We start from the raw sequence: 57,671 nt of genomic DNA, 5'->3' as shown, positions 1-57,671 counted from the left end.
GACGCGGACGGCAAGTTCACCGAGTTCGCCGTGCTGCAGGGCGGCGCGCGTCCGGGCGCGGGCGAACTGCGCACGCACCGCATCGCGATCGGCGTCTACGACGACGACGGCAGCGGCAAGCTCGTCCGCACGCACCGCCACGAGCTGGACGTGACGGGTGAGCGCACCGAGGTGCCCGAACTCGTCGGCGTGCACCGCGGCAAGATCGTGCTGGTCAACGACGACGACCTCACGTACTGCACGATGCGCCTCGACCCCGACTCGCTGGCCGGGCTGATCGACCACATCTCCGACATCGCCGAGCCGCTGCCGCGCACGCTGTGCTGGTCGGCCGCGTGGGAGATGACCCGCGAGGCCGAGCTGAAGGCCCGCGACTTCGTGAACCTGGTGCTCGGCGGGCTGGGCTCGGAGTCCGAGGTCGGTGTGGTGCAACGGCTTCTGCTCCAGGCGCAGACCTCGCTGTCCTCCTACGCGGACGACTCGTGGCGCGCGGAGGGCTGGCGCCGGTTCGTGGCGAAGGCCCTGGAACTGGCGCGGGCGGCCGAGCCGGGTTCCGACCACCAGCTGGCGTTCGTGAACGCGCTGGCGTCGTCGGTGCTCGACGAGTCCACTGTGGAGGTTCTGCGCGGCTGGTACGACGGTTCCGCCGGACTCGAGGGCCTCGAGGTCGACACGGACCTGCGCTGGCGGCTGCTGCAGGCGCTCGTCGCGCACGGCAGGGCGGACCTGCCGGAGATCACCGCCGAGGAGGAGCGCGACCCGACCTCCACCGGTCACCGCCGGGCCCAGTCGGCACGGGCGCTGCGCCCGACCGTCGCGGCCAAGGACGAGGCGTGGGACCGCGCCGTGAACGACGACGAGCTGCCGAACGCGGTCAGCGAGGCGATCATCGCGGGCATCTCGCACCCCGGTCAGAAGGAACTGCTCGCGCCGTACGTCACGCGCTACTTCGCCGACGTGAAGGGCGTGTGGGACCGCCGCACCTCCGAGCGCGCGCAGTCGATGGTCGTCGGCATGTTCCCGGCGTGGTCGATCACGAGGTCCACCGTGGAGGCGGCGGACGCGTGGCTGGCCGACGAGCACCCGCCGGCGCTGCGCCGGCTGGTGTCGGAAGGGCGTGCGGGCATCGTGCGCGCGCTGGCCGCGCAGGAGTTTGACCGCTCCTGACGTTCTGCCTGGGAAGCCCCGTAATGCGTTCGCGCGTTGCGGGGCTTCCCCGTAACTTCGGCTGGTCCGGGGAGGTCTCTTGACACTGCCGATCCGCTACGAGGTCGTGCGCAGGTGGGTCGACGACGAGGACGTCGTCGAGGAGGTCCTGGCGCGGGTCGTGGACGTCGACGGGCTGTTCGAGGACGTCACGCCGGCGCCGCGCGGCAGGCTGGTGCTGCGCGGGTTCACCGGTGGAACCCTCGACGGCGACGTGCAGCTGGAGATCCAGGGGTCGCCGGACAACGAGCTGTGGCGGTTGGCCGATCTGGTCGTGCACGCCGACCTCGGCGACGGTGACCTCGTCGCCACCGCCACCGCGACCTGCCTGCTCGACAGCGACGAACTCGGGCCGTCGCCTCGGTTCACCCTCTCCCAGAACTCCCGGGAGATCGGCATCTGTCGTGCGGTGGAAGGACTTCCGCGCGAGCACCGGGGTGTGGCGCCGCCGGTGACGTTGATCGGGTGCGACACCCCTGAGCTCATCCGGCCGGGCAGGTCCGATGGCGAGCGCGGCCCGTACGTCGGGTTGCGCGCGTTGGACCCCGACGGACGTGTGGTGGCGCACGCGGGAGTGGCGCTGGACGTCGTGTCGGTGAGTCCGTCGGCGGTCGGCGAGGGGCTCTACGACGTCGTGCTCGACCAGTCCGGGGAGGCCTGGCACATCGCCGAACGGCCGGTGCCCGCGGCTCGGGCCGCGTGGCGGATCTGGATGGAAGGCGTTCCGGCGCAACGGAACCTGTGGGCGCCGCTGTCGGGCGAAGGCCGCCTGTGGTGGAACGAGATCGCCGCCAAGGCCCGGCGCAACCGGCCGGTGGCGGGCGTGCACGACGTCGACGGCACGTACGCGACCGACGAGTGCGGTGTGCACCTGGCGTTGAGCGAGGCGCTGGTCGGCCCCGGCGACTACCTCGGCGGCGTGCACAGCATCACCGGCGCGTACGAGGAGTGGTGGTTCGTCCCGGGCATCACGCTCGTCTGGCACCAGCCGAGGGTGGCGCTGGAGTCGGTGCCCGAGCACTTCTACGGACTGCTGAAGTACCTGCTGCGCAACGGGGTCGAAGTCCTCTTCGAACCGTCCGAACCGGACTTCAGCTACCGGCTCGACCGCGGCGTCGAGCTCGGCGCGCTCGTCGACCGCTGGATCACGGGCTGGGCGAGAGCCGCGGAGATCGACCCGCCGGACGCACTGCTCGACAACTGGCACGTGTGGGCCGACCTGCCCGGCCGCGAGGAGGAACGGATCCTCACCGGTGACGCGCTGGTCGCCGAACACGCCGAGGACGTGGCGCTGAACCCGGTTCCGGCCTGGCTGACCGTGCCGACGCGCTCCCCCGACGAGGTCGGCCTCGTCGTCGAGGAGGCGGGGCTGGTGCTGCGCGAACCCGAGGCGTTCATGGTGCGCGGGCTCCTCGACCACCCGGCCCCGAAACCACCCGACGGCTACGAGGTGCGGGTGACGCCGGGGGACGTGATCGAGGTCGTGGTGACCTGCGACGGGGAGGTGGCCGCGAGCGGGCGCATGGCCGTGGTCGGGGAGGACGCCGTGCCGCACGACGTCAGGACTGCGCCGGACCACCGGCGGCGCGGGCTCGGCAGCGTCGTGATGGGCGCGCTGGCCAGGGAAGCGGTGAAGGCGGGCGCGTCGGAGGGCCTGCTGTTCGCGACCGACGACGGCTGGCACCTCTGCCGGAAACTGGGCTGGGACACGATCTGCGACGTGGTCATCGCGTCGAACGACAAGGGGGACGCGTGATCGGCGAACTGGTGGAGCGCTGGCACCGCGGCTGGATCGCGGCGGACGGGCTGACCTCGTCCTACCGCGACGGCTACCTGGTGGTCCACGTGAACAGGCCGCACCGGGTATACGAGTGGATCGCGACGGACGACGCGGTCGGCGAGCTCGCCACGATCGTGGCCGCGGCACCGGAACCGAGCTGGCTGAGCGTGCCCACGCTGTCGCCGGAGAAGGTGATCGCGGAGATCGAGGCCGCCGGACTGGTCGTGGCGCGGCCGGACGAGACCTTCATGCGACGGCCGCTCGCCGGTCATCCCGCGCCGGAGCCGCCGTCCGGGTACGTGGTCGAGGTGACCGGGGGCCCGGTGATCAAGGTTCAGGTGCTGGCGGACGGCGAGGTGGCGGCGAGCGGACTGATGGCCGTCGTCGGACAGGACGCCGTGGCGCACCGGATCGAGACCGCGGAGGAGCATCGGCGGCGTGGGCTCGGCAGCGTCGTGATGGGCGCGCTGGTCCGGGAAGCGGTCGCGGACGGGGCGACGACGGGACTGCTGTTCTCGTCGACCACGGGCGTGCACCTCTACCGCAGCCTGGGCTGGGAGCGGATCTCCGACCTCGTCGTGGCGCAGAACCAGGCCTAGAGAAGCGGAAACGCCCCCGGCAGGTCACCGGGGGCGTTCAAGGAAGCGTTGATCAGGAACGGGGCGCGGCGCCCGCCTGGTCGGTCAGCATGCGCAGGCCCGACACGAGGCCGCCCGCGAGGTCGCCCTCCTTGAAGGACGCCACCATGCTCATCACCGCGAGCTTGGCGCCGCGGTCGGCGAGCCTGCGGTGGGACTCCTCGCCCGTCACGATCTCCACGACGCGCTCGCCCGGCGACACGGCCACGAGGACGTGGTGCGAGGGACGCTCGGTGGAGCCGTGCAGCTCCTGCGCGCGCTCGTGGGCGTTCGCGCCCAGCTCGCCCAGGTACACGCTGAAGTCGAGGCCCGTGGAACGGCTGGAGAGCGTCAGCGCCTCGTCCAGCTGCGCGAGCTGGGACGGGGTGAACGGCAGCTCCGGTGCGTGCGGCTCGTACATCTTCGCCACGGACACCCGGCCGCTGTTCGTCACGACAGCTCCGAGAGGCAGCGTCGACGGGTCGACGGCCTCGATCGCCTTACCAGTTGCCACGTGCGCCTCCCTTGGCGGTCGAGTCCGAGGTAGCGGACTCGGCGGCACTGTGGTGGTCCGCGCTCAACCCGGCCGGGTTAGCGCTCCACCACACCGGGGCGTAGCCCCACTCCTGGCCGGGCCGGTACCGGGGAATCCGGGTGGCCTTTGGCCTCACCGTCAGCAGCGTGATCACGCCGTAGATCGCCAGCGGGATCAGCGCGAAGACGAGAACGGTCTCCACGATGGTCACGGCGGGTACGGTAGCCGAACTCACCCGCGCGTGAGCGGCCGGGCCAGCAAGATCGCCGTGATTCCCACGATAGAGCCCGCGACGACGTAGACGGTGCCGAGCGAGGTGGCCTGCGCGAGCGGTCCGGCGAGGCCGGCCCCGAGCGGTGAGAGCCCCCAGGCCAGCACCCGGTAAGCGCTGGTCACGCGGCCCATCATCGGGCCGGGCGTCAGCCGTTGGCGGCGGGTCGCGGACAGCACGTTCCACCCGGCGGACGCCAGGCCGAACAACACGCACGCGAGCACGGCCACCGTCAGCCACGGCGTGGCCCCGAACAACGCGAACGCGCCGCCGAGCAGCAGCAGGAACCCGACCATGACCCGGCCGGCACTCCACCGCGCCGCGAGCCGGGGGGACAGCCGGGCGCCTAGCAGAGCACCGGCCGCCATGCACACGACGAGGAACGGAACCACCGGTTCGGCGAGGCCGAGTACCTGGATGGAGTAGAGCGCCAGCATGGCGTTGATCGCGGCCGCGCAGACCGCTGTGATTGCAACGGCAACTACCAGTGACCGCAGGCCAGAGGTCTGAACCAGGTACCTGGCACCCTCGACGAGCTGCCCTCGAAGATCACCGCCGGCACGTTCGGGAGCGACGTCCGGCACGCGCGCCACGAACACCGCGGCGACGACGAACGAGAGCGCGTCGAGGGCGAAACAGGCCGCGGGAGCCCACCAGAAGAGCGCGGCGGCGGCGAGCGGACCGGCGAGGTCCATGCCCACCGTCTCGACCATCACGAACCGGCCGTTGGCCGCCTCCAGGTCGCCCTCCCCCGCGAGCTCGACCAGCAGCACCTGGGAGGCCGAGTCCGCGAACGTCTCGGCGGACGTCAGGACGAAAGCCGTGGCGCACAAGACGACGACCGTGGCGTGTCCGGTGTGGACGGCCAGGGCGAGCACTCCGGTCACCCCGGCGCGCAGCCAATGCGCCACGACGACAACGGATCTGGGTCTCCAGCGGTCGACGAGCGCGCCGGCGGGCAACGCGACGAGCAACCACGGCAACGCGAGCGCGACGGCCACCGCGGACACCGCGAGCGGGCTGCGGGTCGTCGCCGCCGTGAACAGCGGCAGCGCGACGATGCGCACGCCGTCGCCCACGAGCGACACCGCCCAGGCCGCGGTGAGCGCTCGGAAACCCCGTCCATGCACGCCTTTTGCCGTATGACGCACGTCACGTTCCATCAGATTGAACGCTACAGAGCGTGTCCATACCGGCCAGTAAGGGCAATGAGTGCTCTCGTGCGGCGCAGCGGTTACACCCGGTCAGGCCTCACCCGGTCGGAGGCGAACGGGTGCCGGTTTGGGGTCTTGTTCCCGGATCACCCACCTCTTAGCTTTTCACCTATACGGGTCTTGCGCACCCGCCACCTACGAGTTGGAGGACACAAAATGTTCACGATGACCCGCCCCCAGGCCGTGACCTTCACTCTTCCGAGCTACAAGGACGATTCAGTGCGTATCACCGCCAGTGACTCCGTCCGGATCACGATGGACGACTCCGTTCGGATCACCGCGTCCGATTCGGTGCGCATTACGGCGAGCGACTCCGTCCGCATCACCATGGCAGACTCGGTGCGCATCACGGCGAGCGATTCGGTCAGGATCACGATGACCGACAGCGTCCGGATCACGGCCCTCGACGACTCCGTCCGGATCACCGCCCAACAGGATTCGGTGAGGATCACTGCGCGTGAGGACTCCGTGCGGATCACCATGGACGACAGCGTCCGCATCACCGCGCACGACGACTCGGTGCGCATCACGGCGCACGACGACTCCGTCCGGATCACGGCGCACGACGACAGCGTGCGCATCACGGCGCAGCAGGACTCCGTGCGCATCACGATGGACGACAGCGTGCGGATCACCGCGCACGACGATTCCGTGCGCATCACCGCGCATGACGACAGCGTCCGCATCACGGCGCAGCAGGACTCCGTGCGCATCACGGCTCATGACGACTCCGTGCGCATCACGGCACGCCGCGACGACTTCTCCCTCGCGGCCTGACCTGCGGCAGATCAGGCCGCCGGTTCACCCAGGTACGGCAACCACTGCGGATCAGCCTCGGCCACGCCGGCGAGCAACCGCCAGTGCGGGCCCCGTGGCGCCGCCGGAACGACGCGCAGCCGCCAGCCCAGTTCGGACAGGAGCTTGTCCGCCTTGCGGTGGTTGCACTTCGCACAGCAGGCGACGCAGTTGGTCCAAGTGTGAGGCCCGCCACGCGAGCGCGGCACGACGTGGTCGATCGTCTCGGCCCGCCCGCCGCAGTAGGCGCAGCGGTACCGGTCGCGGTGCATGAGCCCGGCACGGGTCATCGGCACGCGGCCGCGATAAGGAACGCGCACGTAGGAGCTCAGCCGGATCACGGACGGCACGAGCACCTCGGACTTCGACGAGTGCAGCACCAGCCCGGAGGCGTCTCCGTGCACGACTTCGGCCTTGCCGCACACCACCAGCACGACCGCGCGGCGCAGTGACAACGCCGTGAGCGGCTCGAACGTGGCGTTCAGCAGCAGGACTTTGCGTCTTCCCCAGGGGTAGACCGCCGGCGTCGGACCGGAACCTCCCCCGTCTCGATCCCCATCCGGCACCGCCCGCAGCTCGGGCTGATTTCGGCATGGGAGGACCGTCGGCGCCGTCTCGCCTGGTAGCGAGGTGCCGATAGGGGTCGGTTGTCGGTCTGGCACGCGACCACCTCCACCGGTTCAGCCATAGGAGACCACACTTACCAGGAAAAAATCACGTGTGATAAGTGACGTGTCACGGATGCGTGATCGAACCTGGGGTGAACCAGCTCCCTAACGGGGATGGTTTTCAAGAGCCCGCTACTCTTGACAAGGTGACAGAGGCTCCTTCCACTCCACTGCCTGCGACGATCACCTACCCGATCGCCGAGCGGGTAAACATCGCCGAGCAGATCCACGGGCGCACCGTCGCCGATCCGTACCGGTGGCTCGAAGACACGCAGGACCCCCGCACCGCGGAGTGGTCGCAGCAGCAGGACGTGCTCACGCGGTCCTGGCTGGACGCGATGCCCGGCCGCGAACGCCTCGGCGCGCGGCTCAAGGAGCTGATGCGCACGGGTTCGGTGTCCACGCCGGCGTTCCGCGCGGGCAGGGCGTTCTTCACCCGCCGCGGCCCCGAGCAGGACCACCCCGTCGTGATGGTGCGCGAGTCCGACGGCACCGAACGCGTGCTCTTCGACGTGAGCGCGCTCGACCCGACCGGCCGGACCACGCTCGACAGCTGGTCCCCCAGCCTCGAAGGCACCCGCCTCGCCTACCAGGTGTCCGTCGGCGGCGACGAGCACTCGCTGCTGCACGTCGTCGACGTCGAGACCGGCGAGCACATCGAGGGCCCGATCGACCGCTGCCGCTACTCGTCCATCGGCTGGCTGCCCGGCGGAGAGGAGTTCTTCTACGTGCGCCAGGTCGACCCGGCGCTGCTGCCCGAGGACGAGAAGCTCTTCCACCGCCGCGTGTGGCGTCACCGCGTCGGCACGGACCCGGAGACGGACCTCAACGTCCACGGCGACGACCAGGCGCACACCTTCTACTACTCGCTCACCGTCTCGCAGGACGGCCGCTGGCTGGTCGTGAGCGGCGCGCCCAGCACGTTGAAGCACGACTCCGTCTGGATCGCGGACCTGCACGGCGACGGCGCACTCAAGCCGATCGTGCTGACCGAGGACGGCGTGCAGTGCTCGGCGTCGGTCGCCCGCGACGGCAGGCTCTACCTGCACACCAACCACGGCGCGCCCCGGCAGCGCCTCTGCGTCGCCGACCCCGCGCACCCCACCGAGTGGACCGAGCTCATCGCCGAGGAGCCCGACTCGGTGCTCGACGGCGTGCGCTGGTTCGACGGCGACCTGGTCGTCCTGCGCACCCGGCACGCGGTGTCCGAACTGCACCTGCACGACGCGGCGACCGGCGCTCACCAGCGGGAGATCCCGCTGCCCGGCCCCGGTTCGCTGCACGGCATGTCCGTCGTGGACGCGCGCACCGACACCGACCAGGACACCCTGTGGTTCGGGTGGACGGACTTCGTCACGCCGCAGTCGATCTTCCGGTTCTCGAAGACCACCGGGGAGACGGTGCTGCACGAGGCCGCGCCCGGCCGCGTCGAGCTGCCCGCCGTGACGACGCAGCAGGTCGCGTTCACGTCCAAGGACGGCACGACGGTCCGGATGTTCGTCGTGAGCGGCGAGCAGAAGCCCGACCTGCCCCGTCCCGCGCTGCTCACCGGCTACGGCGGCTTCGCGATCGGCCGCGGCCCCGGCTACAGCGCGACGACGCTCGCGTGGGTCGAGGCGGGCGGCGTGTGGGTGCACGTGTCGCTGCGCGGCGGCGACGAGGAAGGCGAGGAGTGGCACCTCGCCGGCATGCGCGCCAACAAGCAGAACGTGTTCGACGACTTCCACGCCGCCGCGGAACGCCTGGTGCGCGACGGCTGGACCACGCCACAGCAGCTGTCGATCATGGGAGGCTCCAACGGAGGCCTGCTCGTCGGCGCCGCGCTCACGCAACGGCCGGAGCTCTACGCCGCCGTGGTGTGCTCAGCGCCACTGCTCGACATGGTGCGCTACGAGAAGTTCCTGCTCGGACGGCTGTGGGCCGACGAGTACGGCAGCGCAAGCGTTTCCGAGGAACTGGGCTGGCTGCTCTCCTACTCGCCATATCACCAAGTGGTAACGGACGTTGAGTATCCTTCGGTGTTGTTCACGGTGTTCGAGTCGGATTCTCGTGTGGACCCCAACCACGCCAGGAAGATGTGCGCAGCGCTGCAGCACGCTTCGTCAAGTGATCCGACCAAGCACCCGGTGCTGATCCGCCGCGAGACCGAGGTCGGTCACGCGGGCAGGTCGGTCAGCCGGACGGTCGCTCTCGCCGTGGACCAGCTGACGTTTCTCGCGAATGCCACCGGCATGGAGTTGTAGGAGGGCACGACCACGTGACCAGTCCCGTGGATGACATCTCGGACAAGACCGCGCAGGCGGTCGGGTTCTTCGAGAAGTACGGACCCGACATCATCGCGGGCGGCATCAAGATCGTCGTGATCCTGATCGCCGCCTTCATCCTGCGGGCCATGCTGCGCAAGGTCATCGACCGGATCACGACGCCGGGCAAGGAAGGCAAGAAGCCGGGCCTGCTCAAACCGTTGCGGGAACGCGCTCCGCAGGCGCTCGGGAACCTCATCTCCGAGCGCCGCGAGCAGCGCGCCCGCACGATCGGCTCGGTGCTGAAGTCGATCGTCACGATCATGATCTTCGGGATCGCGTTCCTCGAGATCCTGATCGTGGTGAAGCTCGACATCACGCCGGTGCTCACCTCCGCGGGCATCCTGGGCGTCGCCATCGGTTTCGGCGCCCAGAACCTCGTGAAGGACTTCCTGGCCGGCATGTTCATGCTGCTGGAGGACCAGTACGGCGTCGGCGACGTCGTGGACCTCGGCCCGGCGACCGGCACGGTCGAGGCGGTCGCGCTGCGGACCACCACGATCCGCGACACCGGCGGCACGGTCTGGTACGTGCGCAACGGCGAGATCCTGCGCGTCGGCAACTCGTCGCAGGGCTTCGCGGTCGCCGTCGTCGACCTGCCGCTGAGCTACGGCGCGAACCTCGCCGAGGCCACCAAGGTGCTGGAGCGCAAGGCGGCCGAGGCGGCCGACATGGACCCGTTGAAGGCGGACCTCACGGCCAAGCCCGACGTGCTCGGCGTCGAGAAGTTCACGCCGGAGGGCATCACCCTGCGCGTGACCGTGAAGACGCGGCCCGGCCGTCAGTGGGCGGTCCAGCGCAACCTCCGCGCGCAGCTGATGCCCGCGCTGGAGGAGGCGGGCTTCACGGCCAAGTAGGTCAAACCCCCGCACCGAGTGAGTTAGAACACCCATTCGAGACGGTGATCATCCGGCGTCCTGCCAGTTCACACCCCTATGGCAGAACCAACACCCGGGGCGGCCTGCGCTCGGCGGCCCCGGTGAGTCAGGATGGACGGGTGGGAAACCCCGTGAGCTTCTTCGAACAGGTCGGTGGCGAGGAGACGTTCCACCGCATCGTCGCGCGCTTCTACAAAGAGGTGAAGTCCGACGAGATCCTCCTCCCCCTGTACCCGGAAGAAGACCTCGGACCTGCGGAGGAACGGCTGAGGCTGTTCCTCATGCAGTACTGGGGCGGCCCCCACACCTACTCGGACAACCGGGGCCACCCGAGGCTGCGGATGCGCCACGTGCCGTTCAAGATCGGTCCGATCGAACGGGACGCGTGGCTGCGCTGCATGAGGATCGCCGTCGACGAGGCCGGCCTGGACGAGGCTCACCGCAAGCAGCTCTGGGACTACATGGAAATGGCCGCGAACAGCCTGATGAACAGCTTTTCGTGACCGACCATCACCCGATCGGGTCCTTTAGCAGCGAGACGAATGGCAGGATGACCCCCCGTGCGACGATCCTCCGACCTCAGCCCTGAGATCGCCGAAGAGGCCGCCTGGTGGCGTGATGCCGTCTTCTACCAGGTCTACGTGCGTTCCTTCGCCGACTCCAACGGCGACGGTGTCGGCGACCTCGACGGCATCCGGTCCCGCCTCGGCTACCTGGAGCTGCTCGGGGTCGACGCCCTCTGGCTCACCCCGTTCTACCGCTCGCCGATGGCCGACCACGGCTACGACGTCGCCGACCCGCGCGACGTCGACCCGCTGTTCGGCGACCTGGCGGCGTTCGACCGGCTGGTGGCGGACGCGCACGAGCACAACATCCGCGTGACGGTCGACCTGGTCCCGAACCACACCAGCGACCTGCACGAGTGGTTCCAGGAGGCCCTGCACGCGGGCCCCGGCAGCATGGAACGCGCGCGTTACATCTTCCGCGACGGCCGCGGCTTCGACGGCTCGCAGCCGCCGAACAACTGGGTGTCGATCTTCGGCGGCCCCGCCTGGACCCGCGTCCAGGACGGTCAGTGGTACCTGCACCTGTTCGCGCCGGAGCAGCCCGACCTCAACTGGGAGCACCCCGAGGTCCGCGCCGACCTGGAGCAGACGCTCCGGTTCTGGCTCGACCGCGGCGTCGACGGCTTCCGCATCGACGTGGCGCACGGCATGGCCAAGCCCGAGGGCCTGCCGGACATGAACCTCCAGGTCCAGGCGCCGGGCGTGCTGTCCGACGACGCGCACGACCCGCGGTTCGACAACGACGGCGTGCACGAGATCCACCGCATGATCCGCAAGGTCATGGACGTCTACCCCGGCACCATGGCCGTCGGCGAGATCTGGGTGAAGGACGACGAGCGGTTCGCCGCCTACGTCCGTCCCGACGAGCTGCACCTCGGCTTCAACTTCCGCCTGGTCGAGGCCGACTTCGACGCCGACGCGGTCCGCACGGCGATCGAGCACTCGCTGGCCGCGGTCGCCCCCAGCGGCACGCCCGCGACGTGGACGCTCTCCAACCACGACGTCGTGCGGCACGTGACCCGCTACGGCGGCGGCACCTCCGGCGAGCAGCGGGCCCGCGCGATGACGCTGGTCGAGCTGGCGCTGCCGGGCGTCATCTACCTCTACAACGGCGAAGAGCTCGGCCTGCCGAACGTGGAGCTGCCCGACTGGGCGTTGCAGGACCCGACCTGGGAGCGCTCCGGCCACACCGAACGTGGCCGCGACGGCTGCCGCGTGCCGATCCCGTGGGAGGGCACGACCCCGCCGTTCGGCTTCTCGACGGCCGTGAACACATGGCTGCCGCAGCCGAACGAGTGGGACCACCTCACCGCCGAGGCGCAGCTGGAGGACCCGGGCTCGATGCTCTCGCTGTACCGCGAGGCGCTGGAGCACCGGAAGTCCCACGCGTCGTTCGCCGGCACCGAGCTCGAGTGGTACGGCGCCCCGGCGGGCTGCTTCGCGTTCCGGCGCAAGGGTGGCGGGCTGATCTGCGCGCTGAACACGTCCGGCGCGTCGGTGCCGTTGCCGCCCGGTCAGGTGCTGCTGTCGTCCGGTCCGATGGACGGCGACCAGCTGCCGCCCGACACGGCCGTCTGGCTGGTCTGAGGCCGGTCAGGCCTTCAGCCGGTCCTCCACGGCCAGCAACGCACCGAACACGAGCACGAGCGCGGCCACCTGAGCGATCGCGAGCCACAACCCGACCGGGATGGTGGCGAGTGACGCGACGGTGGCCGCGACGCGCCACCTCACCGTGCCGATGCCGAGCAACGCCCGGAACAGCACCTGCCCGATCAGGAAGAGCGCCGCTCCACCGCCGAGGGCGAGCGCGCCGCTGAGGTAGAGGTGCTCGGTGGCGTGGCCGATGGTCTTCTTCACGCCGACCGCCACCACGACGACGCCGAGCAGCATCGGCGCGTGCGCGAACCCGAACGCCGACAACGCCTTCCTGGCCCGCTCGACCGGTCCCATGGCGGCGAGGCTGTGCTCCGCGCGCACGTCCTGCGCACGACCGAAGTAGCACCACCACAGCTGGTAGACGAGCGCGAGGCCGAGCAGCGCGGCGATCACCAGTGGCGGCGTGAGCGGCAGCCCGGCCGCGCCGATGCCGATCGCGATGATCGACTCGCCGAGCGCCACGATCACGACGAGCCCGTGCCGTTCGACGAAGTGCGCCGGCCTGATGCGGAACTCGCCGTGCCGCCGGTTCACGTACGGCGAGACGATCATCAGCACGACCGCCGCGACCCACGCCACCGCCCGCCACGCGCTGGGCAGGAACCCGCCGGCGAACACGAGGGCGGCGGACCCGAGGTTGAACGGCGCCAGCCGCGCCATCGCCGCCGCCGAACCGGGACCGCCCGCCGAGATGAAGAGCCCGGAGTGCACCAGGTTCACGATCAGGTAGCCGACGCCGAACGCCGGACCGGCCGCCTCGAACGCGTTGGGGATCGCCAGCGCGATCACCAGGAACCCGCCCATGCCGACCATGAGCAGCAGCCGGCGCACGGTGGTGTCCGGCGCGACGGCGTTCGTGAGCCAGACGTACCCGAAGTACATCCACAGGATCACGAACAGCATGATCACGACCTGCCCGAAGCCCAGCGGCGACGTGTCGTCGGCGAGCTTGCGGGTCAGCTGCGTGATGGTGAAGACGAAGACCAGGTCGAAGAAGAGCTCCAGCGTGGAGACCCGGTACTCCTGCTGCGTTTCGGCTGACACGCGCGACATGGTGCCACGCGCATCAGCCTGGGACGCAACGATTTCTTCGTTTGGGAACCTGGAGTTAGGTACAGGTCAGACGAGCAGCGGCAGCATCGAGTGCCGACGCCGGACAACTGCCCCGAACCGGGCGTCGATGCGCACCCACGAGTCGGTCGCGGTCACCCGGACCTCGCCGTCCTCGCCGAGGAAACCCATGCCGGACAACGCGAACAGCACGCGCAGCGGGATCTTCACGTCGAGGCCGGAGCCGCTGACGGTCAGCACCGTCTGGTCCAGCAACGAGGCGGGCGGCGTGCCCTGCGGCCCGGTGTTCTCCCGCGCCACCTCGACGCCCTCGTCGGCGATCTGCGCGACGACCTCGACGGGCAGCCGGTCGACCACGAGCCAGCCCTCCACCGGCGGCAGGGCCGAACGCCACATCAGATCCTTGGCGGGGCCGGGGTCGATGCGCTCGTCGCGCATGACCGCGAGACCGGTCAGCAACTCCGAGCCGGACACCGTGACGTCCGCAGGATTCGCCTGTCCCGCAACGGTTCGCGTGGCGAGCGCGTCGAACGGCGTGGCCACCCACGCGTCGAGCTGCTCCTCGTTGCGGTTGCGCAGCCGGACGACGGACTGCCCGTCGAGCCGCACCGCCCGCGCGGCGAACGCGCCGAGGTCGTCTCTCTCGGCCGCGTCGGCCAACACCAGCTCAGGCACCATTTCCCCCTGCCCGCCACCCGGCGAGAAAGTCGCGCTCGGCCTCGGTCAGCCGGCGCGGTCGTGCTGTCGTCACGTTGTAGGGCGCGAGAAGCGTCTCCGCCTTGACCGCCACCGGACTGCTCGCATCACGGCTCGTGCGCACCACGTAGTCGAGCGTCAGCGAGGCGGCCTTCAGCTCCCGCACGGACATCTCGACCAGGACCTGCTCACCGGTGAACACGATCGGCGCGAGGTACTCGACCACGAGCTTCGCCACGACCATGCCCTCGGCCAGCTCCTTGACGCCGTGCCGGGCGGCCTCGGTGAACAGCAGCTCGATGCGGGCCTCTTCGAGCAACGTCACCGTGTTCGCGTGGTTGACGTGGCCGAACGCATCCATGTCCGACCATCGCGGCCGCACACCAGTGACGAAGACACCCATGCAGGGACCCTACCGCCCGCGAACCTTCACAGGACCTCCACACCATCCGATTGAAAATCGATAGGCAGCTCTCGATACTCGATGTATGTCTCGCGCAGTCGTGTTCTTCCTCCAGGCCCTGCTCGCCTTCGCGTTCCTCGGTGGCCTGTTCGCGCAGGCCGTGGTGATCCCGACGACGGCCGCGGACGAGGTCGCGCTGTTCCCGCCGTACGAGTCGGTCAGAGTGCCGTTCGTGGTCTCGGCCATCGTGTTCGTCGCGTGCTGCCAGGTGCTCGCGGTGGCGTTGGGCGGCATGCTGCACCGGGCCGGTCAGGGCAGGGTGTTCGAGTCGGGCGCGCTCGTCTGGACGAACATCGCGATCGGCGCCATCGCGGCGGGTGCGGTGGTGCTCGCGTGGCTGTTCTTCTACGTCACGTTCGCCGAGATCCCCTCCCCCGCCGACGGCATGGAGACCATCGGGCTGTGGATGGGGTCGGCCGTCGGGACCGTCGCGGCGATCGGGGTGGCGTTGCTGGTCGTCGTCGGACGGCAGTGGCTGGGCCGGGCGATCGCCCAGCACGCGGAACTCGAACAGGTCGTCTGACGTTGTAGAAGCGAACTGTCGCGCCGCGGAGGGGATTCCTCGGTGCAACAGAAAACCGGGGCGCCGCGGAGGGGATTCCGCAGCGCCCCGGTTCTTTCTGCCGTTGCTACCTGACCATGCTCCGCACCTGGCGTGCGGCCACGGACAGGGTCGCCAGGTCGAGCTGGTGCACCCGGTTGATCTCCTCCAGCGCGCCGCGGGACCTGGCCAGGCGGGAGGCGTTGGCCTGCTCCCACTTGGTGATCTTCTCGGTCGCCGTGTCGTCCTCGTCGCTCGCGCGCAGGACGTCGAGGGAGATGGCCCGCAGCGACGAGTAGAAGTCGTCGCGCAGCGCCAGGCGGGCCAGCGCGTGCCAGCGGTTGCCTCGCTCCAGGCTCGTCACCGAGTCCAGCATGTGGTCGATGTCGAGGTGGTCGGAGAGCTCGAAGTACAACTCCGCCGACTCGCGGTGCGACCGCTCCGGGCCCATGCCGCCGGCCGGGCCGATCTCGCGTTCGGCGAGCTCGGCGATCTCGGTGACGTCCAGCAGGCCGTACATGTAGAGCAGCGCCGCCACCTTGCGGGCGAGCTCGGCCGGGACGCCCTGTTGGACGTAGTGGTCGGCCTTGCCCGCCACGACGGCGAGTTCCTTGCCCTTCAACAGGTCGAAGGCGAACGGGCTGAGCTCCTCGACCGTGCTGCGGAAGCGGTTGATCGTCGAGCCCACTGCCAGCGGCTGCGGGCGGTTCGACAGCAGCCAGCGGGACGCGCGGTCGAGCAGGCGGCGGGTCTCCAGGACCATGCTGTCCTGGACGTCCGTCGCCACCACGGTGTCCAGCGCCTCGATCTCGCGCCAGATCTGCGGCAGGTCGAAGACCTGGGTGACGACGGCGTACGCGCGGACCGCGTCCGTCGCCGACGCGCTCATCTCCTCGGCCAGGCGGAAGGCGAACGAGATGCCGCCGCCGTCCACGACCTCGTTGACGACGACCGTGGTGATGATCTGGCGCGCCAGCGGGTGGTTCGGGATCGCGCCGCCGAAGCGTTCGCGCAGCAGGCTCGGGAAGTAGTCCGGGAGCTTGCGGGTGAACGTGTCGATCGTCGGGATGTCGCTCGCGAGCAGCTCCTCCTTGAGCGTGAGCTTGGTGAACGCGAGCAGCGTGGCGAGCTCCGGTGAGGTGAGGCCCTCGCCGGCCTTCTCCAGCGCCTTGAACTCCGCCGCGCTCGGCATGGCCTCGAGCTTGCGGTTGAGCGCGCCGCGGGCCTCCAGGTCGGCCGTGAGCCGCGCGTGCACCGACAGCATCGGCGCCGCGTGCGCCCGGCTGACGCCGAGGACGTTGTTCTGCGAGTAGTTGTCCGCCAGCACGAGGTCGTTGACCTCGTCGGTCATCTCCGCGAGCACCTCGTTGCGCTGCGACTGCTCCAGCGAACCCTCCCGGACCAGGTGGTCCAGCAGGATCTTGATGTTGACCTCGTGGTCGGAGCAGTCGACGCCCGCGGAGTTGTCGAGGGCGTCGGTGTTGACCTTGCCGCCCTTGCGCGCGAACTCGATGCGGCCGCGCTGGGTGAGACCCAGGTTGCCGCCCTCGCCGATGACCTTGACGCGCAGCTCGCTGCCGTCGACGCGGATCGAGTCGTTCGCCTTGTCTCCGACGTCGGCGTGCGACTCGGCCGACGACTTGACGTACGTGCCGATGCCGCCGTTCCAGAGCAGGTCGACCGGCGACAGCAGGATCGCCTTCTTGAGCTCCGGCGGGGACAGCTTCGTGACGCCCTCGTCGAGGCCCAGCGCGACGCGGGCCTGCTCGGAGATCGGGATCGACTTGGCGGTCAGCGGGAAGATGCCGCCGCCCTCGCTGATCAGCGTGCGGTCGTAGTCGTCCCACGACGAGCGCGGCACGTTGAACAGGCGCACGCGTTCGGCGAACGAGCTCGCCGCGACCGGGCTCGGGTCGATGAAGATGTGCCGGTGGTCGAACGCTGCCACGAGCCGGATGTGCTCGGACAGCATCATGCCGTTGCCGAACACGTCACCGGACATGTCGCCGATGCCGACGACGGTGAACTCCTCGGTCTGCGTGTCCACGCCGAGCTCGCGGAACGAGCGCTTCACGCTCTCCCACGCGCCCTTGGCAGTGATGCCCATGGCCTTGTGGTCGTAGCCGATCGAGCCACCGGACGCGAACGCGTCGCCCAGCCAGAAGCCGTAGCTCTGGCTCACGCCGTTCGCGATGTCGGAGAACGTCGCCGTGCCCTTGTCCGCCGCGACGACCAGGTAGGTGTCGTCGGCGTCGTAGCGCACGACCTGGGAGGCGGGCACGACCTCGTTGTTGATCAGGTTGTCGGTGAGGTCGAGCAGGCCCGAGATGAACATCTTGTAGCAGGCGATGCCCTCGCCCATGAAGTTCTCGCGGTCGATGCCGGGGTCGCCGGTGGGGGCGATCGGCTTCTTGACGACGAAGCCGCCCTTCGCGCCGACCGGCACGATCACGGCGTTCTTCACGGCCTGCGCCTTGACCAGGCCGAGCACCTCCGTGCGGAAGTCCTCGCGGCGGTCGGACCAGCGCAGACCACCGCGCGCGACGCTGCCGAAGCGCAGGTGCACGCCCTCGACCCGCGGCGAGTACACGAAGATCTCGAACTTCGGCCGCGGCTGCGGCAGGTCCGGGATGGCCTGCGGGTCGAGCTTGACCGACAGGTACGGCCGGGCGTTGCCGTCCGCGTCGCGGAAGAAGTAGTTCGTCCGCAGCGTGGCGTTGATCAGGGTGAGCAGGCTGCGCAGGATGCGGTCCGCGTCGAGGCTCGTCACGTCGTCGATCAGCTTGCCGATCTCGGTGACCATCACCTCCGTATGCGCCGCACGCGTCGTGTCGTCGAGCGCCGGGTTGAACCGGGCCTCGAACAACGCGACCAGCGCGATGGCGACACTCGTGTGGCCGAGAACGGCGTCCTCGATGTAGTCCTGCGAGTACGGCGTTCCCGCCTGGCGCAGGTACTTCGCGTACGCGCGCAGCATCGCGGCCTGCTGCCAGGTGAGCCCGGCCTGCAGCACCAGCGAGTTGAACCTGTCGACCTCGGCCTCACCCCGCCAGACCGCGGCGAACGCGTCCTGGAACCGGACCCGGACGTTCTCCAGGTCGGCCTCGGACAGCTGGGCGAGCGCGGCCTTGTCGATGCGCAGCCCGAAGTCGTAGATCCAGCACTGCACGCCGTCTTCGCGGGCGATCTCGTACGGCCGCTCGTCGACGACGATGACGCCCATGCGCTGCAGCATCGGCAGCACGTCGGACAGCGTGATGCCGTCGCCGGTCACGAAGAGCTTGAAGCGCCGCTCGCCCGGTTCGGCGTCCTCCGGCACGTAGAAGACCATGTCGAGGCCGCCCTCGACGAGCGCCTCGATGCGGCGGTAGTCCTCCAGGCCCGTGGTGGCCGGGAAGTCCTCCTTGTAGGCCTCGGGGAAGACCGTGGAGAACCGCTGGCCCTGCTCGGTGGCCGACTCGGCGCCGAGGTCGCCCTCGTCGCCGACGACGGCCTCGATCATGCGGTCGTCCCAGCTGCGGACGGCCTCGGCCAGCTTGGCCTGGATCGCGTGGACGTCCGGCTCCAGCGTGCGCGCCGGGTCCGTGTGCACCATGAAGTGCACGCGGGCCAGCGCGGACTCGCCGATGCGCGCGCTGTACTCGAGGTTGAGGCCGCCGAGCTCGGCGAGCAGCACCTCCTGCATCGCGAGGCGGCTCGTCGTCGTGTAGCGGTCGCGCGGCAGGTAGACCAGGCAGGAGAAGAACCGGCCGAACGGGTCGCGGCGCAGGAACAGCCGCAGCCGGCGGCGTTCCGCGAGCGCGATGACGCCCGTGGTCGTCTGGTAGAGCGTCTCCGCGTCGACCGAGAACAGCTCGGTGCGCGGGTAGTTCTGGATCACTTCCAGCATCCGCTGGCCCGAGTAGGACTGCAGCGGGAAGCCGGCGCGGTGGATAACCTCGCGCACGCGGCGTTCGACGACGGGGATGTCGAGGACGTTCTCGTGCAGCGCCGTGGTGCTGAAGATGCCCAGGAAGCGGTGCTCGCCGGTGACGTTGCCCTCGCCGTCGAACGTCTTCACGCCGACGTAGTAGGGGTAGACGCTGCGGTGCACGCTGCTCTGCGCGCTCGCCTGCGTGAGCACCAGCAGGTCGGGACTGAGCGCCTGCGCGCCGTTGTCCGGCCCGGCGGTGAGGCTGCGCGCGGCGAGGCTGTCCTGCCGGAGCACGCCGAGGCCGCTCGCGAGCACGGCCCGCAGCGCCGGTTCGCCGTCCTCCCGCACCAGCTCGTACTGCCGGTAGCCCATGAACGTGAAGTGCCCGTCCGCGAGCCACTTGAGCAGGTTCGCGCCGTCCGTGCTGTCGACGGACGAGTCCTTGCCCAGCTCCTCGGCGAGCTGCAGCGCCGTCGTGACCATGCGGTCGGTGTCCTCGACGACCTCGCGGACGTCGGTCAGCACCGTCAGCAACCGGGTCTCGAGCTCGCGGGCACGATCGGGGTCGGTGATGAGGTCGACCTCGATGTTCATCCACGACTCGGCCAGCGCGTCCGCGGGCGGGTCGGCCGGGTCGGCCGTCGGCAGCACCTCGGTGCGCTCGCCGGTGACCGGGTCCCGCCGCACGACGACGATCGGGTGCACGACGCGCTGCACCTGCACGCCACCGCGCGTCAGCTCGGAAGCGACCGAGTCGACGAGGTACGGCATGTCGTCGGTGACGACCTGGACGACGGTGACAGGACACTGCCACCCGTCGGTCCCGCGCGTCGGGTTGAGAATGCGCACCGCGGCGCGTCCGGGAACGCGGCTCTCGGCGAGCTGGTAGTTCGACCGCACCGCACCGACCAGGTCCACCGGGTCGTCGTCGTTGACTTCCTCGGCGGGCACGTGGCGGTAGAACAAGCGGATCAGGTCTGCGAGTTCGGGGGCATTGGCGGCGGCCCGTTCGATCAATTCGTCACGGACCTGCTCAGGACTGGCCGTTGGACTTCCATCACCCGCGGCGGGGGCCGCGGAGCGGTCGTCGGTTCGGGTCGGGGCTCCAGTCGAGGTCATCTTCAGGCGACTCCACGCTATCCGGCACCTCTGTGTGCCGGGTCCGGCCCCACCATAGATGGAGTGGCGGCCGTCACCGGCAACGGGAGGGGCACTGACGGACCACTGAATCGTGGGCTGAATCGAGTCACATCATCAGTGGCGACAAGGCCTTCCGCATCGTGGACGCACCCGCGGCCCGGCGTCTCCGCCGGCCTTCCCGCGAGGCCCGTCCACAGCATTCATCCGATCATGGGCCCAGCGGCGGCGTGACCACCGCCGAACCGAGAACGATCACCGGCCCGCCCGCTCCCCGACACCGCCCGGCCGCCGTTTCTTCGCCGTCACGGCTCCGGCTCCGGACCACTCGGCCGGGGTTGGGCAAGGCTTGAGGTGTGGCGCTGACCACCTCACCCGTTGGGCAACGTCCATCCGGGCGGCCCATCCGGTCGGACCCGACGAATCGGACCCGTCGTCTCACTGTCCGTCGGCACCCCGACGGGCACGATGGGCCCCGTCTTCTCCGACTCCGACACCACCGCGGCCCCCGGCATCACGATGCCAGGAACCTCCGGCTGAGCCCCGAACGCCGACCCGGGCCGAAACAACCCCTCCGAACCGGGCACCGCGCCCAGGTCCGGCAGCGGCTCCGCCTTGCCCGCCGCGACGTCCGCGGCCTCGACGGGGTCCGTGGCCGGCGCGCGCTCGACCCCGGCCCAGTCCGGGGAGGTCAGGTCCGGGACCTCGAACTGCTCCTCGTCGGACCGCCGGCCCGTCTCGTACGCGACCAACGCCTCGGCAAGAAGATCGGCCAGACTCATCTCGCTGGGCCTGCGCCGGCTGCTGGGCCGCCCGGCCTCGTCCCCGGTGTCGGACGCGGTCGTCTGGCCGCCCGTGGCGGGCGCCGGGTCTCCGGTCGAGAAGAAGTCGTACGACGGGTCCGCACCGGGCTCGCCAACGGGCCCGAAGCCGGTCTCGGTCGGAGCGTCGGCCCCGAACGCGGCAGGCTCCCCCGGCTTCGACCCGAGCCGGCTGCTGCTGCCCTCGCCGAAGCCGGATTCCTCGCCGAAGCCGGATTCCTCGTCGGAACCGGTGTCCTTGCCGGAGCCGGTGTCGAACCCCGCCTCCGCGCCGTAGCCGTAGCTGGTGGCGGAACCGGACTCCGAACCCTCGCTCGTGCCCAGGCCCGGCTCCCCGTCCCGCCCGAGGCCGAAGCCCGTGTCCGCGCCGCTCCCGGCATCCGCGCCGGGGCTCGTGCCGTTGTTCCCCGGCTCCGTGCCGAAGGCCGGGTCCCCTGGCTGGCGTTCGCCGCCGAAGACGGACTCGGCGTAGCCGGGCTGGGCGCCGAAGGCCGTTTGCGTGCCGAAGGCCGACTGGGTGCCGAAGGACTGCGTGCCGAAGCTGGTCTGGGTGCCGAAAGTCGGCTGCTGGTGGATCTCCACCGGAGTGGTCGGGGCTTGCGGGACGTCGTCGTCCTCCACGTCCGCCGAGCTCAGGAACGTCGTCGACAGCAGGTCCGGTTCCGGCGGGGCCGGGACCTCGGACGGCGTCGGGACCGTCGGCACCTCGTCCGGCAGCGGTTTCTCGGTGGGGTCCGAGGTGTCTGCCGGGTCCGGCGGGGTGGGGACCGAGGTCGCCGGGGCCTTGGGGGTGCTGAAGTCGAGGCTGCTGAAGTCCAGGTCCGGGAGCTTGCGCTCGTCCGGGTCCTGGGCGGCGCTGGGGAAGCCCCCCGCCGGGGTGTGCAGCGGGTAGGCCGGATCCTCGTCGAGGTGCGGGCCGAAGTCCGGGGCCGCCGGAGGGCGGCCGAACGCCGCCGACAGGTTCGAGCGCGTCGCCGAGTCGGACGTGTTGTGGTCGGTGAAGTAGCTCGGACGGGGCGGGGCGCCCGCGTCGGCGAAGTAGTCCTTCTTCGGCTCGTCCTGGCCGCCGGACGACGGGGGTTCCACCCTCCACGACGGGGTGTTCGACTGCTGGTCGGCCTCCTGCGCCCGGCGACGGCGGCCGCCCGCGCGCAGGCCCTGGGCCTTGAGCATGTCCAGGACGCTTTCCGACTGCCCCGAGGCGTCCTCGCGGGCCGCGGGCTCCTTGGCCACCGCCTCGCGTTCGACGGCCATGCGGGCCACTTCCTGGTGCGCCGCCTCCTGCCGGGCCACGTCGCGCCGGACCGCCTCCTGGCGCGCCGCCTCGCGGCGAGCCTCTTCCTGGCGGGTGTTCTCCTGACGGATCGCTTCCTGCCGCGCCAGCTCCTGGCGCAGGGCGTCCTCGCGGGCGGCTTCCTGCCGCGCGGCCTCCTGGCGGGCCGCCTCCTTGCGCGCGGATTCCTGGCGGACCGCTTCCTGACGGGCGGCTTCTTCGCGCGCGGCTTCCTGCCTGGCGGCCTCCTGGCGAGCGGCCTCCGCGCGGGCTGCCTCCTGCCGGGCCACCTCCTGGCGAGCGGCCTCCTCGAGAGCCGCCTGCCGGCGAGCCGCTTCCGCGCGGGCCGCTTCCTGGCGAGCGGCCTCCTGGCGCACCGCTTCCTGCCTGGCCGCCTCCTGGCGAGCGGCTTCCTCGGCGGCCTGGGCCTCGCGTTCCGCCTGGGCACGCTGTTCGGCGCGGGCCTGACGTTCTTCCTCGATCTGGCGGCGGGCCTCGCGCTGCAGCTCCATCAGCTGCTGCTCGACCTTGCGCTTGCGCTCCTGCTCCACGGTCAGCGCGGGCCGCTGCGGGGCGGGCGCCTCGGGATCGGCCGGCACCGCCGGGATCTCGGCGATGGTGGTCGGGCGGTCGTCGTCGATCTCGCCCGCCGCGACTCGCGCGGCCCGGCGGCGGCCGCTCACCATGGCGCCCGCCGAGGCGATCAGGCCCGAGGCCGGGACGGTGCGGTCGGAGGGAGTGGGGGAAGGAGTAGACGGCAGGGGGGCGGGTGGCTGTTCCACTGATTCCGGCATCTTGTCATCGGGGTCGCCGAACGGCTGGACCATGCGCCACCGGTCGGCGGCGTGCTGGCGGGCCGCGGACAAACCTTCCACGGTCATGTCTTCGGCAGCGCGCCGGACGCGCTGAACCTTCAGCCCATCGCCCTTGCGGACCTGGACCGGGCGCCACTGCCGGAGTTGTTGCTTCAGTGCGGCGGACAGCACGCCGTCGGTGACCACCTGCATGCCCTCGACCGGGCGGAGCAGGCTCGCCAGCTGCTGGTGCAGATCCGCGGGCTGGCGGTGGACGCCGGAGAACTCCGCGGCGAGGCGGGCGCGCACCGCGTAGACGGCACGGGCGCGGCGGCGTTCGGCGGCGTGGGCGGAACGCAGGTTCGTGAGCGCGTCGGCCAGTTCGCCGGACACCTCGTGCACGTGGGCCAGCGCGAGCAGGCTCTCCGCGAGCAGGGTGTCGAGCTGGTGGCGTTCGGCGCTCGCCACGGTTTCCCGCAGCATCTCGCGGGCCAGTGCGACCCGGCCTGCCGGCAGGTGCACGCGGGTGGCGAGCGCGAGGCGCAGCCAGCCCGTGTCGGACGCCGACGGCGCGCGCACCGGCCGGTCCAGCACCGGGGCGCCGACGTCGGACGCGTCGAGCAGCCGGTTCGCGTCCATCAGCGAGAGCGCCAGCTCCAGTGTGAGCCGGGCGACGCCCTGACCGCTGTCCGCCGCCGGGTCCGAGAACCTGCTCAGCAGGTCGAGACCTTCCCTCGCGGCACCGATGGCGGCGGCGAGATCGCCCCACCTGCGGTGCTGCGCGGCCTGCACCGCGCGGATCAGGCCGCGTAGCAGCAGCCGCGCGTCCTCGTCGAGCGTCGTGTCGGCGACGTAGAGCTGGTCCGCCTCGGCGAGGGCCAGCGTGGCCTCGTCGCCGCGGCCGACCGTCACCAGGCACTCGCTGGCCTGCACCAGCGCCGACGCCCGCAGTTCCGCGGGCACGTCCGGCGCCTCCAGCACCGGCGCGACCGCCGCGAACCCCGTCAGCGGGGCTCCCACGGACCGGGCGCACTCCGCGAGCTCGACCCGCAGCAGCCACCCGGTCTCGTGCTCACCGGCCTTCTCGGCCGCCTTCAGGGCGTCGATCGCCCGGTCGGCGACGCGGACGCCGCGGCCCACGCGGTTGCCCGCGAAGACCACCAGCGACTCCGCCCGCAGGCGGTCGGCCTCGTCGCGGCGGGTCGAGGCGAGCGCGACCGCCCGCTCGCCCAGCACCAGAGCGAGCTCCGGTGCGCGCCAACGCAGCATCCAGGCGGGCACGACCAGCGTGCTCACCTCGACGTTCGCCTGCGTCTCGCCCCTCGCCGCCACGACGTCGCCGTTGCCCTCTCAGTCCCGTGTCAGCTTGCGGTACGTGACACGGTGCGGACGTGCGGCGTCAGCACCCAGGCGCTCGAGCTTGTTCTTCTCGTAGCCCTCGAAGTTGCCCTCGAACCAGTACCACTTCGACGGGTCCTCGTCGGTGCCCTCCCACGCGAGGATGTGCGTGGCGACTCGGTCGAGGAACCACCGGTCGTGGGAGATGACCACGGCGCAGCCGGGGAACTGCTCGAGAGCGTTCTCCAGCGAACCGAGGGTCTCGACGTCCAGGTCGTTCGTCGGCTCGTCCAGCAGGATCAGGTTGCCGCCGAGCTTGAGCGTGAGCGCGAGGTTCAGGCGGTTGCGCTCACCACCGGACAGCACGCCCGCGGGCTTCTGCTGGTCCGGGCCCTTGAAGCCGAACGCGCTGACGTACGCGCGCGACGGCATCTCGACGTTGCCGACGTGGATGTAGTCGAGCCCGCCGGACACGACCTCCCACACGTTCTTCTTCGGGTCGATGCCGCCGCGGTTCTGGTCGACGTAGGACAGCAGGACCGTCTCGCCGACCTTGACGTTGCCGGCGTCGGGCTGCTCGAGACCGACGATGGTCTTGAACAGCGTCGTCTTGCCGACGCCGTTCGGGCCGATGACGCCGACGATGCCGTTGCGCGGCAACGTGAACGACAGGCCGTCGATCAGGACCCGGTCGCCGAAGCCCTTCTTCAGCTTGTCGGCCTCGACCACGACGCTGCCCAGACGCGGGCCCGGCGGGATCTGGATCTCCTCGAAGTCGAGCTTGCGGGTCTTCTCCGCCTCGGCCGCCATCTCCTCGTAGCGGTCGAGTCGCGCCTTGGACTTGGCCTGGCGGGCCTTGGCGCCGGAGCGCACCCACTCCAGCTCGTCCTTGAGGCGCTTCTGCAGCTTCTGGTCCTTCTTGCCCTGGACCGCGAGACGCTCGGCCTTCTTCTCCAGGTAGGTGGAGTAGTTGCCCTCGTACGGGTGCGTCCGGCCGCGGTCGATCTCGAGGATCCACTCGGCCAGGTTGTCCAGGAAGTACCGGTCGTGGGTCACGGCGAGCACGGCGCCGGTGTACTGCGCGAGGTGCTGCTCCAGCCACAGGACGCTCTCCGCGTCCAGGTGGTTGGTGGGCTCGTCGAGCAGCAGCAGGTCGGGCTTGCTCAGCAGCAGCTTGCACAGCGCGACGCGGCGGCGCTCACCACCGGAGAGCTTGGTGACGTCGGCGTCCGGCGGCGGGCAGCGCAGGGCGTCCATCGCCTGCTCCAGCTGGGAGTCGAGGTCCCACGCGTCGGCGTGGTCGAGCTCCTCCTGGAGCTTGCCCATCTCCTCCATCAGCTCGTCGGAGTAGTCGGTCGCCATCAGCTCGGCGATCTCGTTGAAGCGGTCCAGCTTCACCTTGATCTCGCCCAGGCCCTCCTGGACGTTGCCGAGGACGGTCTTCTCCTCGTTGAGCGGCGGTTCCTGCTGCAGGATGCCCACGGTGTAACCGGGCGACAGGTACGCCTCGCCGTTGTTCGGCGTGTCCAACCCCGCCATGATCTTGAGCACGCTCGACTTGCCGGCGCCGTTGGGACCGACCACACCGATCTTCGCGCCGGGGTAGAACATGATCGTGACGTCATCGAGGATGACCTTGTCACCGTGCGCCTTGCGCACCTTTTTCATGGTGTAGATGAACTCGGCCATGGCGGCGATCGTAGAGCGGTGCCCAGAGGCTCCTGACCTCGGTCGCCGACAAGCAGCCGCCCACCCCCGGATCAAGCGTCACGCGAGTCGGTGACCTGCTCGTTCCGTTCGAACGTGAACGATTGTCGGCGATCGGTCCTCAGCGGCTCCGATCTACGAGCTTCCCTCCTTCTTCGTGGATCTGGGTACGTACATCTTGTCCGGCGCGGGCGACCCGATCGGGTGGCTTCCCGAAGTCCGGAACACGGTTGCCCCGAACGGATCAGAACGGAACCGGTTCCTCCGCAAGATCTTCAGCGGCCCGAGGCTCAACGAGCGGAGCGGCGCCCAGTGACTGCACTCGGCTCAAGTCCAACCCGATGTGCATGGCGTCGAGGTTGAACGCCTGCCGCTTCACGTCGTCCTTCTCGTAGACGCGGATCCGCAGCTTGCCCTGGACGATCACCGAATCGCCCTTGGACAGCGTGGTCTTCACGCTGTCGGCGAGCTTGCGCCAGCACGAGACGCCGAGCCACAAGGCCTCGCCGTCCTCCCAGTCACCGATCGCGGTGTTGTAGCGGCGCTCGGTCGAGTTGACGCGGAAGTACGCGTTCGACTTGCCGTCCTCGCCGTGCTTGTACGTGATGTCGCTGACGACAGTGCCAACGCAGGTGATCATCGTGGAATTCCAGGACATCGGGCTCGCCTCCAGGTCGCGGGGTTCTGGTCCAGGTTGCTCCGGCGGCGGACGGGCCGGGTGGGGCCGTGGCGGATCTGTGGACAACTCGCGATCTGTGGACAGGTCGAGATCTTGAACGGCCTCGAACCCCGGAATCGTCGGGGGTGTGTGCTAGGGCGCCGCTGGAGCGGCCGCGAGTGAGTGAGCGCCCACTCATTGACATGAGTGAGTACTCACTCATACAGTTGCGGACGTGTCAGAGGAACCACGCCGCCGCCGCGCCCCCGCGATGAGCCCGGAAGATCGCCGCGAAGCGATCGTCCAGGCCACGCTGCCGCTCGTCGTGAAGGCCGGCGCGAACGTCACCACCAGCCAGATCGCCGCCGCGGCCGGAATCGCGGAAGGCACCGTGTTCCGCGTCTTCAAGGACAAGGCGGAACTGCTCGACGCGTGCGTCCAGCGCGCACTGCGCTCCGACGAGGAGATCGCGCTCCTCCAGGCGATTCCCTCGGACGTGTCCCTGGAGGAACGGCTGACCGCGGGCGTCGAGGCGTTCAGCGGCTACCTCGACCGCATGTGGGGCCTCATCGGCACGCTGCGCGAGTCCGGCTACCACCCGCACGACGGCGAACACCAGAAGCACAAGGGCCCGCCGATCGGCATGCAGCAGCTGTCCGACGCCGTCGCGGACCTGTTCGGCGACGCGGACCTGCGCGTCGACGCCCATCTCGCGGCCCGGATGCTGCTCGGCGCCGTGTTCACGAACCGCATGGGCGCAGGCTTCGGCGAGACCGCCGCCGCACCCGCCGACATCGTCGAGCTTTTCCTGCACGGCGCGCTCAAAGGGGGAGACAGATGAGTGAGCTCATGATCGAAGCCCACGAGGTGAGCAAGAGGTTCGGGGACGTGAACGCCCTCGAAGGCGTCAGCGTCACCGCGAAGAAGGGCTCCGTCCTCGGCCTGCTCGGCCACAACGGCGCCGGCAAGACCACGCTGGTCAACGTCCTCACGACGATGCTCCCGCCGTCCGGCGGCAGTGCCAGGGTCGCCGGGTTCGACGTCGTGAAGCAGAGTCACGAGGTCCGCAGCCGCATCGGCCTGACCGGCCAGTTCGCCGCCGTCGACGAACAGCTGAGCGGCCACGACAACCTCGTGCTGATCGCCCGTCTGCTCGGCGCGAGCCGCAACCAGGCCCACTCGCGCGCGGACGACCTGCTGGAGCAGTTCGACCTCACCGACGCCGCCAGGCGCAACGCCAAGACCTACTCCGGCGGCATGCGGCGGCGCCTCGACCTGGCCGCGTCGCTCGTCGGCAACCCCGAGGTGCTGTTCCTGGACGAGCCGACCACCGGCCTCGACCCGGCCAGCCGCCTCGCGATGTGGGAGATCGTCGAGAAGCTCGTCGCGGACGGCACGACCGTGCTGCTCACGACCCAGTACCTCGACGAGGCGGACCGGCTCGCCGACTCGATCACCGTGCTGTCCCACGGAAAGGTCGTCGCGTCCGGCACCTCGGCCGAGCTCAAGGCCCAGGTCGGCCAGCGCACCGTGACCGTGACGCTCGACTCGGCGTCCGAAGTGGACACGGCACTGAAGGCCATCAACTCCGTTGGGCTGCACCCGGTCGCGGAAGGCCTGACGCTCACCACGCCCGTCAGCGCGTCACGCGACCTTGCGACGGTCGTGCGCGCGTTGGACGACAACGGCTTGGAAGCACACGAGATCGGCCTCAAAGAGCCCACTTTGGACGACGTCTACCTCACGCTCGCCGCGAACTAAGGGGGAAATCATGGCGACATTGACCTGGCACGGCAGCAGTTACCCGACACAAGTCCTCGTGCTGACCGGCCGTTCGCTCCGCGCGTTGCTGCGCACGCCCGCACTGGTGTTCTTCAGCATCCTGCAGCCGTTGATCATGCTGACGCTCTTCAGCCAGATCTTCGGCAGCATCACGTCGACGGCGAACTTCCCGCCGGGCATGAGTTACATCGACTACCTGCTGCCCGCGATCCTCGTGAACACCGCGATGCAGTCCTCTCTCGCGTCCGGCATCGGACTCGTGCAGGACATGTCGAACGGTGTGCTCGCACGGTTCCGTTCGCTGCCCATCCGCCCGAGCACGGTCCTGTTGGCGCGCAACCTGTCCGACGCCGTGCGCACCGCGTTCCAGCTCGTGCTGATGATCGCGTTCGGCGTGCTGGTGTTCGGCTTCCGGCCGGACGGCGGCGTGCTCGGCACCCTCGCAGCGCTGGGCCTCGCCCTGGTCGTCGGCTGGGCGCTGAGCTGGGTGTTCATCGCGATCGCCGCGTGGGTGCGCAAGGCGGAGCTCATGCAGACCGTGGGCTTCCTGGCGATGTTCCCGCTGATGTTCGCGTCCAGCGCATTCGTGCCGGTCAACGGCCTGCCGGGCTGGCTGCAGGCGATCGCCAAGGTCAACCCGCTGACCTACGCGGTCGACGCCGCCCGCAGCCTGGCGCTCGCCCACCCGGTCACGGGCGTGGCCGGCGCACTGGTCACGAGCGGCGTGATCGCGGCGATCGGCGCGTTCTTCGCGGTCCGCGGCTTCCGCAGGCCGATCTCCGCCTAGTCCTTCCCGGCCATCTTCCGCAGCATCGCGTTGTAGGCCTCGAGGTCGGCGTCGCCATCGGCGTCGGCCTTGCGGTCCAGCCGCTTCGCATCCCGGCCGTCCTGCCGCGCCCACTGCGTGAGCAGGGCGACCATCACGACCAGCAACGGGATCTCCCCCGCCGCCCACGCGATGCCGCCGCCGAGCCGCTGGTCCTCCAGCAGGCTCTGCACCCACGGCAGCGAGAGGCCGCGGTAGAACTGCTCGCCGATGACGTTCGCCGAGCTCATCAGCACCACGCCGAAGAACGCGTGGAACGGGATCGACGCGAACAGCAGCCCCAGCCGGCCGAGCGGCGGCAGCTTGTTCGGCGACGGGTCGACGCCGATCACCGGCCAGTAGAAGACGTAGCCCGCGAGGATGAAGTGCGCGTTCATCGCGAGGTGCGCCCAGTGGAACGGCAGCGCGGCCTCGAAGAGCCCCGAGAAGTACAGCGCGTAGAACGACCCGACGAACAACGCCAGCGCCACGAACGGGTTCGTCAGCAGGCGTGCGACCGGGGAGTGCACGAACGCGAGGATCCACTCGCGCGGCCCCGGGACCTCCTTGCCCACCGGCAGCGCGCGCAACGCCAGCGTGACCGGTCCACCCAGGACGAACAGGATCGGCGTCAGCATGGACAGCACCATGTGCGCTTCCATGTGGACGCTGAACATCGCCGGCGCGTACTTGCCCATGCCCGACGACGTCGCGAACAGCAGCGAGAAACACCCGCACAGCCACGCGACCGTGCGGCCGACCGGCCACTTGTCGCCGCGCTGCACGAGCCTGCGCACGCCCAGCACGTACAGGATCGCGAGCGCCAGGGCCGCGGTGCCGAAGACCAGGTCGAAGCGCCAGTCGAACAGGATCGTGCCGAGCGTGGGCGGTCCGTCGAGGTCGTAGCCGATCGCGATCTCGGTGCGGCTCGGCAGGTCCGTGCTGCCACCGGGCGGGGGCGTGCGGGCCAGCGCCACGGCCAGGCCGATGGTGAACATCATCAGCAGGACTTCGAGGCCGGCGAGCTTGAGCAACGCGTGCGGCCTGCCGTCGACCACGCCCTTCACGCCGCGTTCGCGCTGGAAGTAGCCGAACACGCCGAGCAGCAGCAGACACGCCAGCTTGCCGAGCGTCAGCCAGCCGTAGGTCGAGGTGACGAGGTCCGTGGGCGTGATGCGCACCAGCGCGTTCACGACGCCGGAGACGGCCATCACGATCCAGCAGACCAGCGCGATCTTCGAGAACCTCGTGGCGGCCAGCGGGAGGTGCTCCCCGCCACGCCTTCCGTGCGCGAGCAACGCGATCAGGCCGCCCACCCACAGCACCGCGGCGACGAGGTGGAACAGCAGGCTGTTGGTCGCCATGTCGTGCGAGCCGCCCGACGACGAGTGTCCCGTGACGGCGACCGGGATCAACGCGAAGATGGCGCCGAACAGCAGAACGGTCGTCCATCCCCACGACAGCACCAGACGGCAGCCCAACGCGAGCAACGCCACGATGATCGCCGTCAGCAGCCACGCCTTCGACTGCTCCAGCAACATCGCCGTCGCCACCATCTGGCTGAACGTGAACGAGCTCACCGGACGGTCGATCGCGGCCGCTGTGGTGAACGGCACGGACAGAAGCGCTCCCACGAGCCACACGAGCGCAAACCACCCGGCGGTGCGCATCGCGGCGTAGCCGTCCGCTGCGAGAGTGCCCGACTTCTGCGGTGGCACGAGGAAAGCCGCCAACAACAACGAGCCGATGGTGACCACCGCGCCCGTCTCGGTCAGCACTCGCACGATCTGCACACCGACTGGCGGGTTGCTCTCGAACGAACTCAGCGCGACGGCCGCGAGCGCGGCCACCGCGAAGCCGATTGCGACGAGGGGCACCAAACCCGTTCTGGTGGAGCGTTCGATTGGCACGCCCCGGAGCCTACGACCCTCTAGTGTTGCGCCGTGTGAGACGTTCTCTCCCTCTCCTGCTCGTGCTGCTCTCGCTGACCGGCTGCGCGTACTCCATCCAGGGCGAACCCGTCGCAGCGCCGCTGCCGCCGCTCGCCATCGCGACGCCGCGCAAGACCGCCGGAGTCGACCCGTGCGCCCTGGTGACGGAGAAGGACCTCAAGCCGCTCGGCACGCTGAAGTTCAACCCCGTGCCGCGCACCGAGCTCGCGAACTCGTGCCTCTACACGCTCAAAGAAGGCCCGTACGTGCTGGTGGCGGTGCCGTACCGGTCGTTCGACCAGTCGAAGCAGGCCCAGCCCAAGGGCAGCGAGGTCGACACGTCCAAGCACGCCACGTGGCTGAGCTGCGGCCGTCAGGACAACGACAAGACGAAGGACATGGTGTGCACGGCGACCATCGCCGTGACGCGTGAGGAGTCGTTGATGGTCGCCATCGGCATGGGCGGTGACGCGACCGAGAGCAAGGCGACCAAGGCGCTGGAGCCGATCCGCACCGAGGCCCTCAAACGCGTGCCGCCTGCCTAGCCGCCCTCCTGGCCAGCCAGGTCGCCGGGATGATCAGCGCCGTGACGATCGCCACGAACCCGAGTGACAGGACGAGCGAACTCACGTGCGCCAGCCCGCCCACGATCGGCGGGCCTGCCAGGAACCCGGTGTAGGCGATGGTCGTCACCAGGCCCAGCTCACGTTCGCCGCCGCTGCCGTCCGCGCGTTTCCCGGTCTCGCTCGCGAGGTCCATGACCACGGGGAACGAGAACGCGAGCCCCAGCCCGGCCAGGCCGAACCCGGCGTAGCCCGCCACCGGCGACGGGACCGCGACGGCGAGCGCCAGCCCCGTCGCCGCCAGGCCGCCACCCGCGGCGAGCAGGCGGTGCGGGCCGAGCCGGCGTTGGATCGGTTCGCCGAACCACCGCGCGAGCGCCATCGCGACGGAGAAGACCGCGTAGGCGTACGCGCCGGCCGCGTCCCCCATGCCGCGCTCACGCACCATGAACAACGCCGACCAGTCCGCCGCCGCCCCTTCCGCGATGGCGCTGCACAGCGCGACGCTCGCCAACAGCCAGAGAACCGGGCTCTTGAGCACGTTCGCTCGTTCGGTGACTTCTTCCCGTTGACGCTCCCCCACGCCTCCGGGGATGTGCTTCGCGATGAGAGCGGTCACCAGGACGCCCACGACCGCGGCCACGAGGAAGTGCCGCATGGGCGTCCAGTGCGCCTGTGCGGAGGCGGCACTGCCCAACGACCCGATGAGACCGCCAATGCTGAACCCCGCGTGGAACTGCGGCATCAACGGCCGTTGCAACGCGCGCACGACGACGACCGCGGCGATGTTCATCGACACGTCCATCACGGCGATGCTCGCTCCCAGCGCAACGAGCGTGAGGCCGAACTGCAGCGGTGACCGCGACAAGGCGAGCACGGGCAGAAGCAACGGACTGAGGAGGCTGCTCGCTATCAGCGCGCCACGGCTGCCGTGCACAGCGCAGTACCGCGCCGCCAGCGGTGCCGTGAACGCCAGCCCGGCGCTCGCCCCGAGCAAAGCGAGCCCGAGGCTGCCCACCTCCGCGCCGATCTGCTCGGCGAGCGCGGGCACACGGGCGGCCCAGGTGCCGAAGACAGCGCCGTTCAACAGGAACGCCACAAACGCGGCCAGCCGTGGGGACATGCGCCCCAGCATGACTGAAGCGCTTCAGCAACACCAGGGATTGGGGTCCGATCTCTCGCCTACGATGCGTCTGTGGACTCCGACCGCCGACGCAGGCCGACGCTGGACACCGTCGCCGCCGCCGTCGGGGTCTCCAGGGCGACGGTGTCGAACGCGTACAACCGGCCCGACCAACTGTCGTCGTCGTTGCGCGAACGCATCCTCGAAACGGCCCGCACGCTCGGCTACGCGGGCCCGGACCCGGTGGCCCGCTCGCTGGCCACCCGCTCGTCCGCGGCCGTGGGCTTCATGCTGCCGCAGGGCCTGTCCGGCGCGTTCTCCGATCCAGCGCTGTCGATCGTGCTCGACGGCCTCGCCCAGACCGTCGACGGCCACGACCACAGCCTCGTGCTGATGCCAGGAGACGCCGCCACGGGCGGTCCGCGCCCATCGATCGTGTCGCGCGCACAGGCAGACGTGATGGTCGCCTACTCGCTGCCCGACTCAGCCCCGGCCCTGGACGTCGTCGCGGCCCGAGGCCTCCCCTTGGTCGTGATCGACCAACCCGAACTGCCCGACGCCGCCCGAGTGGAGGTGCAGGACCACGCCGGCTGCTCCACGGCCGCCGCCCACCTGCTGAACCTGGGCCACCGCCGGTTCGGCGTCCTGACGTTCGCGCTGCGCCCGGACGGAGTATCAGGACCGGTCTCGCACGAGCGCCGTTCGGACGTGCCGTTCCGCGTCAGCCGCGACCGACTCGGCGGCTACCTCGACACTTTGGAAAAAGCCGGGGTGGAACCGGACAATGTTCCGGTGTGGGAAGCGCGCGGCAGTGATCGCGAGCTCGGACGTCTCGGCGCGCGGTGGCTTCTCACCCGCACGCCACGGCCGAGCGCTTTGCTGTGCGCGTCGGACCAACTGGCCTTCGGCGCCCTCCAAGCAGCACGCGACCTGACGTTGACCGTCCCGGGAGACCTTTCGGTCGTCGGCTTCGACGACGTCCCCGAAGCGGCCTACAGCGACCCGCCGTTGACTACCGTGCGTCAACCCCTGGCCGACAAGGGCCGCAGAGCCGGCGAACTGGCCCTGAAATTACTGGCCGGCGGGAGACCGCCAAGGCCGACGAGACTCGAAGTTTCCCTCGTGGAGAGAGCCTCAACGGCCCCACGGACGTGATCCGCGTCACGTTTAGACCGTTTTCATCACCCGTTTGGACGTAGGGCAGAAACGGTCGATCGACTCCGGACGATGTGTCCGGTGGGGGCACCGGGCGACCACACTTCGTGGCCGCTCTCGCACCCCTCCAGCCTCTGTAGCTCAGTGGAGAGAGCGAGGGACTTCTAATCCCGAGGTCGCAGGTTCGAATCCTGCCAGGGGCGCCTCATGACCACCTCCGACGGCCACACCGCCGTCCGAGGTGGTTTTTCTTTGCCCTGAAACGACTTGGGACACGCCCACGTCGTGGCTGACCTCTCATGGCTGCCGATCAACTGCTTGCTAGAGTTGCCTCACTAGAACCAGCTGCTCCGGATTGCAATGTTGCAGTCTGATAGCTGGCACCACGGAGGCCCAGGTGCGGCGCAAGCTCAAACGCGAAGTCTTCATCGTCTGGGTGCGGGACGACCTCAGTCGCGTGGTCGTGCCCCTGCTCGCCCTCGAACTCAAGCGGCGAGGGTTCAAGGTCACGTCCGACAGCATCCTCAAGACGTCCAACCAGCCGAGTCTGGCGCTGTGGATGGCGAAGAAGATCGAGAGCGCGCAGGCCGTCATCGTCGTGGTGACGCCCGACCTCATCGACCTGTTCGACCTCGACCCCGACGAGCCCTCGGAGACGCACCTGGGTGGACAGTGGGAGATCCGCCTGCTGATCCAGCGGCTGTACGACCACGGTCTGGGTCCTGGGTGCCCGGTGATCCCCGTGCTCCCTCGCGGCATCACCGCCGAGGACAGCCCGACGATCCTGCGCATCCTCGAGAACGCATCCTTCGACCACGTCACCGGCGTGGGCATCAACAACGTCGAGGAGCGGGTGAACGACGTGTACGACCACTCCGATCGGGTGGCGCAGCGCCGGCAGCAGTCTGAGGAGAAGACGGAGAACCCCGCGCCCTCGAAGGAAAGCCTCGCCGAGCAGCTGTTGCGCGTCGAACCGGCTCACGGGCACCACCTCGCCAAGGCGTGGGTCAAGCAGGCCGGCGCCGATGGCGTGCCCTATTCGGCGGACCTCGTGCACACGTTCAGGAAGATCGCGCTGATCGCTCAGTGGGCCGCCGACCTCGAGCTGCTCCGCCAGGTCACGGCGCTCTGCCTGCCGACGGTGGAACAGGACGACCTCGACAACGTCGCGAAGGCCACTTACCTCATCTTCGGCCGGGCGTTCCTGCTGTGCTGCGATCACCAGCACGAGGAGGCGCAGTCCACTGTGGATCTGGCGCTCACGCTGGCCTCGGACGCGGAGGACAACAACCTGGTCGCGCACGCGAAGCGGTGCCTCGCCAGGATCCTCGTCCGCCGAGACGCCGAGTGCGCGTCGTACGACGAGCGGCTGGAGAACCTCAAGCGCGCCAACGCATACGCCGAACGGTCGATGACCGACTTCCAGGAGTCCAAGAGTGACGGCAAGTACCTGGCCATGATCGCGCTGGCGGAGGTCCGCCTGGCACAGTTCAGGTTCCAAGGCGACGAACAGGCGCTCGCGGAGGCTGAGCAACTCAGCACCGAGGCTGCCAGGGGGTTCCCGGACGGCCGGCGTCACCCGTACTACGAGGCGATGCTCCTGCAGGCCGAGGTCGCGATCCTCACCGGCAGGGACGACGCCTCGACGCTGCTGCACGAGACGTTGCGCAACCTCAGGTCCCGCGTCCGGCAGGCGGAGGCGTTCACCGCGCTGGTCGGCCGGGGGCACCTGCTCCTCGCCCAGCTCGCTGTGCGGAAGGGCCTTTCCAGTGCGCAGGACGAGATCGAGAAGGCACGTGCGCTGTTCGCCAAGGTCAACTTGCAGCGCATGGTGGACGAGTGCGACTGGCTCACGATCGTCAGCGAACGCAAGCAGCGGCGGTTGTCCGTCTACGACATCGAGGCCCTGGAACGCCATTGCCCGGACCCTGAACTGCGGTCACGGGTCGCGGAACGCGGTCGCACGTGGCCTGCGTTCCGCGACCTGTGGGGCCGGTACGGCGACCGGTACTGGAAGCGTGCGATCAACGAGACGCGGGGTCGGCGTTAGCGGCGGAGAGCTTCTTCGCACCGTTGGGCCTCCGCCTCGCGGTGCTGGGCGGTGAACAGGTCGCGGGCCCGTCGAAGGACGTCCTCGGCCTCCGCGTCGCCCCGTGCGGCGAATGCCAGGCCGAGGCGTTCGGTGACGTCGGCGGCGAAGAAGCGGTTCTCCTGCTCCGCCGCGAGCCGCAGGGCGGTGGTGAAGCGGGTGATGGCCTCGTCGAGCGCGCCGGTGCGTTGGAGGACCACAGCCAGGTTGTCGGTGGCGACGACCTGGCCGCTGCGGTTGCCGAGTTCTTCGGCCAGGGCAAGGGCTTCGGTGCACGAACGGACCGCGGCCTCGTGGTCGCCCAGCTCGCTCTGGGCCCGTCCCAGTGAGTTCAGCGCGTGCGACTCCCCCACCCGGTTGCGTGCGGCGCGGTAGTGGGTCAGGGCGGCGGCCGAGTGGTGCAGCGCGCCCTCGTGGTCGCCGGAGCGGGCGGCCAACCGGCCCAGGTCGTGGTGCACGTGCCCGAGTTCCTTGTCGTCGCCGTCCTGCTCGATCAACGCCAGCGCGCGCAGCAGGCACTGGGAGGCCTCGTCGAACGCGTCCGCCCTCGTGTAGGCGCGGCCCAGCTGCCGCAGGGCGATGGCGGTCAGGGAGTCCTGCCCGAGCTCGTTCGCCGCGATCACGCCGACCCGGGACGTCTCGACGTTCTCCGCGAGCCGGCCGCTGCGGTAGTGGTACGTGTCGAGCGCGCGGGCCAGGTGCCACGCCTGCTCGTGCCACTTCCTGAGCACCGCCTCGTCCAGCGCCGAGCGCAGCTCCTGGTACTCCAAGCCGAACCAACGGACCGCGGCCTCCTCGCCGTCGAACGCCACGGGCTCGCTGCCCTCCGCCGGTGCGGCGAGCGTGACGACCGCGCGGTTCGGGTAGAGCAGGCGATCGGCCGCGCAGGCGCTGTGGGTGTAGAAGTCGACGAGTCTGCGTGCGGCGTTCACAACGTCTCCCGGTTCGTCGATGTCGGCACACATCTGCCGTGCATAGGCACGGACGAGCGGATGCAGGTGGAACCTCGACCGGCCGCGCTGGTCGAGGAGATTCCTCGACGTCAGTCGGCGCAGGTACCTGGTGGCCGCCGTGCCGCGGACCGCCAGCAGACTCGCCACCGACGCCGCCGTCAGCTCGTCCGCGACGGACGTGCCCAGCATCCGGAGTACCCGAGCGTCCTCCTCTGGCAGCGATGCGTACGCCCACGTGAACACCGCGCGCAGCTTGTTGACACCGTCGGCGGAGTCGAACGCCTCGAGCTGGTCGTCCGCGTCCTCGAACTCGGCGACCAAGCCAGGCAGGTCGAGCTCCTCCGCGACGCGCGCGGCAACGATCGCCAGGGCAAGCGGCATTCCCGCGCACCGTCCCGCCAACGCCTCGATGCTCTCCTCGTCACCCGAGTCCTCGGTGAGGTAAGTCCGCAGAAGCGTCATGGCTTCCTCGTGGGCCAGCTCCGCGAGGTGGATCGCAGCGAAGTCGCGCGCGTCCGGTCCGGTGAGCCGGATGCGGCTGGTGGCCAGCACGGCACTGGTGGACGTGCCGGGCACGAACGGGAGGATCTGGTCGACGCTCGAAACGTTGTCGAGCACGACGAGCACCGCGCGTTGTGCGAGGACGCTGCGGTACATCGCTGCGGCGGCCCCGAGGTCCTGGGGAAACGCTCCCGGTTTCACACCCAGCGCACCGAGGAAACCGTGCAACGCCGTCAGCGCGTGCGTGCCGCTGGTTCCGTTCAGGTCGGCGAACAATTGACCATCACCAAAGTCTTGCGCCTGGTCGTGCGCCCACCTCAGGGCGAGTGACGACTTGCCCATGCCCGCGGCGCCCTCGATGACGATGACCGGCACGTCCCCGCGCGCCGACATCCGCCCGAGCGACTCGGTGAGCAGTCCAAGCTCGCGATCACGGCCGACGAGCACGCGCGGCGGCGCAGGTAACTGCCGGGCTTGCGTAGGCACCGGCTCCACCCTGGACATCATCGTGATCGACCCGTGGACCGCACCAACCTGCACGACCGATCCCCCCGATGAGGAATCGACCTGGTTGTGGACCTCGCCGGAAGGCTCTGGCACGCGCATCAGCCGCCGCTCACCAGCTCAGTGGCTCTTGACGTCGGCGAGGAACAACGCCCACGACGGTTCCCCAAAGCGCAAGCGCCCGCCCTCACGATCCCTCGACGATCTGACCAGTACAGCGCCGTTCGCCCTCGTCGAGAATTCCACACAGGATTGGCTCCCGGTTTTGGGCCCGCTCGCCGAACTCTTGATCCACGTACCGCCGTCGCCGTCCACCTGAACAACGCAGGCTCGGCTTGCTCTCTTCACGCCATCCCCCTCACAACGGACGCCGAACAGCATGCGTCCCTTCCGAAGGTAGCGCGGCGACCCCATCGGCCAGCACCGCCGATCGATGGACGGAAACACCAGAACTGGACACGAAGTCAGTTCGCGCCCTTAACCGTTCAGAGCAACCTGATTACCCCAATCGGGCTGCGTTCACTCAGGCCAGATCAGCCCAAATTCATTTACACCGCCTTTGCGGTCGAATCTCGCGCATCGAAGATCAGCTCCCTGATGAACTCGATCGACTTCTCCTTGTCGAGCGCCAGCTCTCGCAGAACGTCGAACGCCTCGTCGTACTTCTCAATGTCGTGACGGTCGTCGCGGATCATGACATCACGCAGCGGCTCTTCGAGCACAAGCACCTCAGCGTCATCATCAGGGAGTTTGAGGAGGGAGAAAGATCCTCTCAGACCCCGGTGCGCCCTCTTCACGTGCGGACCGAGCCGCAGCACCTGCACCGTGACGTTCGGGAGCTCCGCCTTCTCGACGATCGCCTCCCATTGCTCGATCATGACGTCAGCCTGGTCGACGTACCTCAGCAGCACCGCCTCATCGATGATGAAGTGCAGCTCAGGACCATCCGCGGTCACTATCCCCTGACGCCTCATCCGTATTTCCACACCGCGCTGAATCTCGACCTCTTCCGTTTCCACGGCCGAAGCGAGCGCTTGCGTGTACCGCCGCGTCTGCACCAGACCGGGCATTGCCAGCGCCTGGTACTGCCGGATGCGTTCCGCCGAGGCTTCTATGCCGATGAAGAAGTAGAACTGAGGATCGATGTATGGCCGATGACGAGTCCACCACACGCTCTTGCGACTGGCACGTGCTTCGCCCAGTAATTCATTCACCCGATCGGGACCAGTGACGTCGTACAACTCGAGTAGAGCTTTGAGATCAGTACTCCCGACATTGGATGACCCGTTCTCGATCCTGATTATCTTGGAGACGGACCACTCAAGCTGCTCGGCTACGTACTTCTGGGTGAACGACTTGTCCTCACGCAGCCTGCGCAATTCCCCTCGGAGCCGCCTCTGATGGACGACCGGGGTGTCCCTCTGGCTCATGCGTCCTCCCAATGTGCTTGTTCATCTTGCCACATCGCAGTTGCTAGGTCGCAGAAGGCCAGGTCGAACGTTACAGGTTCCATACGGACTGCAAGCAAATTTTTCGTATAACGCGACATCACTGCCCACTCGGGCAACAACCACCCCTCGTGAGCCGATCAAGGATCTCACTTTCTGTAGCCATTATCGGTTAAGAGGCACGCATCCGGGTGTTCCCCCAAAGCGCTACGTGCGACACCGATGACAAGGTCAACTTGGCAATCCTCCACGCCACGCCGACGGGTCCGGCATGATCGCGCCGACGGCACGCCACCACGAGGAGTGACGTTTTCTCAGCCAACAGCGATTCCCGGTGCGTTTCCCGGCATGCCCGGCCTCTGATCGGACGTTTCGAACCACCCGGAATAATCCGGGGTGTGGACAAGACGCGGTTGGGCATCTGGCTGGTCGTCGGCGTGCTCGTGGTGCAGACGGTGGCGAGCCTGGCGTGGGGGGCCGACTCGACACTGACCGGGATCGCGCTGGCCTTCAACGCCGTTGCGGCGGTGTCCACGGTGCTCTTCGTGCGGCGGGGCGGGCAGGCCGCCTGGGTGGTGGCCGGGTGGTGTGCCGGGTTCTTCGGGTGGCACGTGCTCGGGCTCGGCGAGTTGGCCGGGTGGTGGACGACCGGGCTGGACGCCGCGTTCCTCATCGGCGCGCAGTACCAGCTGTCGGTCGCCTACCAGGCCTTGTTGGCCACGGCTTCCGGGTTTGCCGTGCACCTGTTGTTGCCTCGTCAGCGCCAGGTTTCGGAGACGTAGGCGTCGAACGACTTCGCCGGTCGGCCCAGCAGGCGGGCGATGTCGTCGGTCGGGGTGGCCAGGTGGCCGTTGCGCATGGCTTCGAACATGCCGTTGAGTTCGGTGGCGACCTCTTCGGGGAGGCCTTGGGCCAGCAGAGTTTCGCGGTAGGCGGCCGGGGTCAGTTTGACGAGGTCGATTCGGGTGCCTTTGGCCTTGGCGATCTTGGCCACGGCCGCGGCGAAGGTGACGCCTTCCGGGCCGGTCAGGTCGTAGGTCTGGTGTGCGTGGTCTGGGGTCGTCAGCGCCAGGAGGGCCACTTCGGCGATGTCCGCCACGTCGACGAACGGTTCTGGGGTGTCGTCCACCGGGAGGGACAGGCGGCCCGCTTCGATTTCTGGCTGCCAGATCTGTTCGGAGAAGTTCTGGGTGAAGTTGTTGGCTCGCAGGATGGTCCAGGGCAGGTCGCTGGAGCGCACGGCCTGTTCGGCGGCGTGCATGCCTTGGAAGACGTCGGGTGGGGTTTGGTCCAGGCCTCGGCCGGAGAGCAGGACCAGGCGGGACAGGCCTGAGGTCGACGCCAGGTCTGCGAACGGAGTGGCGGCGGCCGGGTCTTCCGGGGCGATCACGTAGGCGGCGGTGGCGCCGTCGAGGAACGGCTTCCAGGTGGTGGGGTCGGTCCAGTCGAAGCCTGTTGCCCGGGAAGCCTTGCGCACGGCGACGTTCGCGGCCTCCAGCGCGTGCACCACTCGGCGGCCCGTCTTGCCGGTAGCGCCCAGGACCAGGATCTCTTCAGTCATGGCACTCAGCCAAGCTGTCCGGACCCGCCCGGAACATGGGTGAGCGTTCATCGACGATGTTCGATCGTTCGGGCCGTAGGGTGAGGGGTATGGAGCCGTTCGACGAGCTGTTGCGCGGGATGCGCGCGGAGGGTGCCGGGGTGTGCCGGAGCGTCATAGACGGGACGCGGGTGTTGCCCGGGCTCACGTTGTACGCGGTGGCTTCCGGCGAGTTGGACGTGCGGGGCAGGACCGCCAGGGCCGGGGACATCCTGGTGGTGCAGGAGTCCGTGGCCGCTCGGGGGCGTGCTTCGGTCGTGAGCGGGTCGTATCGCGTTCAGGGGGCTGTGGCGAAACGGCTCACCGCCGTGTTGCCGGACGCGTTGGTGGCGCCGGGGACTGACGGCTGCGCGGAGTTCTACGGGTCGGTGGACATCGACGGGCCGGAAGTGGTCATGGATCGGTTGCTCGACTGGTTCATGGTGTGCGCGCTCCGGGAGTGGTTCGACCGCGAGCACGGTGACGGCTGGCTGGCCGCGCAGGCGGACGCCGTGGTCGGGCCGGTGCTCAAGGCGATGCACGAGCGGCCGGAACGGGCGTGGACGCTCGCGTTGCTGGCCAAGGAGGCCGGGGTGGCGCGCACGACGCTGGCCGGCCGGTTCACGAAGCTGGTCGGGGTGCCGCCGCTGACGTACCTGACGGAGTGGCGGATGGCGGTGGCGGCCGACCTGCTCGCCGAGTCGTCCGCGACGGTGGCGGCGGTCGCGCGCAAGGTCGGGTACGCGGACGCCTTCGGGTTCAGCGCCGCGTTCAAACGGGTGCACGGCTTCAGCCCCAGCAAGTGCCGCACCCGCTGCGCCGCGACCGCGTGACCTCCAGGCAGCAGCGCACGAAGTCGGCCGCGGCCTCACCGGCGTCCGGCAGCCACGCGACGGCCACCTCGCTCGGGCTCACGCCCGTCACCGGCACGTAGACGACGTCGGGCCGCGCGTGGAAGTGCGACGCGGACGACGGCACGAGTGCGATGCCGTGGCCACTGGCGATCGCGCCCAGGAACTCGTCCGGACGTTCCACCACGGCCCCGATCCGCACCTCCCGGCCGTCCCTTTCGGACTGTGCCAGCCAGTGCTCGCGCCACGCGCCCTTCAACGCCGGCGCGACGATCACCGGTTCGTCCCGGATCTCGCGGAACGGCACCGAGTCGCGCCCGGCCAGCCGATGTGTCGAAGGCAGTGCCACACAACGGGATTCGCTGAACAACGACCGCACCCCGAACGTCTCCTCGCCCGGAAACGGCAGGCGCAGCAACGCCACCGGCACCTCCGCCGTCGCGAGCCCCGCCGTCGGGTCCGACCACGGCGCCTGCCGCAGGTCCACCCGCCAGCCGGGCCGGGTCCGCCCGAACGCGGCCAGGATGTCCTGCGTCGCGTCGTTCGCCGCGCTGCTCAGAAAACCCACGCGCAGCACGCGGGCGGCACTGCGGGTCTCGCTCACGGCCGCGTCCCACCCCGCGAGCACCGGCGGCACCCGTGCGGCGAGCACGTGCCCCGCCTCGGTCAGCTTCATCCCGGTGCTGGAGCGGGTGAACAGCCGCACGCCGAGCTGCGACTCCAGGTGCTTGAGCTGCTTTGTCAGCGACGGTTGCGACACGAAGAGCCGGTGCGCGGCGCGCGTGAGGTTGCCCTCCTCGGCGATGGCGGCGAAGTACCTCAGCAGCCTCGTGTCGACGTCCATGACGTCAGGTTAGGAAGCCGGACATCAACCACGAGTGAACACAGGCGCCGAGTTCGAGGAGTCACGGATACGGCCACCCGTTCGCCTTGCACACCTTCCCGTCCTGCGGGATGAACGCGCCCTGGGAGACGCCGTTGGTGATGCGCACGATCTCGTCGTTCGCCGTGCTGAACGTCTGCTGCATCATCACCGGCGCCAGGCCGCCGTTCACGTCGCACGGGCGGTGGCCCTGACCGAACGCGTGCCCGACCTCGTGGTTGACCATGTACGTCCGGTACTCGGTGAGGTCCGGCAGGAACGCCACGGCGCCGCGCACCCAGCGGGCCGCGCTCAGGTACACGAAGTTGCCGTCACGGCACGAGACGTCGACCGGGATTTCGAACCCGCACAGGTTCCGCGCGGTCGCTTGTGACGTGAGACGCACACGCACCGATGCGGCGCCGGTGACGCGACGCACCGACAGCGCGCCGCGGGCCGTCCAGCCGCGCGGGTCGGTCAGGGTGCGGTCCACGAACGACGAAAAGGCCTGCTCGTCGACGGTGATGCCGTCCTCGATCTCGACGGCGTAGGTGCGCACCGGGCCCGTGCCCACGACGGCGCCGTCGCCCGGGACCACGTGGAACGTGCCAGCGCCGGCGGCCGGGAACTCGGGGCCGTCGGGCAGGTCCGAGCTCGACGCGTACACCCGCGGCGGAGGCGGAGGTGCCGCCGGGGCGGACGGGACCGAGTCCGGCACCTCGGACGACGGTGTCGTCACCGCTGTGGTGGTGGTCGGCGCGGCGGCCGGGGAGGACTCGCCCGCGAACTGGACCGTCGTCAGCAGCAGCGCCGTCAGACCGAGAGCCGCCAGGGCAAGGTGCACCTTCATGACGGCAACGCTCGCCGGAACTGATGAAGAACCTGTTTACGTCTCACTTGACTGTCGTGAAGGACTGCATACTTCGCACTGTGTGTGCCCACATTCTCGTCGCCGAGGACAACGTTCATCAGGCTGAACTCGTCCGCCGGTACCTGGAGCACGACGGGCACTCCGTGGTGGTCGTCCACGACGGACGGGCGGCGATCGACGAGACGCGGCGCCGCAACCCCGACCTGCTGGTGCTGGACGTGATGATGCCGCTGGTGGACGGCATCGACGTGATGCGCGCCATCCGCGCCGAGTCGGACGTGCCGATCGTGCTGCTCACCGCGCGGTCCACTGAGGACGACGTGCTGCTCGGGTTCGACCTCGGCGCCGACGACTACATCACCAAGCCGTTCCGGCCGCGGCAGATGGTCGCGCGCGTGCGCACGATCCTGCGCCGCACGGGCCGTGCGAGAGAAACGAGCGCCACGGTGCTCAAGGTCGGCGATCTCACCGTTGACCCGATCCGGCACGAGGTGCGCATCAAGGACGAACTGGTGAGCCTCACGCCCGCCGAGTTCCGCCTGCTGGCCAAGATGGCCGCGCAACCACAACGCGTGTTCACGCGCGAACAGCTGCTGGAGGACGGCTTCATCACCGCGCGCACGGTCGACGTGCACATGATGAAGTTGCGTCGCAAGATCGAGCAGGACTCGCGTAGGCCGGAACGACTGCTCACCGTCTACGGCATCGGGTACAAGCTCGTATGAACAGCCTCCTCGTCCGGTTCTTCCTGTTCTCGCTGGTGATCGCGGGCTGTTCGATCGCGGTCACGGCGTGGCTCGCGTCGCAGGCGACGACCGGCGCGATCCGCCAGGAGCAGGGCGACGCGCTGCGCACCGACGCGGAGATCTACGACAAGCTGCTCGGAATCGCGGCCACGCACCGGACGTGGGTCGAGGCGAAGTCCGATGTGGACGGTCTGGCGCGCGAGTACGGCCGCCGGCTCGCGCTGACCGACCGCGGCGGCAAGACGCTGATCGACACCGGCACCGCGGGCTCGCCGCCGTTGCCCGTCACGCCCAAGGTGTCGATTGACGCGCTCAACGTCGACTCGGTGCTCAAACCCGGCGCCACCAGCAAGATCGACCCGAGGGCCGTCGGCCCGTTCCGGCTCACCGACGACGAGTACGCGAAGATGCGGACGGTGGCCGACCGGCTCCTCAACTGCACCCAGGGCAACTTCACCATTGTTGAGTCGCCCAACCGCAGGCTGCGGGTCTCGACGCTCAAGCCGGGCGAGACGTCGCAGTGGCCCGACTGCCCGTCGGGCGACGAGCTGTACACGGTGACGAAGACCGAGAGCCTCGCGTACGACAGCCTTTACGAGCTGTACCAGGGCTGTGTGGCCCGGCTGCCGGGGCTGTACTACGCCAAGCCGAAGAACGGCCCGCTCCCGCTCGACTGGGAGGTCCAGACCCTCCGGTACTCGGATCCGGCCGCAGCGGAGTGCATGGAAAGCGCGCGCCGGGAGCAGCTGCGGCCGTTCGTCGCCGAGTACGCGCACCTGTTCATCACCGAGCCGACCTCCGGCGCGCCTCAGGCGATCGACCTGTCGACGACGGGCACGAACCGGATCATCCTGGTGGCACTGGGGATTCTCGCGCTGGCGGGGTTCGCGTCGTGGGTCACGGCGACGCAGCTCGTGCGGCCGATCCGCGCTCTCACCGCCGCTACGAAACGCACGGCCGAAGGTGACCGCACGGCGCGGGTCGACGGCGGTGCGGGTGAGATCGGGCAGTTGGCGAAGTCGTTCAACTCCATGTCGGAGAAGCTCGCCGAGACCGAACGGCAGCGGCAGGCCATGGTCAGCGACGTGGCGCACGAGCTGCGCACGCCGTTGGGCAACATCACCGGCTGGCTGGAGGCGACGCAGGACGGGCTGGCCGAACCCGACCCGCACCTGATCGGCATGCTGCTGGAGGAGTCGCTGCTGCTGCAACGGCTCGTGGACGACCTGCACGACCTGGCGCAGGCCGACGCGGGCACGCTGCGGTTGCACCCGGAGCCGATCGCGCTGGACGACGTGGTGGACCAGGTCGTCAACGCCCAGCAGAACCGCGAGATCCTGCTGCGCGCCGAGACCACACCGGTCCACCTCAGCGCGGACCCGGTGCGGTTGCGGCAGGCGCTGGGCAACCTCGTCGCGAACGCCGTGCGCTACACACCGCCCGGCGGCGAGGTGGTCGTGAGGCTGTTCCAATGGCAGGACCGGGCGATCCTGGAGGTCGCGGACACCGGCACCGGCATCGCACCCGAGGACGTGCCGCACGTGTTCGACCGCTTCTGGCGCGCCGACAAGTCACGCAGCCGCCGCACCGGCGGCAGCGGACTCGGGCTCGCGATCACCCGGCACCTCGTCGAAGCACACGGCGGCACGGTGTCGGTGACCAGCACGCTCGGCGAGGGCTCGACGTTCCGGATCAGCCTGCCGCCGGCATGAGGCCCAGCAGGTCCATGTTGATCATCGCGGCGGCCTGGGCTCCCTGGGCGGCGGCGACGATCACGATGGCCGTGGGGTCCGTGACGTTGCCTGCTGCGTAGACGCCCGGCACGCTCGTGCGGCCCTTCGCGTCCGTGCGCACGAACGGGCCCGCCATCGTCTCCTCGGTCTCGGCACCCAACGCCAGCAGGAACTCGTCACGCGGTTTGACCGGTGCGGAGTACACGAGCGCATCGGCGGGCACGCGCTCGCCGTTCGAGATCACCGCGACGAGGCGGTCGTCCTCGACCTCGATCGCGTCGACGGACGGCACGTGCGTGACGTCGTCGGACCACTGCCGGAGCAGCGCGACCTTCATCTCGTCGCCGAACACCGCGAGCTTCTGGTCGCGGACCTCCCAGCCGTGGCAGTACGGGCAGCCGAAGACGTCCCGGCCCCAGCGTTCGCGCAGGTTGTCCGGCACCTCGTCGACCAGGCCGGTCGCGAACAGCAGGCGGCGGGCCCGGACCGTGCGCTCGGAGAGGTCGACGGCGAACCCGTCGTCGAGCTTCGTCACGCCCAGGACGTCGTCGGTGACGATCTCGCCGCCGTAGCCCTCGACCTCGGCCCGTCCGTGCTTGAGGAGCTCCAACGGCGAGAGGCCGTCACGAGAGAGGTAGTTGTGCATGTGCGCGGCCGGGGCGTTGCGCGGCTCGGCACCATCGACCACGAGCACGCTGCGGCGCGCCCGGGTCAGCATCAGGGCGGCGCTCAGTCCGGCCGCTCCCCCACCAATGATCACCACGTCGTAAGTCATGCTTCGAGAGTGCGGTCGACAACCCGGTTTTGGCAAAGTAAGTTGCCGTTATGGCAACAACCGTGGGGCAACGGCTCGCCGCGCTGCGGGCCGAGCACGACCTGACGCTGGCGACGTTGTCCGAGATGACGGGCATCTCGAAGTCGACGCTGTCGCGCCTGGAGACCGACCAGCGCAAGCCGACGCTGGAGCTGCTGCTGCCGTTGTCGCGCACCTACCAGGTGTCGCTGGACGACCTGGTCGGCGCGCCGGAGGTGGGCGATCCGCGGGTGGTGATGAAGCCGCGCCAGCTCGACCACGGCCGGGTCGGCATCCCGCTGACCAGGTCGATCGGGCCGCTGCAGGCGTGGAAGATGATCCTCACCGACCCCGAGCTGCACGAACCGCGCGTGCACGAGGGCTACGAGTGGTTCTACGTGCTGAGCGGGCGGATCCGGATGCGGCTCGGTGACAAGGAGATCGTGCTGCGCGCGGGCGAGGTGGCGGAGTTCGACTGCCGTCAGCCGCACAGCTTCAGCAGCGCGGACGGCAAGCCGGCGGAGATCCTCAGCCTGTTCGGCAAGCAGGGCGAGCGCATCCACACCCGCGCGGCGCCGCCGAACAGGTCATAGTGGAGGCATGTGCCGAAACATCCGGGTGCTCCACAACTTCGAACCGCCGGCCACCTCCGACGAGGTGCACGCCGCGGCGTTGCAGTACGTGCGCAAGGTGGGTGGGGCCGCGAAGCCGTCCGCGGCGAACCAGGCCGCCTACGACAAGGCCGTCGAGGCCGTGGCGGCGGCGACGCGGGAACTGCTGGACGCGCTGGTGACGACCGCTCCGCCGAAGGACCGCGAGGTCGAGGCCGCGAAGGCGAAGGCGCGCGCCCAGGAGCGATACGCGCGTTAGTTGCGCACGCGGGTGTCGAGGTACATGCAGATCAGCTTGGCCGCGATGCCCGCGGAGCCGACGATGAACGCCTGGTCGGGGCCGAGCGTGACGGCGATGGCCCACAGCAGCAGGGCGATCAGCACGAGGATGACGGTCACCTGCACGGCGTGGGGCCAGTGACCGACCTGCGTCAGCCACCTCTCCAACTGCCGCTGCGGAACCTCCACGTCACCCGCTCTATCGGGTGAACGCTCCGCCTTTACCGCCATCGTGCTCCCTCGCCGTGATTCCTCCTGACGAACCCCATTCTGCTGAGTTGATCTTCTACGGAGTGTTACTTCCGCCGGTCATGCGGTGAGCGTTCGGTGAGCGTCGGCGAACGGCAGACGAACGGTCATCCACGTGATCGGTTCCCGGTCCGTCACCGTCCGTTTACCGATTGCGATCTACATCGCAACTCTGCGTGTCACCTATTCGAGCGAATGTTCAACAATACGTAACCATTGCTCCGTTCGGAGCAGCCCGATTTTTGTCAGACCCCTCAGATAACGTCGGGTGAAGCTCGCGGTACGAGGGGAGAAAGCGTTGCCGGACAACAACGTCAGCGTCACCGCACTGTCGTTCACCGAGTACGTCATGAGCGGCCAGCGTGGACGCATCAACATCGTTTCCGAACAGCGGGGGATGTACCTCGCCGCCGACACCAGGGTGTGCGGGTTCTACAACCCGATCCGCGACGCCATGCGACGAGCGGTCAACTCGACCGAGCCGGAGATCGAGCTCAAGAAGGCGGTCATGGGCGCCAACCGCACGGGCCAGCCGCGGGCGTTCGAGGAGATCGCCGACGGCTTCCTGCCCTGGCTGGGGGCGTTCAAGGCGACCGGCGTGCCCGTGGAGGGGGCCGCCTACCGCGCCGGCGAGCTCACGTTGAAGGTGCGGCCGCACCTGGGGCTGCGCAAGAAGGACGGCACGTCGTACGCGGTGCTCGTGCACACCAAGGAGGCGCCGCTCACGCGGGAGGCGGCGAACGTGGCGCTGCGGATCCTGCAGCACACGGTGGCGGACACGCTGCCGGGGGCGACGCCGATGGTGCTGGACGCGCGGCGCGGCAAGGCGTACCAGATGCCGGCGCGGACGAACCTGGGGAAGCTCGACGTGCTGATCGCCGCCGAGGCGATGGGGTACGTGACGCACTGGAAGCTGTCCGGCCTGTTCGAGTCCGTTCAGGTCGGGTAGGGGGCCGGTCTCGGGGGAGGCCGGGTGGTCAGGGGGAAGTGGACGACGCGGCCCGTCTGGGGGGTCGGGCCGTGTCGTCGGCACATCGGAGGGGATCTCTTGTCGAGGAACGCGGACCTCGTGGCGTTGCTGGGCCGGGTCGCGCGGCGCGAACCCGAGCTGTCCTGGGACAACGCCGAGGAGCACGTGGGGTTCGCGTTCCCCGGTGACTTCAAGGACCTGCTGGGGACGTTCGGCACCGGCGTCTTCGACCACGTCGTCGAGGTGGTCTCGCCCGTCGAGGACGAGGAGTCGCTCGACGTCTTCTTCAGCGACGTCTACGAGTCGCGCGCGTTCGAGGGGCTCGTGCAGTGGGGCAGGGCCGGGCGGTGCACCCTGTTCTGGCGCACCGACGGCGAGCCCGACCAGTGGACGATCACCTGGTGCGACGCGGAGTTCGCCGAGTGGGAGAGCTACGACGGGACGGCGACCGCGTTCCTGTTCGACCTGCTCACCGGGAAGATCCGCAGCCGGCTGATCGACTTCACGCCGACCGGGAACCCCGGTTTCTGGCCTGATTAGCAGGCTTTGAGCATCGTGGCGAGGGCGTCGTGCTCGGCCTGGTCGACGGTGAGCTTGTAGGTGATCTTCACCTGGATCCAGTGCTGGGCGTAGGTGCACCAGTAGGCCTCGACCGGCGGCTTCCACTTGGCCGGGTCCTGGTCACCCTTGCTGCGGTTGGTCTTCGCGGTCACGGCGAGGAGCTGGATGCCGCCGAGGTCGTTCGCGAACACCTTGCGCTCGTCGTCGGTCCACTTGTCGGCGCCGGAACGCCAGGCTTCGGCCAGCGGGACGGTGTGGTCGATGTCGACCTCGCCGCCGTCCTTGATCACCACGTTGTCGTACGGGCTGGTCCAGGTTCCGGACGTGGCCCTGCAGTCCTTGTCCGTCTTGACGTCGGCGCCCTGCTTCTGCAGCACGATCTCCCTGGTGTCGCAGGAGTTTCCCTGCGATGCCCAGTGCGGGAAGCGGTCGCGGCTGTAGCCGGCCATCTTGCTCTCCGGCGCGACCTTCAGTGCGCCGAGGTCCTTCGAACCACCGGGCGCGGCGCCGGTGGTCGGGGGCGTGTTGGGCGAATTCTCCTGCGATGACTGGAGATTCGTGAGGTACCAACCCGCTGCCAGCAGCAGTACGAAGACCACCAGTGACGTCACCGCCGCGCGATTCATGCGGCAATGATCGACCATGCGGATCACGGGCCGGTCACCCGGCCCGTGATCCGCGTGTCGGAGTTACGGGCGCGAGGTGAGGTAGCCGCCCATGTGCTTGAAGTACTCGTGGGCCTTCAGCTCGGTGCCGTCGGCGGTGCGAACCTTCTTGACCAGCAACGCCTTGCTCTGGCCGCGCCGCGCGTCGGCGCCCGCGACGATCGTCACGCCGTCGCCCTCGCGGTAGAAGATCCGGCCGGGAGTGCCGCCGTAGACCTCGGTGGAGACGTCCGCCTCGATGATCTCCAGGCGTTGGCCGCGGTGGAAGCAGAACGCGCTCGGGTACGGCGCGCACTGGGCGCGCACCAGGCGGTCCAGCTCCTGCGCGGTCCAGGTGAAGTCGATGCGCAGGTCCTCCTCGGCGCGCTTGTGGAAGAACGAGGCCTGCGAACGGTCCTGCTTGACGAAGTCCGTGCGGCCGGACGCGATCTCGGCGAGGCCGTCGACCGTGATCGGGCCGAAGAGCTCCAGCGTCTTCTCGAACAGCACGGCCGTGGTGTCGCGCGGGCCGACCGGAACCGACCGCTGCAGCACGATGTCGCCGGCGTCGAGGGTGTCGTCCATCATGTGCGCCGTCACGCCGACCTCCTTCTCGTCGTTGAGCAGCGCCCAGATCAACGGCGAGAAGCCCGCGTACTTCGGCAGCAGCGAGTCGTGCACGTTCAACGTGCCGTGCTTGGGCAGCGCGAAGACCTGCGGCGGGATCCAGGTGCGCCAGTTGCAGGCGACGATCACGTCCGGCTCGGCGGCCTTCAGCGCGTCGAGCAGCTCCTGGTCCTCCGGGCGTTCGCGGACGATCACGTCGACGCCGTTCTCGCGGGCGAGGTCCTCGACCGAATCGCTCCAGACCTTCTCGTACGCGCCCTCACCCCTGGGGTGCGTCACCACCAGGACGACCTCGTGCTCGGACGCCAAAAGTGCCTGCAGGGTGCGATGACCCCAGGTCTGGAACCCGAACATGACGACCCTCATGGGGGTGTCCTCCTCTACTCCGGTGCGATACGGTCAGGCTAACCTAACTGACGGCTTGCGAAGAGAGCTTAGGCTTCCCTAAGTTAGGTGCTCATGCATCCGATCTACGACATCGTCGGCATCGGGTTCGGTCCTTCGAACCTGGCGCTCGCCATCGCTCTGACCGAGCACAACGAGCAGGCCGAAACCCCTGTCACCGCGGTGTTCCTGGAACGCCAGCAGGCGTTCGGCTGGCATCGGGGCATGCTCCTGGACGACGCCACCATGCAGGTGTCGTTCCTCAAGGACCTCGTCACCATGCGGAACCCGACCAGCCGCTTCTCGTTCCTGTGCTACCTCCAGGACCGCGGCCGGCTGATCGACTTCGTCAACCACAAGAACCTGTTCCCGCTGCGCGTCGAGTTCCACGACTACTTCGAGTGGGCCGCCGCGCAGGTCGACGACGTGGTCGCGTACGGCGTGGAAGCCGTTGGCGTGGAAGCGATCCACGACGACCTCTTCGAGGTGACGACGGCCACGGGTGACGTGTACCACGCCCGCAACGTCGTCTTCGCCACCGGACTGCGCCCGACCGTGCCCGAGGGCATCACGCTGTCGGACCGCGTGTGGCACAACAGCGAGTTCCTGCACCGCGTCGGCGGGCTCAACGACCCGAAGCGCTGCGTCGTCGTGGGCGCGGGCCAGAGCGCCGCCGAGGCCGTCGCGTACCTGCACCGCGAGTACCCCGGCGCCGAGGTGTGCTCGGTGTTCTCCCGCTACGGCTACTCCCCCGCGGACGACAGCTCGTTCGCGAACCGGATCTTCGACCCCGAGGCCGTCGACCACTACTACGACGCACCGGACGCCGTGAAGCAGCGGTTGATGGGCTACCACCGCAACACCAACTACTCGGTCGTCGACGTCGACCTGATCGCGCAGCTCTACCGCACCGAGTACCAGGAGAAGGTGCTCGGCACCGAGCGCCTGAAGATGATGAAGATGACCCGGCTCGTTGCCGTCGAGGAGTCGGCGGACGGCGCCCGCGCGGTGATCCAGTCGCTCGTGACCGGCGAACAGGAGTTCGTGGACACCGACCTCGTGCTGCTCGCCACCGGCTACGACGAGGCCACGCCCGTGCTCGGCGCGCTCGAAGACACGTGCGCACGGGACGAGGCCGGCCGTCTGGTCGTGGGCCGCGACTACCGCGTGCAGACGTCGTTGCGCGGCGGCATCTACCTCCAGGGCGGCACCGAGCACTCGCACGGCATCACGTCGTCGTTGCTGTCCAACGTCGCCGTGCGGTCGGGTGAGATCCTTGCGTCCGTGCTGACGAACACCCCCGTACCGGTCCTCGCGACCAGGTGAGGCTCGACCTCAAGCTGACGGGCTGCCGGGCCCTCACGATGGACCCGGCACGCCCCGCCGCGCACACGATCGGCATCTGGCAGGGCCGCGTCGCCGGGCTGGACGACGACGTCGCCGACCTGCCCGCCGCCGAGACCGTCGACCTGGGCGGCGCCGTGGTGCTGCCCGGTTTCGTCGACGCCCACACGCACCTGGCGTGGAACGGGCGCCGCACCACCGACGTCACCGGCCTGAGCACGGTCGAGCAGATCCTCGACCGGCTCAGCGCCCCCGGCACGGGCTGGATCGAGGCGTCCGGCTACGACCGGCGGATCATGGACCGCCCGCTCACGGCGCTCGACCTCGACCGGATCAGCGGCGACCGGCCCGTCTACGTCGCCGACCTCTCCGGTCACGCGTGCGTCGTGAACTCCGTTGTGCTGAACCAGCTTCCGGAGATCACCAGCGACGGATGGCTGACCGAGAACGAGCAGCTGGCCGCCCGCACGTTGCGACTCCCCTACTCGCTCGACGAGATCACCGCCGAGCTGCACACGAGCGCACGGCAGGTGCTCTCCGAGGGCGTCACGATGTGCGCGGAGGCGGGCATCGGCGCGGGCCTGATCGCCAGCAGCCCGCTCGAAGCCGCGGCCTACCAACGCGCCCGGCTGCCGATCCGCGTGCAGCTCATGGTGTCCGCGCACGTCCTGCACGACGTCGCCGCCGACCCGGCCGACGGGATCGCGCGCGCGATCGACCTCGGCCTGCACACCGGTTTCGGCGACGACATGCTGTCGTTGGGCGCCATGAAGCTGTGGACCGACGGCGGCATGATGGCGCGCACGGCCGCGTTGTCCGAGCCCTACGCCGGCACCGGCAACTCCGGTCAGCTGGCCGAGCCCGAGGAGCTCATGCGGGCGGCGATCGTCGACGCCCACCACGCCGGGTGGCAGCTCGCGATCCACGCGATCGGCGACCGGGCCGTCGACTTCACCTTGGACGCGATCCAAGAAGCTCAGCGCCAACGCCCGCGCGCGGACGCCCGGCACCGCATCGAGCACTGCGGCCTGGTGCGCCCCGAGCAGCTCGGCCGGATCGCGTCGCTGGGCGTGGTCCCGGTGATCCAGCCGGCGTTCCTGTGGGCGTACGGCGACGACTACAGCGAGATCATGGGCGCGGAGCGGGCGCCGTGGATGTACCGCGGGCGGGCGTTCCTGGACCACGGCATCACGGTCGCGGGCAGCTCGGACCGGCCGGTCGCGGACGGCGCTCCGTTGCGCGCCATCGACTTCATGGTGCACCGCCGCTCTTCAAGCGGGCGCGCGGTCGGCCCGGACGAGGCGATCACCGTCGAGGAGGCGATCCGCGCGTACACGCTCGGCGGCGCCTACGCGTGCCGCAAGGAGCACGTGCTGGGCAGCCTCACGCCGGGCAAGCTCGCGGACCTCGTGGTGCTCGGCGACGACCCGCGCACCAGCGACTCGATCGCGGAGATCCCGGTGCTCGCGACGATGGTGGGCGGCACGTTCGCGTTCCAGCGACCGTCGTGATCAGCTCTCGGCGGCCTTCTTGATCGCGGCCAGCCGCGTGTCCCACTGCGAGGCGAGCGAGGCCATCCAGGTGGCGGTGGCGTCGAGCGCGCCGGACCGGACGGAGAAGTTGTTCTCCCGCCCGGCGCGCGCGGACGCCACCAGCTCCGCCTTCTCCAGCACGCCCAGGTGTTTCACGATCGCCTGACGGCTGACCGGCAGTTCGGCCGCGAGGACGGACGCCGACGCGGCCCCCTTCGCCGCCACGAGATCGAGGATCCGGCGGCGCATGGGGTCGGCGAGCGCGGCCAAGACGTCGTCGACCTGACTCACGCGCACACCCTTCTGCAACCGGACGGTTGCAGAACAGGTTACTGGAGATGGAACGTCGCGGCCAACGTGGTGAGCCGGTCGGTGATGTCGGCGTGGACGTTCGTGCGGCGCACCCAGTTCTCGCTGCCCGACGACGCGGACGGCGGGGTGCCGAGCGGCGACACCGCGTCCGTGACGCCGTACTCCAGCCGGTACGCGAGCACGGCGATGGCCGACTCCAGCCAGAACGACGGATCCGGCGTCGGGATCTCGCCCAGGCCGACCCGGAACCACACGGGCATGCGCGCGTACTGCCCGAGCGCCTCGGAGATGCGGCGCGCGGCGGCGTCCTTGATCTCGCCGCGGGCCTTGCCCCCGGCGAGCACGGCCTCGGTGCGCCACTCCTCGCCCGCGGCGTCCTCGTCGGCCTCCAGCCGTTCGGCGGCCCGCTGCGCGCCGGCCTCGTTGGCGTTGATCAGCCACTCCATCTGCCGCACCTCGTGCGACAGCGCGTCCCGTTCGAACCGCGGCACCCGCCCACCGTCCAACTTGGACTTGGCGTCGTCCCGGCGGGCCTTCAGCCCGTCGAACTCGAGAACTTCCTGCCTGAGCTCGACGCGGGCCGGGTCGGCGAGGATCTCCTGCTCCGCGTCCCACCCCTTGCGCAACGCCTCGACCAGCGGTTCGACCTCCCCGCTGACGGCGTCGAGATCGGCCAGCGGCCCGTCGCCCGCGCCGGACAACCGCCGTTCCAGCACGGTCAGCCGAGCCGTGACGCGCTCGAGTTCGGCCGTGAGCTGACCGACGTGACTGATCAACGTGGCGACCTGCGGCTCGACCACGTCGAGCCGTTCCTTCTCCGTGGGCACGCGACCAGCGAACCGGACACGGGGGTGAGACAAAAGCGGGTACCCGGCGAATACACGCATTGGGGAACACGTTCCGCCCAGCCGTGGCACTCGGCCCTCACGGACCGTCACAACACGGGTGAATCGTGACAAAACGAGGTATTAATAGGAGATGGCGACCTCCGTTACTGAGACCGAACGCAAGTACGAGGCACCATCGGACGCGAGTCTGCCGGACCTCACCGAGATCACCGGCGTGGCGACCGGTCCGGAAGAGTTCGACCTCGAAGCCACCTACTTCGACACCGGCGACTACCGGCTGGCCCGAGCCGGCGTGACCCTGCGCAGGCGCGTGGGCGGCAGCGACGAGGGCTGGCACCTCAAACTCCCGGCGGGCGAGGACTCACGACTGGAACTGCGCGTCCCCCTGGGCCGCGCGACGAAGAAGCCCCCGAAGGACCTCTCCTCCCTGGTCCGCGCCCACACCCGCGGCGACTCCCTGACCCCGGTGGCGGAGATCCGCACGAACCGCCGCCGCTGGCAGCTCAGCAACGGCGACGGCGAGATGCTCGCCGAGGTCGTCGACGACGTGGTCACCGCCCAGAGCCTCGGCTCCTCCACCAAGACCACCTCGTGGCGCGAGATCGAGGTGGAGCTGGGCGAGAGCGGCGACCGCGACCTCCTCGACACCGTGGAACGCCACCTGGGCGACGCGGGCATCCACCCGTCGTCCTCGAAGTCCAAGCTGTCCCAGGTGATCGGCGTCAAGCGCGACGCAGGCCCGACCATCGGCAAGAAGCCCACGGCGGGCGAAGTGGTCCTCGCCTACCTCTACGACCAGCGCGCCGCCCTCCAGAACCAGGACCCGCGCGTCCGCCGCAACGAGGACGACGCCGTGCACCAGATGCGCGTGGCCACCCGCCGCATGCGCTCGGCCCTCCAGGCGTTCGGCAAGATCGTGGACCGCGACGAGACCCGCGCCCTGACCGACGAACTCAAGTGGCTCGCCTCGACCCTCGGCACCTCACGCGACCTGGAGGTGCTCCGCATGCGCTTCACCGACGGCCTCCACGCCCTACCGCCCGAGCTGGTCCTGGGCGACGTGGCCGCCCGCCTCACCCGCCACTTCGCCCCGCTGGAAGCCCAGGCGCACAAGGACTCCGTGGCAGCCCTGGACAGCGAGCGCTACTTCGCACTCCTGAACTCCATCGACACACTGCTGGCCGCGCCACCCCTGACCTCGGCTGCCGCGGGCAAGGCGCGGGAGGTGCTGCCCCGTCTCGTAGAGAAGGCGCGGCGGCGACTCGACTCGCGGGTCGAGGAGGCCCTGGCCACCCACGACAGCGACGAACCGCTGCACGAGGCACGCAAGGCGGCCAAGCGACTCCGGTACTCGGCCGAGGTGGCAGAACCGGCGCTGGGCAAGCACGCCAAGGCGTTGCGGAAGCGGGCGAAGGACGTGCAGACGCTGCTGGGCGACCACCAGGACTCGGTGGTGGCGCGGCCGGTCCTGCTGGAGCTGGGCCGGGGCGACGAGAACGGGTTCACCTTCGGGCTGCTGTACGGGCAGGAGGTGGAGCTGGCGCACAAGACGGAGGCGGCGCTCCCGGCCCTGTGGCAGAAGCTGAGCAAGGAACACCTCTGACGGCCTGAGCGCAGGCTCGCGCAGGGGTCCCCTCGGGTTTCGAATCCCCCGCGACCCAACCTAGCGATGGGGTCTGACAGCCCGGGCGATCAAGGAAACGAGAAGACCGGCGGCAGGCAAGCGACGGCAGCGCAGGCAGGCAGGCAGGCAGCAGCAGGCAGGCGACAGCAGCAGGCAGGCGACAGCAGCAGGCAGGCGACAGCAGCAGGCAGGCAGGCGGCAGCGGCAGGCAGGAGGCAGGCGGCAGCGGCAGGCAGGCGGCAGGCAGGCGGCAGCGGCAGGCAGGCGACAGCAGCAGGCAGGCGACAGCGGCAGCGGCAGGAGAAGGACACCGGATCGCGCGCGAGGCCGAAGGCGAGCCGACCCGACGGCGAAGCCGAGGCTCTTGGCTTTTGCTTTTGCTTTTCGCTTTGAGCCAAGAGGGCCCGGCGGTGGGGTCCCATCACGAGTCGCGCCATAGCCCTTGCTGCATCAGAGGAGGGGTGTCAAACGGACACGCTCTTCGTCCGTTTGACAG

Annotated in this window: 51 protein-coding genes and 1 tRNA gene (1 of these 52 running past the window's edge); 27 read left to right on the top strand and 25 right to left on the bottom strand. The window is 69.5% G+C overall.

Annotated features, from left to right (window positions below; translation table 11 throughout):
- The 3 genes from pepN to ACFWNN_RS41260 all read left to right on the top strand — a co-directional run.
- Window positions 1-1,167 carry the 3' end of an aminopeptidase N gene (gene pepN, locus ACFWNN_RS41270; RefSeq protein WP_382445429.1) on the top strand. It extends 1,410 nt beyond the left edge of the window, so 1,167 of the gene's 2,577 nt are visible here — the last part of the coding sequence; its start codon lies beyond the left edge, outside the window; it ends in the stop codon at window positions 1,165-1,167.
- A 79-nt stretch (window positions 1,168-1,246) separates the two neighbouring features.
- Entirely contained in the window at window positions 1,247-2,962 is a 1,716-nt protein-coding gene (locus ACFWNN_RS41265) for a GNAT family N-acetyltransferase (protein WP_382445428.1), read from the top strand.
- Entirely contained in the window at window positions 2,959-3,585 is a 627-nt protein-coding gene (locus ACFWNN_RS41260) for a GNAT family N-acetyltransferase (protein WP_382445427.1), read from the top strand. Before ACFWNN_RS41265 ends, ACFWNN_RS41260 begins: the two co-directional genes overlap by 4 nt.
- A gap of 52 nt (window positions 3,586-3,637) precedes the next feature.
- On the opposite strand, the gene ACFWNN_RS41255 is transcribed toward ACFWNN_RS41260, so the two are convergent.
- Genes ACFWNN_RS41255 through ACFWNN_RS41245 form a run of 3 tightly spaced genes read right to left on the bottom strand, consistent with a single transcriptional unit; the run spans window position 3,638 to window position 5,539 of the window.
- Entirely contained in the window at window positions 3,638-4,117 is a 480-nt protein-coding gene (locus ACFWNN_RS41255) for a DUF5130 family protein (protein ID WP_382445426.1), read from the bottom strand.
- Window positions 4,104-4,349: a hypothetical protein gene (locus ACFWNN_RS41250; protein ID WP_382445425.1), complete on the bottom strand. Its 246-nt coding sequence runs from the start codon at window positions 4,347-4,349 to the stop codon at window positions 4,104-4,106. The genes ACFWNN_RS41255 and ACFWNN_RS41250 overlap by 14 nt, the downstream gene beginning before the upstream one ends.
- A gap of 20 nt (window positions 4,350-4,369) precedes the next feature.
- A complete protein-coding gene (locus ACFWNN_RS41245; RefSeq protein WP_382445424.1) occupies window positions 4,370-5,539 on the bottom strand; it encodes an MFS transporter in 1,170 nt (389 codons plus the stop codon).
- A gap of 303 nt (window positions 5,540-5,842) precedes the next feature.
- Here ACFWNN_RS41245 and ACFWNN_RS41240 point away from each other — a divergent pair, with 303 nt between their 5' ends.
- A complete protein-coding gene (locus ACFWNN_RS41240) occupies window positions 5,843-6,400 on the top strand; it encodes a DUF2345 domain-containing protein (protein WP_382445423.1) in 558 nt (185 codons plus the stop codon).
- Between the two features lie 11 nt (window positions 6,401-6,411).
- Here ACFWNN_RS41240 and ACFWNN_RS41235 read toward each other — a convergent pair whose 3' ends face one another.
- Window positions 6,412-6,984, bottom strand: a complete 573-nt coding sequence (locus ACFWNN_RS41235; protein WP_382445422.1) for an HNH endonuclease — start codon at window positions 6,982-6,984, stop codon at window positions 6,412-6,414.
- A 248-nt stretch (window positions 6,985-7,232) separates the two neighbouring features.
- On the opposite strand from ACFWNN_RS41235, the gene ACFWNN_RS41230 reads away from it, so the two are divergent.
- The 4 genes from ACFWNN_RS41230 (at window position 7,233) to ACFWNN_RS41215 (ending at window position 12,420) form a co-directional block, all read left to right on the top strand.
- Window positions 7,233-9,329 carry a prolyl oligopeptidase family protein gene (locus ACFWNN_RS41230; RefSeq protein ID WP_382445421.1) on the top strand — a complete coding sequence of 699 codons (2,097 nt, stop codon included), beginning with the start codon at window positions 7,233-7,235 and terminating at the stop codon, window positions 9,327-9,329.
- Window positions 9,330-9,364: 35 nt separating this feature from the next.
- A complete protein-coding gene (locus ACFWNN_RS41225; RefSeq protein ID WP_382445450.1) occupies window positions 9,365-10,246 on the top strand; it encodes a mechanosensitive ion channel family protein in 882 nt (293 codons plus the stop codon).
- A gap of 140 nt (window positions 10,247-10,386) precedes the next feature.
- Entirely contained in the window at window positions 10,387-10,770 is a 384-nt protein-coding gene (locus ACFWNN_RS41220; RefSeq protein ID WP_382445420.1) for a globin, read from the top strand.
- A gap of 57 nt (window positions 10,771-10,827) precedes the next feature.
- Window positions 10,828-12,420, top strand: coding sequence for a glycoside hydrolase family 13 protein (locus tag ACFWNN_RS41215; RefSeq protein WP_382445419.1), 1,593 nt, complete (start codon window positions 10,828-10,830; stop codon window positions 12,418-12,420).
- 6 nt (window positions 12,421-12,426) lie between these two features.
- Here the strand turns inward: ACFWNN_RS41215 and ACFWNN_RS41210 are convergent, their stop codons facing one another.
- From ACFWNN_RS41210 to ACFWNN_RS41200, 3 genes are all read right to left on the bottom strand, one after another.
- Entirely contained in the window at window positions 12,427-13,533 is a 1,107-nt protein-coding gene (locus tag ACFWNN_RS41210) for a low temperature requirement protein A (RefSeq protein WP_382445418.1), read from the bottom strand.
- A gap of 75 nt (window positions 13,534-13,608) precedes the next feature.
- Window positions 13,609-14,235, bottom strand: a complete 627-nt coding sequence (locus ACFWNN_RS41205) for a hypothetical protein (protein ID WP_382445417.1) — start codon at window positions 14,233-14,235, stop codon at window positions 13,609-13,611.
- The gene (locus ACFWNN_RS41200) at window positions 14,228-14,659 is read right to left on the bottom strand and encodes an acyl-CoA thioesterase (RefSeq protein WP_382445416.1); all 432 of its coding nucleotides are present in this window, start codon (window positions 14,657-14,659) and stop codon (window positions 14,228-14,230) included. The genes ACFWNN_RS41205 and ACFWNN_RS41200 overlap by 8 nt, the downstream gene beginning before the upstream one ends.
- An 85-nt stretch (window positions 14,660-14,744) precedes the next feature.
- Between ACFWNN_RS41200 and ACFWNN_RS41195 the strand changes: the two genes are divergently transcribed.
- Complete coding sequence (locus ACFWNN_RS41195) at window positions 14,745-15,242, top strand: DUF2975 domain-containing protein (RefSeq protein WP_382445415.1); 498 nt, start codon at window positions 14,745-14,747, stop codon at window positions 15,240-15,242.
- A gap of 106 nt (window positions 15,243-15,348) precedes the next feature.
- On the opposite strand, the gene ACFWNN_RS41190 is transcribed toward ACFWNN_RS41195, so the two are convergent.
- The 4 genes from ACFWNN_RS41190 to ACFWNN_RS41175 all read right to left on the bottom strand — a co-directional run bounded on the left by ACFWNN_RS41190 (window position 15,349) and on the right by ACFWNN_RS41175 (window position 26,883).
- Complete coding sequence (locus tag ACFWNN_RS41190; RefSeq protein ID WP_382445414.1) at window positions 15,349-20,292, bottom strand: NAD-glutamate dehydrogenase; 4,944 nt, start codon at window positions 20,290-20,292, stop codon at window positions 15,349-15,351.
- 389 nt (window positions 20,293-20,681) lie between these two features.
- Complete coding sequence (locus tag ACFWNN_RS41185; protein WP_382445413.1) at window positions 20,682-24,530, bottom strand: hypothetical protein; 3,849 nt, start codon at window positions 24,528-24,530, stop codon at window positions 20,682-20,684.
- Window positions 24,531-24,548: 18 nt separating this feature from the next.
- Entirely contained in the window at window positions 24,549-26,225 is a 1,677-nt protein-coding gene (gene ettA / locus ACFWNN_RS41180) for an energy-dependent translational throttle protein EttA (protein ID WP_382445412.1), read from the bottom strand.
- A gap of 262 nt (window positions 26,226-26,487) precedes the next feature.
- Complete coding sequence (locus tag ACFWNN_RS41175; protein WP_382445411.1) at window positions 26,488-26,883, bottom strand: single-stranded DNA-binding protein; 396 nt, start codon at window positions 26,881-26,883, stop codon at window positions 26,488-26,490.
- A gap of 253 nt (window positions 26,884-27,136) precedes the next feature.
- On the opposite strand from ACFWNN_RS41175, the gene ACFWNN_RS41170 reads away from it, so the two are divergent.
- The 3 genes from ACFWNN_RS41170 to ACFWNN_RS41160 are packed head-to-tail and all read left to right on the top strand — an operon-like array spanning window position 27,137 to window position 29,470.
- Complete coding sequence (locus ACFWNN_RS41170; RefSeq protein ID WP_382445410.1) at window positions 27,137-27,742, top strand: TetR/AcrR family transcriptional regulator; 606 nt, start codon at window positions 27,137-27,139, stop codon at window positions 27,740-27,742.
- Complete coding sequence (locus ACFWNN_RS41165; RefSeq protein WP_382445409.1) at window positions 27,739-28,662, top strand: ATP-binding cassette domain-containing protein; 924 nt, start codon at window positions 27,739-27,741, stop codon at window positions 28,660-28,662. Before ACFWNN_RS41170 ends, ACFWNN_RS41165 begins: the two co-directional genes overlap by 4 nt.
- 10 nt (window positions 28,663-28,672) lie before the next feature.
- Complete coding sequence (locus ACFWNN_RS41160; protein WP_382445408.1) at window positions 28,673-29,470, top strand: ABC transporter permease; 798 nt, start codon at window positions 28,673-28,675, stop codon at window positions 29,468-29,470.
- Here the strand turns inward: ACFWNN_RS41160 and ACFWNN_RS41155 are convergent.
- Window positions 29,467-31,398: a cytochrome c oxidase assembly protein gene (locus tag ACFWNN_RS41155; RefSeq protein ID WP_382445407.1), complete on the bottom strand. Its 1,932-nt coding sequence runs from the start codon at window positions 31,396-31,398 to the stop codon at window positions 29,467-29,469. The genes ACFWNN_RS41160 and ACFWNN_RS41155 overlap by 4 nt on opposite strands.
- 35 nt (window positions 31,399-31,433) lie before the next feature.
- Between ACFWNN_RS41155 and ACFWNN_RS41150 the strand changes: the two genes are divergently transcribed.
- The gene (locus ACFWNN_RS41150) at window positions 31,434-31,964 is read left to right on the top strand and encodes a hypothetical protein (protein ID WP_382445406.1); all 531 of its coding nucleotides are present in this window, start codon (window positions 31,434-31,436) and stop codon (window positions 31,962-31,964) included.
- Here the strand turns inward: ACFWNN_RS41150 and ACFWNN_RS41145 are convergent.
- Window positions 31,942-33,105, bottom strand: a complete 1,164-nt coding sequence (locus ACFWNN_RS41145; protein WP_382445405.1) for an MFS transporter — start codon at window positions 33,103-33,105, stop codon at window positions 31,942-31,944. The genes ACFWNN_RS41150 and ACFWNN_RS41145 overlap by 23 nt on opposite strands.
- Before the next feature lie 72 nt (window positions 33,106-33,177).
- Here ACFWNN_RS41145 and ACFWNN_RS41140 point away from each other — a divergent pair, with 72 nt between their 5' ends.
- The 3 genes from ACFWNN_RS41140 to ACFWNN_RS41130 all read left to right on the top strand — a co-directional run bounded on the left by ACFWNN_RS41140 (window position 33,178) and on the right by ACFWNN_RS41130 (window position 36,310).
- Window positions 33,178-34,260 (top strand): LacI family DNA-binding transcriptional regulator, encoded by a 1,083-nt coding sequence (locus ACFWNN_RS41140; RefSeq protein ID WP_382445404.1) that lies wholly within the window; start codon window positions 33,178-33,180, stop codon window positions 34,258-34,260.
- A 130-nt stretch (window positions 34,261-34,390) separates the two neighbouring features.
- Window positions 34,391-34,463 (top strand) — tRNA-Arg (locus ACFWNN_RS41135).
- A gap of 194 nt (window positions 34,464-34,657) precedes the next feature.
- On the top strand, window positions 34,658-36,310 hold the full coding sequence (locus ACFWNN_RS41130) for a hypothetical protein (RefSeq protein ID WP_382445403.1): 1,653 nt from the start codon (window positions 34,658-34,660) through the stop codon (window positions 36,308-36,310).
- On the opposite strand, the gene ACFWNN_RS41125 is transcribed toward ACFWNN_RS41130, so the two are convergent.
- The 3 genes from ACFWNN_RS41125 to ACFWNN_RS41115 form a co-directional block, all read right to left on the bottom strand.
- Window positions 36,307-38,289, bottom strand: a complete 1,983-nt coding sequence (locus ACFWNN_RS41125) for a tetratricopeptide repeat protein (protein ID WP_382445402.1) — start codon at window positions 38,287-38,289, stop codon at window positions 36,307-36,309. The genes ACFWNN_RS41130 and ACFWNN_RS41125 overlap by 4 nt on opposite strands.
- 138 nt (window positions 38,290-38,427) lie before the next feature.
- A complete protein-coding gene (locus ACFWNN_RS41120; protein WP_382445401.1) occupies window positions 38,428-38,688 on the bottom strand; it encodes a DUF397 domain-containing protein in 261 nt (86 codons plus the stop codon).
- A gap of 167 nt (window positions 38,689-38,855) precedes the next feature.
- Window positions 38,856-39,737, bottom strand: coding sequence for a helix-turn-helix domain-containing protein (locus ACFWNN_RS41115; protein WP_382445400.1), 882 nt, complete (start codon window positions 39,735-39,737; stop codon window positions 38,856-38,858).
- A gap of 416 nt (window positions 39,738-40,153) precedes the next feature.
- On the opposite strand from ACFWNN_RS41115, the gene ACFWNN_RS41110 reads away from it, so the two are divergent.
- On the top strand, window positions 40,154-40,537 hold the full coding sequence (locus tag ACFWNN_RS41110) for a hypothetical protein (protein WP_382445399.1): 384 nt from the start codon (window positions 40,154-40,156) through the stop codon (window positions 40,535-40,537).
- Here ACFWNN_RS41110 and ACFWNN_RS41105 read toward each other — a convergent pair.
- Window positions 40,513-41,316: an NAD(P)H-binding protein gene (locus ACFWNN_RS41105; RefSeq protein WP_382445398.1), complete on the bottom strand. Its 804-nt coding sequence runs from the start codon at window positions 41,314-41,316 to the stop codon at window positions 40,513-40,515. The genes ACFWNN_RS41110 and ACFWNN_RS41105 overlap by 25 nt on opposite strands.
- A gap of 89 nt (window positions 41,317-41,405) precedes the next feature.
- Between ACFWNN_RS41105 and ACFWNN_RS41100 the strand changes: the two genes are divergently transcribed.
- A complete protein-coding gene (locus tag ACFWNN_RS41100; RefSeq protein ID WP_382445397.1) occupies window positions 41,406-42,167 on the top strand; it encodes an AraC family transcriptional regulator in 762 nt (253 codons plus the stop codon).
- On the opposite strand, the gene ACFWNN_RS41095 is transcribed toward ACFWNN_RS41100, so the two are convergent.
- Window positions 42,124-43,029, bottom strand: coding sequence for a LysR family transcriptional regulator (locus ACFWNN_RS41095; RefSeq protein ID WP_382445396.1), 906 nt, complete (start codon window positions 43,027-43,029; stop codon window positions 42,124-42,126). The genes ACFWNN_RS41100 and ACFWNN_RS41095 overlap by 44 nt on opposite strands.
- A 61-nt stretch (window positions 43,030-43,090) precedes the next feature.
- Window positions 43,091-43,897 carry a DUF3152 domain-containing protein gene (locus ACFWNN_RS41090; protein ID WP_382445395.1) on the bottom strand — a complete coding sequence of 269 codons (807 nt, stop codon included), beginning with the start codon at window positions 43,895-43,897 and terminating at the stop codon, window positions 43,091-43,093.
- An 80-nt stretch (window positions 43,898-43,977) separates the two neighbouring features.
- On the opposite strand from ACFWNN_RS41090, the gene ACFWNN_RS41085 reads away from it, so the two are divergent.
- Both ACFWNN_RS41085 and ACFWNN_RS41080 read left to right on the top strand, forming a co-directional pair.
- Window positions 43,978-44,643 (top strand): response regulator, encoded by a 666-nt coding sequence (locus tag ACFWNN_RS41085; RefSeq protein ID WP_382445394.1) that lies wholly within the window; start codon window positions 43,978-43,980, stop codon window positions 44,641-44,643.
- Window positions 44,640-46,376 carry a sensor histidine kinase gene (locus ACFWNN_RS41080; protein WP_382445393.1) on the top strand — a complete coding sequence of 579 codons (1,737 nt, stop codon included), beginning with the start codon at window positions 44,640-44,642 and terminating at the stop codon, window positions 46,374-46,376. The genes ACFWNN_RS41085 and ACFWNN_RS41080 overlap by 4 nt, the downstream gene beginning before the upstream one ends.
- Here the strand turns inward: ACFWNN_RS41080 and ACFWNN_RS41075 are convergent.
- A complete protein-coding gene (locus ACFWNN_RS41075; RefSeq protein ID WP_382445392.1) occupies window positions 46,357-47,172 on the bottom strand; it encodes an NAD(P)/FAD-dependent oxidoreductase in 816 nt (271 codons plus the stop codon). The genes ACFWNN_RS41080 and ACFWNN_RS41075 overlap by 20 nt on opposite strands.
- 50 nt (window positions 47,173-47,222) lie before the next feature.
- Here ACFWNN_RS41075 and ACFWNN_RS41070 point away from each other — a divergent pair, with 50 nt between their 5' ends.
- A complete protein-coding gene (locus ACFWNN_RS41070) occupies window positions 47,223-47,783 on the top strand; it encodes a helix-turn-helix domain-containing protein (RefSeq protein ID WP_382445391.1) in 561 nt (186 codons plus the stop codon).
- 7 nt (window positions 47,784-47,790) lie between these two features.
- Window positions 47,791-48,060: a DUF2277 domain-containing protein gene (locus ACFWNN_RS41065; RefSeq protein ID WP_382445390.1), complete on the top strand. Its 270-nt coding sequence runs from the start codon at window positions 47,791-47,793 to the stop codon at window positions 48,058-48,060.
- Here the strand turns inward: ACFWNN_RS41065 and ACFWNN_RS41060 are convergent.
- Window positions 48,057-48,269 (bottom strand): hypothetical protein, encoded by a 213-nt coding sequence (locus ACFWNN_RS41060; protein WP_382445389.1) that lies wholly within the window; start codon window positions 48,267-48,269, stop codon window positions 48,057-48,059. The two genes, ACFWNN_RS41065 and ACFWNN_RS41060, sit on opposite strands and share 4 nt — an antisense overlap.
- 328 nt (window positions 48,270-48,597) lie before the next feature.
- Here ACFWNN_RS41060 and ACFWNN_RS41055 point away from each other — a divergent pair, with 328 nt between their 5' ends.
- Both ACFWNN_RS41055 and ACFWNN_RS41050 read left to right on the top strand, forming a co-directional pair.
- Window positions 48,598-49,278, top strand: coding sequence for a hypothetical protein (locus tag ACFWNN_RS41055; RefSeq protein WP_382445388.1), 681 nt, complete (start codon window positions 48,598-48,600; stop codon window positions 49,276-49,278).
- Window positions 49,279-49,377: 99 nt separating this feature from the next.
- Entirely contained in the window at window positions 49,378-49,839 is a 462-nt protein-coding gene (locus ACFWNN_RS41050) for a hypothetical protein (RefSeq protein ID WP_382445387.1), read from the top strand.
- On the opposite strand, the gene ACFWNN_RS41045 is transcribed toward ACFWNN_RS41050, so the two are convergent.
- Window positions 49,836-50,486, bottom strand: coding sequence for an HNH endonuclease family protein (locus tag ACFWNN_RS41045; protein WP_382445386.1), 651 nt, complete (start codon window positions 50,484-50,486; stop codon window positions 49,836-49,838). The two genes, ACFWNN_RS41050 and ACFWNN_RS41045, sit on opposite strands and share 4 nt — an antisense overlap.
- 63 nt (window positions 50,487-50,549) lie before the next feature.
- Window positions 50,550-51,497 carry a methionyl-tRNA formyltransferase gene (locus tag ACFWNN_RS41040; RefSeq protein WP_382445385.1) on the bottom strand — a complete coding sequence of 316 codons (948 nt, stop codon included), beginning with the start codon at window positions 51,495-51,497 and terminating at the stop codon, window positions 50,550-50,552.
- 93 nt (window positions 51,498-51,590) lie between these two features.
- On the opposite strand from ACFWNN_RS41040, the gene ACFWNN_RS41035 reads away from it, so the two are divergent.
- Entirely contained in the window at window positions 51,591-52,841 is a 1,251-nt protein-coding gene (locus ACFWNN_RS41035) for a lysine N(6)-hydroxylase/L-ornithine N(5)-oxygenase family protein (protein WP_382445449.1), read from the top strand.
- The gene (locus ACFWNN_RS41030) at window positions 52,838-54,370 is read left to right on the top strand and encodes an amidohydrolase (protein ID WP_382445384.1); all 1,533 of its coding nucleotides are present in this window, start codon (window positions 52,838-52,840) and stop codon (window positions 54,368-54,370) included. The genes ACFWNN_RS41035 and ACFWNN_RS41030 overlap by 4 nt, the downstream gene beginning before the upstream one ends.
- Here ACFWNN_RS41030 and ACFWNN_RS41025 read toward each other — a convergent pair whose 3' ends face one another.
- Window positions 54,371-54,682, bottom strand: coding sequence for an ArsR/SmtB family transcription factor (locus tag ACFWNN_RS41025; protein ID WP_382445383.1), 312 nt, complete (start codon window positions 54,680-54,682; stop codon window positions 54,371-54,373).
- 38 nt (window positions 54,683-54,720) lie between these two features.
- On the bottom strand, window positions 54,721-55,530 hold the full coding sequence (locus ACFWNN_RS41020; RefSeq protein WP_382445382.1) for a hypothetical protein: 810 nt from the start codon (window positions 55,528-55,530) through the stop codon (window positions 54,721-54,723).
- Window positions 55,531-55,681: 151 nt separating this feature from the next.
- Here ACFWNN_RS41020 and ACFWNN_RS41015 point away from each other — a divergent pair, with 151 nt between their 5' ends.
- Entirely contained in the window at window positions 55,682-57,154 is a 1,473-nt protein-coding gene (locus ACFWNN_RS41015; RefSeq protein WP_382445381.1) for a CHAD domain-containing protein, read from the top strand.
- Window positions 57,155-57,671 lie beyond the last annotated feature (517 nt).

The organism is Lentzea sp. NPDC058450 (assembly GCF_042721395.1).
Classification (GTDB): domain Bacteria; phylum Actinomycetota; class Actinomycetes; order Mycobacteriales; family Pseudonocardiaceae; genus Lentzea.
Note: the sequence above shows the minus strand (reverse complement) of the source record. Positions and strands in the feature narration are given on the sequence as shown.

Coding starts and splice junctions, on each gene's coding strand:
- ACFWNN_RS41200 (WP_382445416.1), bottom strand. CDS start 14,659: ATGGGTGTCTTCGTCACTGGTGTGCGGCCGCGATGGTCGGACATGGAT.
- ACFWNN_RS41195 (WP_382445415.1), top strand. CDS start 14,745: ATGTCTCGCGCAGTCGTGTTCTTCCTCCAGGCCCTGCTCGCCTTCGCG.
- ACFWNN_RS41190 (WP_382445414.1), bottom strand. CDS start 20,292: ATGACCTCGACTGGAGCCCCGACCCGAACCGACGACCGCTCCGCGGCC.
- ettA (WP_382445412.1), bottom strand. CDS start 26,225: ATGGCCGAGTTCATCTACACCATGAAAAAGGTGCGCAAGGCGCACGGT.
- ACFWNN_RS41175 (WP_382445411.1), bottom strand. CDS start 26,883: ATGATCACCTGCGTTGGCACTGTCGTCAGCGACATCACGTACAAGCAC.
- ACFWNN_RS41165 (WP_382445409.1), top strand. CDS start 27,739: ATGAGTGAGCTCATGATCGAAGCCCACGAGGTGAGCAAGAGGTTCGGG.
- ACFWNN_RS41160 (WP_382445408.1), top strand. CDS start 28,673: ATGGCGACATTGACCTGGCACGGCAGCAGTTACCCGACACAAGTCCTC.
- ACFWNN_RS41145 (WP_382445405.1), bottom strand. CDS start 33,105: ATGTCCCCACGGCTGGCCGCGTTTGTGGCGTTCCTGTTGAACGGCGCT.
- ACFWNN_RS41120 (WP_382445401.1), bottom strand. CDS start 38,688: ATGCTGTTCGGCGTCCGTTGTGAGGGGGATGGCGTGAAGAGAGCAAGC.
- ACFWNN_RS41115 (WP_382445400.1), bottom strand. CDS start 39,737: ATGAGCCAGAGGGACACCCCGGTCGTCCATCAGAGGCGGCTCCGAGGG.
- ACFWNN_RS41105 (WP_382445398.1), bottom strand. CDS start 41,316: ATGACTGAAGAGATCCTGGTCCTGGGCGCTACCGGCAAGACGGGCCGC.
- ACFWNN_RS41100 (WP_382445397.1), top strand. CDS start 41,406: ATGGAGCCGTTCGACGAGCTGTTGCGCGGGATGCGCGCGGAGGGTGCC.
- ACFWNN_RS41095 (WP_382445396.1), bottom strand. CDS start 43,029: ATGGACGTCGACACGAGGCTGCTGAGGTACTTCGCCGCCATCGCCGAG.
- ACFWNN_RS41090 (WP_382445395.1), bottom strand. CDS start 43,897: ATGAAGGTGCACCTTGCCCTGGCGGCTCTCGGTCTGACGGCGCTGCTG.
- ACFWNN_RS41080 (WP_382445393.1), top strand. CDS start 44,640: ATGAACAGCCTCCTCGTCCGGTTCTTCCTGTTCTCGCTGGTGATCGCG.
- ACFWNN_RS41075 (WP_382445392.1), bottom strand. CDS start 47,172: ATGACTTACGACGTGGTGATCATTGGTGGGGGAGCGGCCGGACTGAGC.
- ACFWNN_RS41070 (WP_382445391.1), top strand. CDS start 47,223: ATGGCAACAACCGTGGGGCAACGGCTCGCCGCGCTGCGGGCCGAGCAC.
- ACFWNN_RS41065 (WP_382445390.1), top strand. CDS start 47,791: ATGTGCCGAAACATCCGGGTGCTCCACAACTTCGAACCGCCGGCCACC.
- ACFWNN_RS41045 (WP_382445386.1), bottom strand. CDS start 50,486: ATGAATCGCGCGGCGGTGACGTCACTGGTGGTCTTCGTACTGCTGCTG.
- ACFWNN_RS41040 (WP_382445385.1), bottom strand. CDS start 51,497: ATGAGGGTCGTCATGTTCGGGTTCCAGACCTGGGGTCATCGCACCCTG.
- ACFWNN_RS41035 (WP_382445449.1), top strand. CDS start 51,591: ATGCATCCGATCTACGACATCGTCGGCATCGGGTTCGGTCCTTCGAAC.
- ACFWNN_RS41015 (WP_382445381.1), top strand. CDS start 55,682: ATGGCGACCTCCGTTACTGAGACCGAACGCAAGTACGAGGCACCATCG.